The following is a 57076-nucleotide window of genomic DNA, read 5'->3' as shown; positions in this document are numbered from 1 at the left end:
CTGCTTCAAGGGCGCGCGGGCGTCATGGCCGAAGCCTTCGTAAGCACGGGTGATGATGTCCTTGAACTCCTGCTCGGTGAACGAGCCGCTGACATAGGGCCACATCACACGGAACGCGATCTCTTCATAGGGCAGACCGGCCAGAGCGGCGATCTCATTATGGCTCATCACCGGAATCTCAGCGGGCAGGTACAAGCCGCCATCGCGGGCAAGGCCGGTCAGCATCGCCTCTTCAAAGGTCAGTTCCGGCGCTTGGCCACGGGTCGAGATATATTTCATTGCTCTTCACTCTGTGCAGGGGCGCGGTTGCGCCACAGGAAATAACCGGTCATTGCGGCCCAGACCAGAGCCAGACCAAACCATGTGATTGCATATTGTAGGTGATCGTTTGGAATTCCCGCTGTATCGACCGGCAGAGGCGTGATGCCGGGGTCGGTTTCCGACCGCGCGATCAGCAGGATCGGTTCGGCTCCAAGCGCGGCGGCCAGATTGGGCACATCGCGGGCAAACCAGATGTTGTCGTGAATATCGGGTTCGGGCGTGTAGTTGTCGATCTCATCCGGCCAATGCAGGTTGCCGGTTACGGTCATTGGCCCGGTCAGTCGCTCGACCAGTTTCGCCGTGGTGGGCACAAAGCCGCGATCCACCAAAATAGTCCGATCCTCGGTGCTGAACGACTGGATGATCCGATAGCCCGCCCCGACCTGCTTGACCGAGACCAGAACGTGGATCTCCCCCGGCTCCATATCGCCCGAGATTGTCACCGGCAGGTATTTGTCGGTGTCTTCGGAAACGCTCGACGGCAGGTCCACAGGATCTGCTGCTATGCGCGAGTCGATCTCGGCCAGAACGCCTTCTTTCCAGGCCAAACGCTGCACCTGCCAGACGCCCAGCGACAGCAGCACGCCCAGACCGGCAAGCCCGAAGATCAGCAGGAACAAAATGCGGCGCATAGTCAGGTGAAACCTTGTTACAGAAACCGGCGTCTTGTTAAGGGCAGCGTAATCCCGATTGCAACCACGCAATTGTATGGGGCGCAATCTTGCGCCCCCGATCGAGAAAAAGCCGCCCCTCGGGGCGGCTTTTGCAATTTACCTATCTGAGCGGATCAGAACAGCGGAGCCTGACCCCAGATATAAACGGCAAAGAAAAGGAACAGCCAGACGACGTCCACAAAGTGCCAGTACCAAGCGGCGGCCTCAAATCCCACGTGCTTTTCAGGTGTGAAATCGCCCTTCAGTGCTCGGATCAGGCAGACACTCAAGAAGATCGTCCCGATGATCACATGCGCGCCGTGGAAACCGGTTGCCATGAAGAAGTTCGAATAGAACTGGTCGCCACCGAATTCCCAGCCTTCATGCGCCAGCAGCTCATAATACTCGAACGCCTGCAAGCCGGTGAACGCAATACCCAGCACAATACCGATAGCCAGACCCTGCACCAACGCCTTGCGGTCGTTGTTGTGAACCAGAGCGTGGTGCGCCCATGTGATCGCACAACCCGACAGCAACAGGACCAAGGTGTTGATCAGCGGCAGGTGGAACGGGTCAACCGCATGGATATCGGGCTGGATGTACTCGGTTCCGGCATAGTCGTACATCGGATACATGCGATGTTTGAAGAACGACCAGAACCAGGCAAAAAAGAACATCACTTCGGACATCACGAACAGGATGAAGCCATAGCGCAGGCCGATGCGCACCACCGGCGTGTGGTCGCCCGCGCGGCTTTCGGCCACCACTTCGGACCACCAGGCGAACATGGTGTATAGAACGGCAACCAGACCCATCCAGAACATGAACGACGTGACGCCGTGCATCCACAGGACGGCTCCGAACAGCATCACAAAGCCGCCAACGGCGCCGATCAGCGGCCAGATCGACGGGGCCAGAATGTGATAATCGTGGTTTTTAGCGTGTGCCATCAGCGTCCCTCACCTAAAGGCATTAGTTCGTGTTTGTATCAGCCTGCGCATCAAGGGCGGCATAGCCCTCTGGCAGGTCAATTTCGTAGAATGTATACGACAGCGTGATCGTATGCACATATTTCGCTTCCAGATCCTCGACCATCTCAGGATCGACGAAAAAGCTTACCGGCATCTGAACCCGCTCGCCGGGCTGCAGGACCTGTTCTTCAAAGCAGAAACAGGCGATTTTCTGGAAATAGCCGCCGGCCGAATAGGGCGCGACATTGTAGGATGCCTGCCCCGCAATTGGTCGGTCCGTCGGGTTATAAGCCTCGTAAAAGGCCAACCCGTTCTCACCGATGCGTACTTCCATCTCACGTTCGACCGGTTTGAACTCCCACGCCATGTCCTTGGCCTTTGACGCGTCGAAGCGGACGGTGATGGTGCGGTCGAGAATATCCTCGGGCGCGGCTTCAGCCACACCTGTGGTGCCGCCAAACCCGGTGACGCGGCAGAACCAGTCATAAAACGGCACCGCAGCCCAGGCGAGGCTGCCCATCAGCACCACGACGCCCACAGTTTGAAAAACCGTCTTTTGAGGACCAGACAGCGCCATCAGTTCTGTACCTCTTGCGTCGCCATGTTGAAATCGGTGCCCGAGACTTTGACGATCGTCAGACCGAAAATGATCACGATGAACGCCGCCAGCGTCAGGCCTACGCCCAGATTGCGACTAAAACGACGTTCGTGCAGTTCGTGGCTTTTGCGCAGGCTCATGACCAGCCTCCCAGCCCATAGGGTTTCAGCAACGCCTCAATCAGAATCGCGCCGAAGTGCAGGAAAAGGTACAGCAGGGACAGTTTGAAGAACGACCGCTCGACCTTGAAATTATCTGCTTCCGAGTCGTCCTCGGTCCGGCGCGTAATTGCCCATGCACCGCGCAGGAACAAGGCGTTCATCACTATAGCGACGGTCAGATAGACCGGACCACCAATGCCCGAGAATGCCGTTCCAACAGCCAGCAGCGCCAGAAGGCCCGTGTAAACCAGGATATGCCTGCGCGTCGCGCGGCGGCCATGAGTCACGGTCAGCATCGGCACGCCCGCGTCGTCATAGTCCGAGCGCATGAACAGCGCCAACGCCCAGAAATGCGGCGGGGTCCACATGAAGGTCAGGGCGAACATCAGCCAAGGCTCAATCGACATCGTGCCCGTGGCCGCGACCCACCCGATTACCGGCGGAAAGGCCCCTGCTGCGCCACCGATCACAATGTTCTGAGGCGTCGAGCGTTTCAGCCACATCGTGTAGACGACGACGTAGAAGAAGATGGTGAACGCCAGAAACGCACCAGCAAACCAGTTGGTCGCCAGCCCCAACATGATCACCGACAGGCCCGACAGCGCCAATCCCAACGACAGCGCTTCGCCTTCCTGCACTTTACCCGCCGGAATCGGTCGACCCTTGGTGCGTTTCATCACCCGATCAATATCCGCATCCCACCACATGTTCAGCGCGCCAGACGCGCCGCCGCCGATGGCGATGAAAAGAATGGCACAGAACCCGACAAAAGGATGCACCGGCACCGGTGCTGCCAGCAGACCCACCAAGGCCGTGAACACGACCAGTGTCATCACGCGCGGCTTCAGCAGGGCGAAATAATCGCCAAAGCTGGCCTCATCCGCGTGCGCCGAGGCGGTCACTTGGCTGGCATTGATGCTTGCGTCGCTCATGTCCGGTCCTTTGGGGGCAAAAGCTGCGCGATCCCCGCGCAGCCCACTTGTTAAAACCTAGGCCGCAAAGGGCTTAGTTCGAGGCAACCTGATAGGTGTCAGGCTGACCTGCATACTCTTCCAGAGCACCCTGCAGCCATTCCTCATAAGCTTCTTCGCTGACCACTTTGACGGTGATCGGCATATAGGCATGGTCCTTGCCACACAGTTCCGAACACTGTCCGAAGTACACACCTTCCTTGTCGGCCTGGAACCACAGCTCGGCCAGACGACCGGGCACACCGTCCTGCTTCACGCCAAAGGACGGGATGGTCCACGAATGGATCACGTCGGACGCGGTGACCTGCATTACGATGACCTTGCCCACGGGCACGACAACAGCGGTGTCGGTGGCCAGCAGCCACTCATCATCGCTGTAACCGGCATCTGCCAGCTTGGCGCGCATTGCATCATCCAGAACAAACGGGGTCACATCGGCATCCGCCGGGCGTGCACCTTCGTCCAGCGTGGCCGGATGGCCCAGCAGGTAGCTGTCGAATGCAAAGTCGTGGTCGACATATTCGTAGGTCCAGTACCATTGGTTGCCGACAACCTTGATCACCACGTCGCCTTCGGGAATTTCCTGCTGTTTGAACAGAACCGGCAGCGAGAATGCACCGATAAAGACCAGAATCAGGATCGGGCCCAGCGTCCACGCGATCTCAACCGGGGTATAGTGCGAGAACCGCGCAGGTTCAGGGTTCGAGCGTTCATTGTAGCGCACGATGCAATAGATCAGCAGACCAGCCACGAACAGACAGATCGCGGTGATGATCACCAGAATCATCCCGTCCAGCCGCTGAATTCCGGTGGCCAGCTCGGTCACGGCGGGCTGGAAGCCCATACCACCATCAACCGGTTTGCCAATAATCTCAAGCTCCTGAGCCATGGCCGGAAGGCTGGAGAGGGCTGTCATAAAGCCCGAAAGCATCAAAGCATTCTTCATGTTCTGTCCTGATCGTTTGATCTTTGCGTCCCTGGCGAAAAGGTGTGAATCGGTCGCACCTCTCCCGTTGTCTTTAGCCGCGTTAAAAACCATATTCCTGCGGGTAGATAAAGCAAAATGCTTGCGTCAAACAGACGCTATTTTTGATCTGGATCAAACCCGAAAGGTCCCAAGTGATGCCCAACGACCCGTTTCGCCCGTTTGAAAGCGTTCTTCCACAGGACGAAGCCCTTGCGGTCCTTCAATCTGCCACCGCCGGGGCCGAGGACGGAGAGCTGTTTGTCGAGCGTCGCAAATCCGAAGCGTTGGTCTTTGATGACGGTCGGCTAAAGACTGCGTCTTATGACGCGTCCGAAGGGTTCGGCCTGCGGGCGGTGCAAAGCGAAGTGGCTGGGTACGCGCATTCCACCGATGTTTCGATCGGCGCTTTGAAACGAGCCGCCGAAACCACGCGTTTGGCGGTTGGGGATGGCGGAGGAACGCTGGCGGACGCTCCGCGCGCTACGAACAAGCGGCTTTATACGGATGAGGACCCAATAGAATCCGCCAGTTTTCCGGTCAAAATCGAAACCCTGCGCGAGATCGATGCCTTTGCCCGCGATCTGGACCCTCGGGTCGTACAAGTCAGCGCAACCATCGCTGCCGCTGTGCAGGAGGTTGAGATTCTCCGCCCCGATGGCGTGCTGGTACGCGATGTGCGACCGATGACGCGGCTGAACATCTCGGTGATTGTCGAGCAGAACGGTCGCCGCGAAAGCGGCTCGGCCGGAGGGGGCGGTCGTGTTGGGTTGGACGGGCTGATCGACCCGGCAGACTGGCAGGACAAGGCGCGAGAGGCATTGAGGATCGCGCTGGTCAACCTCGACGCCATCGCCGCCCCGGCCGGTGTGATGGAGGTCGCGCTTGGCCCTGGCTGGCCCGGCATTCTGCTGCACGAGGCCATCGGTCATGGGTTGGAGGGCGACTTCAACCGCAAGGGCAGTTCCGCCTTTGCCGGGCTCATGGGGCAGCGAATCGCATCCAAAGGCGTGACCGTGGTAGATGATGGCACGATCCCGGATCGGCGCGGCTCGATCTCGGTCGATGATGAGGGCACGCCCAGTTCGCGCACGGTTTTGATCGAGGATGGCATCCTGACCGGCTACATGCAGGACCGCCAGAACGCGCGTCTTATGGGGGTTGCCCCAACCGGGAATGGCCGTCGTCAAAGCTATGCTCACAAGCCAATGCCCCGCATGACCAACACTGTCATGCTGGGCGGGGACGCCGATCCTGCGTCTTTGGTCGCCGACATCAAGGACGGTATCTGGGCGGTCGGGTTTGGCGGTGGTCAGGTGGACATCACCAATGGCAAATTCGTCTTCTCGTGCACCGAGGCTTACCGTGTCGAAAACGGCAAAATCGGCGCACCGGTGAAAGGGGCCACGTTGATTGGCGATGGCCCGTCCGCGCTGAACCGTATTCGTGGCGTTGGCAATGACATGGCGCTGGATCCCGGCATGGGCACCTGCGGCAAGGACGGTCAATGGGTGCCCGTTGGCGTTGGCCAACCTACCGTTCTGATGGACGGCCTGACCGTGGGCGGATCGGCGGCCTAAGTTAGAATCGTGGCTCATCTGTTGGGGCACAGGGTTAACACTGCGCCTCAAATCCTACGCATAGATTTGGGCAATATCTGGTTGGCCCTATTGTTGCGAAAAAATATTTTCGATATTTTTCAATACACTAACCATTGTCACGAGATCAAATCGCAAAAATACCGGAAAAATTTGAGAGGATTCAGAAGCTGTTAACCCCTACAGTCGTAAACCAGTTCTGCAATCAGGCGGAGCAACGGATGACCGAAGAGCAGCTTTCTTCCTATCACCCCACACTCCCACCCACCACGGAAGAGGATCGGTTTTCCTGGCTTCGTCTGTTGCGCTCTCGCAAGGTTGGTCCGGCAACGTTTCGTCGGCTGCTGCGGGAACATGGCTCAGCGCAGAATGCGCTGGCCGCGCTGCCCGAAATGGCACGCGCTGCCGGTATTGAAGGGTATGAAACGTGCCCGCCCGGCGTGATTGAGGCGGAACTCAAGGCCGCAAAAGCTGCCAAAGCGCAGCTTTTGTGCCTTGGGTCCGCCGATTTTCCTGACGCTTTGAACGATCTTAACGATGCCCCGCCGATGCTGTGGGCCATCGGTGACGTGTCGATCATTCACCACCCTACGGTGGCGATGGTTGGCGCGCGCAATTGCTCGTCACTCGGCGCGCGGATGGCGCGGGGGCTGGCGACGGATCTTGGCAAACAGGGACATGTCATCGTCTCGGGCCTGGCACGCGGGATCGACACCGCAGCGCATATGGCCGCGTTGGACACAGGTACTGTTGCTGTGATGGCCGGTGGCGTCGATGTGATCTATCCCGCCGAGAATACTGATCTCGCTCATAAAATCGCCGAATCCGGGTTGCGTGTATCGGAACAGCCCATGGGCGTGACACCGCAAGCCCGGCATTTTCCGCGCCGCAACCGGATCATATCGGGGCTGGCGCAGGCGGTTGTCGTGGTCGAGGCCGCCGCCAAATCCGGCAGCCTGATCACTGCGCGGGATGCACTGGATCAGGGACGTGAAGTTCTGGCCGTTCCCGGCCATCCCTTTGATGCCCGCGCCGCCGGATGCAACCTGTTGATCCGCGACGGGGCGACTCTGGTGCGTTCGGCAGAAGACGTGATCGAAGCCCTGCCCCAGCACGACCTGTTCACAGCTACTCGATCGCAGGAAACCTCAACAATCACAAAGCCCACCCCGCCTGCCACGTTGCACCAGGCGATTCTGACCCGCCTCGGTCCCTCACCAATTGCCGAGGATCAGTTGATCCGTGACATCGCCGCCTCCGCTGGCGAAATCGGCCCTGCACTTGTGGATCTTGAGCTGGAAGGGCGTATCCAACGTCAACCGGGCGGGTTGCTGTCTCTTTCGGCTTAAAGGCCTGATTTTCGCCTGTATCGCTTTGAAATCACCTCTAAATTCCAATGAGCAAAGGAACGCATTGACAATTCGCTCTTGCCCTACACATTTTGCACCATCATAGAAGGCGCCAAATTCGTCGAGCGAGGTTTTCCCCTAAATGCCTGTAGTTGTTGTAGAATCCCCTGCCAAGGCCAAAACGATCAACAAATACCTTGGCCCCGACTACACGGTTCTGGCGTCTTATGGCCATGTGCGCGACCTGCCACCCAAGGACGGATCGGTCGATCCCGAACATGAATTCGAGATGAAATGGGAAGTCGGCGCCGACAGCCGCAAACATGTCAAAGCCATCGCCGACGCCTTGAAAGAAGACAACGCCCTCATCCTCGCCACTGACCCCGATCGCGAGGGCGAGGCGATCAGCTGGCACCTGCAAGAGGCGCTGACCAAGCGCCGCTCGATCAAGAAGGACACGCCCGTCAGCCGCGTGACCTTCAACGCCATCACCAAGGACGCCGTGACCGAGGCGATGCAGAACCCACGTCAGGTCGATATGCCTCTCGTAGAAGCCTATCTGGCCCGCCGCGCGCTGGACTATCTGGTGGGGTTCAACTTGTCCCCCGTCCTGTGGCGCAAGCTGCCCGGGGCGAAGTCGGCAGGCCGCGTGCAATCGGTCTGTCTGCGCCTGATCGTCGAGCGCGAGATGGAGATAGAGGCATTCAAGCCGGTCGAATACTGGTCGGTCAAAGCGCTGTTCGAAACTCCGCGCGGACAGACCTTTGAGGCACGTCTGGTCACTCTGGCCGGCAACAAGCTGGACAAGCACGACCTGAAAAACGCCACGCAGGCAGAACTGGCTGTGCAGGCGATCACCAGCCGCGCACTCAGCGTTACCTCCGTCGAGGCGAAGCCTGCGGCGCGCAACCCGTCGGCCCCGTTCATGACCTCGACCCTGCAGCAGGAGGCCAGCCGCAAGTTCGGCATGGGCGCGCGCCATGCAATGCAGGTGGCGCAGCGACTGTATGAGGCGGGCTACATCACCTATATGCGGACCGACGGTATCGACATGGCCCCCGAGGCCGTGGCCGCCACTCGCGATGCCATCTCTGACCGCTATGGCAAGGAATACGTGCCGGACAGCCCGCGCATCTACAAGAACAAGGCCAAAAACGCGCAGGAGGCCCACGAGTGTATCCGTCCCACGGATATGTCGCGCGATGCCAGCCACCTGAAGGTCACGGATGAGGATCAGCGCAAGCTGTATGACCTGATCTGGAAGCGCACGATTGCCTGTCAGATGGCCGCGGCACGGCTGGAACGCACCACGGTCGAGATCGGCAGCGATGACGGCCAAGTCGGTTTGCGTGCCACCGGTCAGGTGGTCATGTTCGACGGCTTCATGCGCGTCTATGAAGAAGGCCGCGACGACGTTGCCGATGACGACGATAAACGCCTGCCGCAGATCATGCAGGGCGATCCGGCGCGGTTCGCCAAGACCTCGCTTAAGGATCAGTTCTCGAAAGCCGAGGACAAGGCCGCAGTTCTGTCCGACAATGAGGCCGTTCTGGCCCTGCAACACCATACCCAACCACCCCCACGCTATACCGAGGCCACGCTGGTCAAACGCATGGAAGAGCTAGGGATCGGGCGTCCATCAACCTATGCCTCGATCGTGACCACGATTCAGGACCGCGAATATGTGCGCAAGGATAAGAACCGGCTGATCCCCGAAGAAAAAGGCCGGATTGTCACGATCTTTTTGCTGAATTTCTTCCGGCAGTACGTGGGCTATGAATTCACCGCCAATCTGGAAGGCGAGTTGGACGATGTCAGCGCTGGCGAACGCGACTACAAAGACCTGTTGGGCAAGTTCTGGCGCGATTTTTCAGCCGCGATTGGGGAGACGTCCGAGCTGCGGATTTCCGAAGTGCTGGACAAGCTGGATGAAGCGCTGGCACCCCAGCTGTATCCGCCGCGCGAAGACGGCTCCGACCCCCGCGTTTGCCCGAAATGCGGCTTGGGGCAACTGCACTTGAAAACCTCGCGTACCGGCGGGTTTGTCGGCTGCGGCAACTACCCCGAATGCACCTATACCCGCCCCATCGCGGGTGAAGGGGCCGAAGGCGACGAACGTCTGTTGGGCGAAGATGCAGGCGATGAGATTTGGCTGAAATCCGGCCGGTTCGGGCCTTACGTCCAGCGCGGCGAGCCAACGCCCGAGAACAAGAAACCCCCGCGTGCGTCCCTCCCCCGTGGCTGGAGCAAGGATGACATGGATCTGGACAAGGCGCTGACGCTGCTGTCCTTGCCCCGCCAGATCGGCGAACACCCCGAGGGCGGCATGATCAGCACGAATTTCGGACGGTTCGGGCCCTATATCATGCACCAGATGCCGGAAGAGGCGAAGCCGGTATATGCCAACCTCAAAGACCCCAATGACGTCTTTGAAATCGGCATGAACCGCGCGGTTGAAATGCTGGCCGAAAAGCGCGCCAATCCGGGCCGTGGGCGTCGGGCGGCGGCAAAACCGCTCAAGGAATTGGGCGATCACCCTGATGGCGGCGTGATGCAGGTGCTGGACGGGCGTTATGGGCCATATGTCAAATGGGAAAAGGTCAACGCGACCATCCCCAAGGATATCAAGCCCGAGGACGTGACGCAGGAAATGGCCATCGAACTGGTCAACGAGCGCGCTACCAAGAAAGGCACCAAAAAGAAAGCTGCCCCCAAGAAGAAAGCCGCAGCGAAGAAGACAGCCAAAAAGGCGGCCTCATAGGTAGAAATACCACCACCCTGTTGGATTCGTTGACTTCCCCGTGACGTGGCGGCACAACCTGCCCATCACCATGTCATTGGGGGAGTTTTTTCATGAAAAAAGTCTATGCAAACGCGGCCGAGGCGCTGGACGGGCTGCTGCATGACGACATGTTCATCGCTGCAGGCGGATTTGGCCTCTGCGGTATTCCGGAACTGTTGCTTGAGGCCATCAAGGAGGCAGGTACGCAGAACCTGACCTTTGCGTCGAACAACGCAGGCGTCGACGATTTCGGCATCGGCATTCTGTTGCAGACCAAGCAGGTCAAGAAGATGATCAGCTCGTATGTTGGCGAAAACGCCGAATTCATGCGTCAGTACCTGGCCGGCGAACTCGAGCTAGAGTTCAACCCGCAAGGTACTCTTGCCGAACGTATGCGCGCCGGTGGCGCAGGTATCCCCGGTTTCTATACCAAGACCGGCGTGGGCACCGTGATCGCCGAAGGTAAAGAGCACAAGGACTTCAACGGCGAGACTTACATAATGGAGGAAGGCATTTTTGCCGACCTCGCGATCGTCAAAGCGTGGAAGGCCGACGACACCGGCAATCTGGTGTTCCGTAAGACTGCCCGGAACTTCAACGTGCCCGCTGCGACCTGCGGCAAGGTCTGCGTGGCCGAGGTTGAGGAGATCGTGCCCCGCGGCTCGCTGGACCCCGATGCGATCCACCTGCCCGGCATCTATGTGCACCGCATCATTCAGGGCAGCCACGAAAAGCGCATCGAACAGCGCACCACCCGCAAGAAGGAGGACGCATAATGCCTTGGGACCGCAATCAAATGGCCGCCCGCGCGGCGCAAGAGTTGGAAGACGGCATGTATGTGAACCTCGGCATCGGTATTCCGACGCTGGTGGCGAATTATGTGGGCGACAAGGACATCACTCTGCAATCCGAGAACGGAATGCTGGGCATGGGCCCCTTCCCTTTCGAGGGCGAGGAAGACCCCGACCTGATTAACGCGGGCAAGCAAACGATTACCGAGCTATCTCGTACGTCCTATTTCGACAGTGCCACGTCCTTTGGCATGATCCGGGGCGGCAAGATCGCCGCCGCTGTTCTGGGCGCGATGGAAGTCGATGAAGAAGGCGATCTGGCCAACTGGATGATCCCCGGCGTGCTGGTCAAAGGCATGGGCGGTGCGATGGATCTGGTGGCCGGTGTGGGCCGCGTGATCGTAGTGATGGATCACACCAACAAGCACGGCAAATCAAAGTTGCTGAAGAAATGCACCCTGCCTTTAACAGGCAAAAAAGTGGTGAACCGCATCATCACCAATCTGGGTGTGTTGGACGTGGTCGACGGCGGCCTCAAGATCGTCGAGATCGCCGAGGGCGTGACCGAGGACGAGATTCGTGCCGCCACCGAGGCCAATATCGTCAACTGAGTATCCAATGAAAAGGCCCGCTGGTTAAAGCGGGCCTATTTCAATTCAGCGTCTGAAACACGCAGCCGTCGGAAATGAATTGGGGTGGCGTGGAACATAGCGCGCGGGCCACCTGAAACGCCGCCAGCACCTTGGGCACATAGTCCCGCGTCTCGGAAAACGGTGGCACCCCGGCATGTTTGCGCACCGACCCCTCGCCTGCGTTGTAGCCCGCCAGCACCAGAATCGGGTCGTTGTCGAACTCGTTCATCAGCCAGTCCAGATATTTCACACCACCCGAGATGTTCTGGCCGGGGTGAAAACTGTCCTCGACGCCAAAGCGCCTGGCCGTGGCAGGCATAAGCTGCATCAACCCCTGTGCACCTGCTGAACTGACCGCGTCAGACCGGCCAGCCGATTCCACCGAGATCACAGCCAAAACCAATGCTGGGGACACATTAGTGCCCACGGTCTGCCGCAGGATCTCAATCCCTTGCTGCTGTGCAATGGTCTGAAGGGTCTGCAGCCGAGGGGAGGCCACGTTGATTGCGATCAGCGCATTCATCGCATCTTCCAACCGGCCAGCCCGGGCCTGCGCCAATTCAGGAGATATCTTGTCCCAGAAGGCTTTGTAGGACCCAACCGGTTTGTCCGACCCGCCCGGCAAGGCCGGAGGTGCGACGCGGGTACGAGCGATTACCTCCGGCACCTCAATCTCTGCCCCGGTACTGGGCGCGGACGGAGCCGCCGCATGTTCCTGAGGTGTTATCTGCACGGTCACGCGTGGGCGCGTCCCCGGCTTTGGCGCTTTGACACGTTTATAGACACCTCTTGGCTCTTGCGTCTGCGCAAGCGCTTGAACAGGAGCCAATATCGTCGCAACCGCCAAGCTGACGCTCAGCATTACATTCCGGAGATTCATTTTGCCCGCCTCACGGATTTCTTTTGGCTGATATGAACCCGGAATCGACGGCTAAGGCCATAAAAACAACGTGAATTGGGGCAGATTCGCCTCATTTGCCGCAATTTTGCATCGCAGATTTCACATCCTCGAGCAAAAGAGAATATTTTAATTGTTTATTATCAGTGACTTACCGTGAAAGCTATCAAAAAGTTAAACTTAAGCGAAAAAATTTGGGGTTTGGCCCAATTCCTGCCACGCCTGCCCGTCAAACATAATGCCATACCGAGACGGTCGGGAGCGGACTGAGAGAGAAAGCTCTGGAAGACGCCGAGGTTTACTTAACTATTTTGATCCTTAGGAGGGACGTAACATGATCAAGTTCATCAAGAACTTCTGCAAAGACGAAGACGGCGCCGTAACAGTTGACTGGGTCGTTCTGACCGCAGCTATCGTTGGCCTGGCCGCAGTTGCTTACACTCAGATCGGCGACGGCACCGCGACTGTTTCGCGCAACGTCGGTACCGCACTTGGCACGGTTGACACTCCGTCCGACATCAACACTTCGTTTGGTACTACTCCGTAATACCACTCCTGTTGGAAACAAATTCGGTGGGGTCATGCTTAGTTAGGCTTGGCCCCATTTTTTTTAAGCGTCCTTGCCATGGTGCCACATGCTAAAAAGACTTAAACAGTTTTTGGATTGCGAAAATGGAGCAGTCACGGTCGACTGGGTTGTTTTGACCGCCGCGATTGTTGGATTCGCTTCTTTCATCGGCCTTTACATAGCGGAACCAGTAAAAGACTTGGACGCCAGAAACGGCGCCGCGGTCTCGTCTGTAGTTGTGCATGAAATAGACCTGGATTTTTCGGACAGCCCAGATTCTTAAGTTCAGTGTAGGCTTGAGTAAGCTCTGCACAAAAAAACGCAAAAACTATCGGGATTGTCCCTCTTTTCGACACAATTGACCGATACCCAAGGTCGAGCATGGCCGAAATCCAATCGGCGATTAAACGACAACAAAATGATACGAGGGGACACGAATGCGTGCAGTATTTGGACTAGTCCTGATTATAGGGGTGGCTTTGGCCGGTGGCGCTGTTTACTTGGCGCGGGACTATATCGCCCAGACTCAGGCAGAAGTGGAGCGACAGAAACGAGCGGCGGAAGAGGCCTTGGCGAATGTCAAATCCGTGCCGACTGTTGACGTTTTGGTATCAACACGCGCCCTGAAATATGGTGAGCGCATCGCCCAGGAAGATGTGCGCGTCGTGAAATGGCCAGAAGATGCGATTCCCGAAGGCACTTTTTCCGAATTGGCAGCATTTTTTCCAGAATCGGCAAAAGGCGACCGTTTTGTCCTGAGGACAATGGAAAAAGATGAAGCTTTGATGGCCGTCAAAGTGACGGAGCCGGGCGAAGCAGCAGGTCTGACCTCGCGCCTTGCCAAAGGGATGCGTGCGTTCGCAATCCGTGTCGACGTGGCCTCGGGGGTTTCGGGCTTCCTACGCCCCAGCGACAAGGTCGACGTGTATTGGACCGGCTCTCTTAGCGGTGCGATTGCCGGCAACAACGGCGAAATCACTCGTCTGATCCAGACAAATATCGAGTTGATTGCAGTCGACCAAACCGCCGGATCAGATCTGGCTGGCGCAACGATCGCGCGTACTGTTACTGTTGCGGCTACACCTGAACAGATTGCCGCCCTAGCGCAAGCGCAGAACACAGGCCGTTTGTCATTGGCTCTGGTTGGCGTACAAGATGAGACGGTCGCAAGCGCCGTCGAGGTTGACCAACGCAAGTTGTTGGGAATCAAAGAGACCGCTCCTGCGGCACCTGCAGCCGTCGAAGAAGTCTGCACGATTAAGACCCGTCGCGGCGCCGAAATCTTTGATACCGGAATCGTGACACCCTGCACAAACTAGCGCCAAATCAGCGCTTTAGGATGACAGGCCGCGCCTCTGCGCGGCTTGTTTCATTTTGGATGTTGCGAATTGTCCACATAAGGAAAATTCCAGAAACCCTTGATTATTGCAATAAATTCGCAATTCGCGCAGGGTTAACAGGCATAAGGTGCTAAACCTAAAACGAGGCGTGATCGGAGAGGCAGGTCACATGAAAATATATTCTTGGATCAGCGCAACCCTGCTGGGGTTGACGCTTGTTATCAGTTCAATCGGTGAGACCGCCTGGGCTGAAAGTCTTCGCGTGGTAAAGAAGGGAACAGCGGAAACGCTGGATGTCCCGATGAACCGCGCCATTGTTGTTGAGAGTGAGCAGCCGTTCGCTGAGCTCAGCATTGCCAACGCTGGCATCGCTGATATTTCGTCGCTTTCGGATCGCACGATCTATGTATTGGGTAAAGCGCCCGGTCTGACCACTCTGACATTGTTCGACGGTGCAGGTAACTTGCTTGCGAATGTTCGGGTCCGGGTTTCGCCGGATGTATCGGAGTTCAAAGAGCGTCTGCGTCAGATTCTTCCCAATGAGCGGATTGAAGTACGAACTGCCAATGACGGGATCGTATTGTCCGGGACAGTATCCAGTTCTGGCAAACTGGCCCGCGCATTGGAGTTGGCCGAGCGCTACGCGCCCGAACGTGTGTCCAACCTGATGTCGGTCGGTGGTGTTCAACAGGTAATGCTGAAAGTTCGCTTTGCCGAGATGAACCGGTCGGTTGCCAAAAGCCTGACCGCATCGCTGGGCTTTGCCGGGACTGACGCAACGGGTGGTTTTAACACTCTGAACAACAGCTTGGCTCTGACGAACGCGCTGAACAACAACATCCCGGCCATTCAGACGAATACCGGCGCAATCCTCTTTGGATTTGGCGCAGGGTCTACTCAGGTTCGCCTGCTGCTTGAAGCGTTGGAATCCAAAGGTCTGGCCCGCAGCCTGGCAGAACCGAATCTCTCGGCCCTGTCCGGTCAGGAAGCCACCTTCCTTGCCGGTGGTGAGGTCCCGATTCCTGTGCCGCAGGACGATGGCGTCATCGCGATCGAGTATCGCGCCTTCGGCGTCGAGATGGACTTTATCCCCTATGTTCTGGATGATGGCATTATCAATCTGGAAATGGCGGCCTCTGTGTCAGCCATTGACGGAAGCTCGGACTTCACAATCCAGGGTGACAACGTTCCCACTTTCATCGTTCGCCAAACCAGCACAACTGTTGAACTGCGCGATGGTGAGAGCTTCGCAATCGCAGGGCTGATTCAGGATGACTTTACCGACATCAACAGCCAGGTTCCCTGGATCGGCGACGTGCCGGTTTTGGGTGCCCTGTTCCGCAGCGCGGAATACCAGCGTGCGCAAAGTGAGTTGGTCATCATTGTTACGGCACACCTGGTGTCGCCCACACGTGGCGAAGCTTTGGCATTGCCGACAGATCGGGTCAAACCGCCCAGCGAATTTGATCTGTTTATCAATGGCCGTGTCGCACGAACCGAACCCGCCGGAGCCGGCGCGGCTTCCGAGGTCGCCAAGCAGGACTTCGGTAGCTCTTACGGCTACGTCCTGGATTGATAGGAGGATAGGACCAATGCAAAAGTGGATAATCGCACTGGGTCTTTCGGTCTCTGTCACCGCGTGTACGCGAGAGGCCGGATATGAAATCGACCAAGGCGCATTCGGAAATGCGACACTGCACAACACGCGTGTCCTAAACGGCGACCTGAGCTACGCTCAAATTCTGGGTCAGAGATTCGCCGCCGAGGTGCCGACGCAGATCAACTTTGCCTTCGACAGCGCTCAGCTTGATGAATCGGCACGGCGGATTCTGTTGCGGCAAGCGGCTTGGATCAAACAATTCCCAGAAGCGCGCTTCCGGGTTTACGGACACACCGACGCGGTCGGCTCTCAGGCTTACAACCAAGCCTTGGGTCAACGCCGGGCAAACGCAGCAGTGGCATTCCTGACTCAACAGGGCATTTCACGCTCCCGTCTTGAGGCTGTTGTATCCTTCGGCAAAACGCGTCCGTTGATCGACACGCCGAACAGGGACCGCCGCAACCGCCGGACCGTGACAGAGGTTTCCGGCTTTGTGGACGGTAACCCGCTGATTCTGGACGGTAAATACGCCGAAGTGATCTACCGCGAATATGTCGGAAGCGCGACGTATGAAAGCCAGTTGCGCTCTGAAACAAACCTCGGTGACACCTCCGAAGGCGAATAAAACAATAAACTTGAATTGGGCGGCATCGTCGCCCAATTCCCTACAATTGGTTCTTTTGCGCCTAAATCTTGCCTAAGTTCCAAGCCACATTTTCAACAATTGGGTGAAGTCGGCCGTAAAAGGTCGCAGCAGGGCAACAGCCAGCCTGATCGAACGATTGCGTTCGCCGGGATGGCTGCCCTCATGATGAGGATTGGGTTAATGACAAGCGCAACGACGCAAGATGACAACACCGCCATTCTGGCCTGCACGATCAGCAGAGATGTCCAGAATTTCGACTTGCTCATCGAAGATATGGAAGCCGCTCTGGGTGAGCGCTGGGGCGATCTGGGATTTGCGGAAGCACTTGCTTTCTTTGGACAGCCCGAGGCGGACAACCTGGAATTCGTCGCTCTTGCCATCGACGGCGAAGACGAGGACAACCTGACCCAGATGGGCGAGATCATCTCGCGCGCTAAAGAAAAGAAAATCAAAGTCGTCCTTATTGCCGAAGATGTGACTCCGGCATCGCTGCATCAGTTGCTGCGCAAGGGCGCGGACGAATTTGTTCCCTACCCTCTTCCCGAAGGCGAACTGCAAGAAGCAATCGCGCGCATGAATCAACCTGACCCCGTCGTTGTCGCACAACAAGCTGCGGTTCAGCTGACGCAGGGCGAGTCGAAAGAAGGTGCTTTGTTCGTTGTGCATGGGCTGGCTGGCGGCGTCGGATCGACGACAATGGCCGTCAACCTTGCCTGGGAATTGGCAACCGCATCGGACAAGGAAACCCCGAAGGTCTGCCTGTTGGATCTGGATTTGCAGTTTGGCACCGTGTCGACCTATCTGGACCTGCCGCGTCGCGAAACGGTGTTCGAGATGCTGTCAGACACGGATTCGATGGATGACGATGTCTTCTCGCAAGCGCTGCAAAGCTACGAAGACAAGATGCAGGTTCTAACGGCCCCTTCGGACATGGTTCCGCTGGATCTGATCACTCCCGAAGACATCCAGCGCGTGATTGATAACGCGCGCAAGCACTTTGACTATGTGATCGTCGATATGCCGAGCACGCTGGTGCAGTGGTCGGAAACCGTTCTTCAGGCCGCGCATGTATATTTCGCCCTGATCGAGCTGGATATGCGCTCGGCCCAAAACGCTCTGCGCCTCAAGCGCGCGTTGCAGGCCGAGGAACTGCCCTTCAACAAGCTACGGTTTGCCCTGAACCGGGCCCCGAAATTCACTGATCTAAACGGTAAAAGCCGCGTGAAACGTATGGGCGAAAGCCTGGGTATTTCGATTGATCTGCAACTACCCGACGGCGGCAAGCCGGTGATGCAAAGCGGCGATCACGGTCTACCGCTGGCCAATTCGGCAGCAAAGAACCCATTGCGCAAGGAAATCGCAAAACTGGCAAAGTCACTTCACACCCTTGGCAGCAGCAGCGCCGAGGCCGCGTAACATCATCCCAAAGGGGGATCCGACGTGTTTTCAAGATACAAGAAACAGCCCGCCGGACAGCCGGTCGAAGCAATCAAGGCGCAAGCCGCGACACCTGCCCCGGCGCCGGAAAAAGCAGCTTCAGCGACTGCGGTCGCGCGGCGTCCGCTCAAGAAAAAAACCGCCGAGCCGGTCGCAAGTGACAAGGAACGCAAGCGTAAGGAGCGGTTGGGCGAGATCAAGATCGAGTTGCATCGTGAACTGCTTGAGAACCTGAACCTGGCGGCCCTTGAGAATGCGGGCGAAGCCGAACTGCGGGCCGAGATCAGCTCGATCGCCAGCGAGGTTCTGGAAGACAAGAACATCGTGCTCAACCGCGATGACCGTTCGCAACTGAACAAAGAACTATATGACGAAGTCACCGGGCTTGGGCCGCTGGAAACGTTGCTTCAGGACGATACCGTAAACGATATTCTGGTAAACGGCCCGCAACAGATTTTCGTGGAACGCCATGGTAAGCTGGAAATCAGCGACATCACGTTCAAAGATGAAAAGCACCTGATGCGGATCATCGACAAGATCGTGTCCGCCGTGGGTCGTCGTGTGGATGAATCCAACCCGTATGTTGACGCCCGTCTGGCCGATGGTTCGCGTTTCAACGCCATGGTACCGCCAATTGCGGTGGATGGCTCGCTTGTGTCCATTCGTAAGTTCAAAAAGGATAAGCTGGGCATTGACGACCTGGTCAATTTCGGCGCGTTCACCGAAGAAATGGCGGCCTATTTGCAAGCCGCCGTGTCGACCCGGCTGAACGTGATCGTCTCGGGAGGTACCGGTTCGGGTAAAACGACCACGCTGAACGCCCTGTCCAGCTTTATCGATGACGCCGAGCGTATCCTGACCATCGAGGATACGGCGGAACTTCAGCTGCAACAGACCCATGTGGGCCGGATGGAAAGCCGCCCGCCCAACGTGGAAGGCAAAGGCGAAGTCAGCCCGCGCGACTGTCTGAAAAACGCCCTGCGTATGCGCCCTGACCGCATCATCGTAGGCGAGACGCGTGGCGCCGAGGTGATCGACATGTTGCAGGCCATGAACACCGGTCACGACGGGTCGATGACCACGATCCACGCCAACTCGGCCCGGGACGGGATCTCGCGTTTGGAAAACATGATTGCAATGGCTGGGATCGAAATGCCGATCAAGGCGGTCCGCAGCCAGATCTCAAGCGCTGTGAACCTGATCGTGCAAGCCAGCCGCTTGCAGGATGGCTCGCGCCGAATGACCTCGATCACTGAGATCACAGGCATGGAAGGTGACGTCATATCGATGCAAGAAATCTTTAGATTTCAACGTGTTGGATTGACGCCCGAGAACAAAATCATCGGTCATTTCACCGCCACCGGTGTACGTAGCCACTATTCCGAGCGGTTCCGTCTGTGGGGCTTTGACCTGCCCCCGGCGATCTATGAACCGACGACAATGTAAGGAGTTCCCATCATGCAACTGCCGGTCGAGGCCCTTATTTACGTCGTCATTTTCGTCGCCGTATTGGCACTGGTCGAAGGGATCTATCTGGTCGCCTTTGGCAAATCCATCAGCTTAAACAGCCGCGTCAATCGACGTCTGGACATGCTCGATAAAGGTGTCGGGCGCGAACAGGTTCTGGAACAGCTGCGCAAGGAAATGCAGCAGCACATGAAATCCCAGAGCATCCCGCTCTATTCGCTTCTGGCCGACAAGGCGCAGAAGGCGGCGATTGCGTTTTCGCCGCGGCAACTGATCATGATCATGGTCCTGGTGTCGGGCTTTGCCTTCATGGGGTTGAGCATCGGAACCGCTACAGATGTGGTCCTGCGTATTGCGCTCTCAATCGCTATCGGCGTTGGAGGCGTGTATGCGTGGGTGAATCACAAGGCCGGCAAGCGCATGGCCATGCTGGAAGAACAATTGCCAGATGCTGTGGAACTGATGGTGCGTTCGCTTCGGGTCGGTAACCCGTTCGTATCCACCATCCAGATTGTGGCGAACGAGGTTCAGGATCCACTTGCAACCGAGTTTGGCGTGATTGCGGACGAATGTGCCTATGGCCGCGACGTGGGCGAGGCCCTGAAGGATCTGGCCGAGCGGCTCGACATGCAGGATCTGCGCTTTCTGTCCGTTGCCGTCGGCATTCAGCAACAATCCGGGGGTAACCTGGCCGAGGTTCTTGCTGGTTTGGCGCTTGTCATTCGATCACGGTTCCGTCTGTTCCGTCGTGTAAAAGCCATCACGGCCGAGGCGAAATGGTCCGGTAAGTTCCTGTCCGGCTTTCCCGTCTTTTGCCTGGTCTTCATTCTGGTGAAAGACCCTGGATACTATGACGAGGTTCTGGACCATCCCTGGTTTATCCCGGCATGCTTCTTTGTTGGCATCATGCTCACGGTGAACCTGATCGTCATGCGCATTCTCACAAACATTAAGGTCTGAGGAGGACCCCATGGAATTCCTGACCCATATCAATAACTTGATCACAGAACACCTCGGCGAATTCGGCCCGTTGATCATCGTGGGCGCGCTGGGGGTACTAATGATCCTTGTCGCCATTCCGTTGATGATGAATCAGCGTGAAGATCCGCTGAAAAAGTTGCAGCGTTCGCAAGCGGCACCGAAGAAGAGCAAGAAGGACAAGCGCGACAAACTGCGCACCGCAGGCCGCAACGAACAGCTTGAAAAGTTTTCGAGCTTTCTGGAGCCGAAAAATGAAGAAGAACTCTCTGCTATGCAGCTCAAACTGCGTCAGGCGGGGTATCAGTCCAAGGACGCCGTTCGCTTCTTCCACTTTGCGCAATTCGCTCTGGGCATCGTCGGCCTACTGATCGGTATGTCTTTGGTAACCGTTTTTGCCGGAGACCAGGAGTTCACCTCGCAACAGATGATCATTCGCGTTTTGATCCCTGCGGCCGCTCTCTACTTCCTGCCCCGCTATTGGATCACCAGACGCGTCGCCGAGCGGCAGGGTGCCATTGAAGCCGGCTTCCCTGACACGTTGGACTTGATGCTGGTTTGTGTTGAGGCCGGCCAATCATTGGACCAGGCCATCGTCCGGGTCGCGTCCGAAATGAAAGCCTCCTACCCTGACATCGCGCAAGAGTTCGAGGTCGTCGCCTACGAGCTGAAGGCTGGTAAGGACAAAGACACCGTTCTGCGTGACTTTGGGACGCGGTGCGGGGTGCAGGATGTCAACTCGTTCGTGACTGTGATGATCCAGTCGGCCACTTTCGGGACGTCGATCGCAGACGCCCTGCGGGTTTATGCCAGCGAAATGCGTGACAAACGTGTTATGCGGGCCGAAGAGGCCGCTAACAAGTTGCCAACCAAAATGACACTTGCCACAATGATTTTGACGGTGCCGCCGTTGCTGGTCATTTTGGTCGGTCCTTCGGCAAAAGCTATCTCGGATTTCGCAAACACTGGCAGTGGTTAAAAAAACCGATGAAAAACACAAACAGGGGCGTCTCAAACTGGGTGCGCCGCATGCTGCAGGCCATCATGGTTTTTACCATGGTGGCCTCTTGCACGGAAACGACACAGAGTGACAACCTCACCCCGCCTAGCTTTGATCCAGATGGCGAGGCCGAGGATCCGTTGGTGGTCGCCAATCGCCTGCTGGTATCGGGTGAATATGATCTTGCCTTGGATTCCTTTGCCCGTGCCGCTCTGGATCAGGGTATGACCTCCGAAATCCTGACCGGTATGGGCACTGCAAATCTGGGTCTGAAGCAGTTGAAGCCGGCTGAAACCCTGTTGCGCCGCGCGGTCGAGGAGGACCCTGAATGGTCCGTTGCCTGGAACAATCTGGGCGTTTTGCTGATCGAAAAAGGCGAATATCCTGAGGCCGCTCAGGTCTTTCGGCGCGCCTTCGCGTTGGACAATGGCGAAAGTGACGCAATTCTGGACAATCTGCGCTTAGCTCTCGCAAAAATGGAAAATCCTGTTAATACTACTCCAGAAGAACAAGAATACACATTGGAGCAGCAAGGCGACGGGCAATTCACGCTTCGCAAGCTCCCGGAACCAGAGCCAGAGCAGTAAGGGACGCAAAAATGCGCCAACAATTCTTGATTCCGTCGATGGTTTTGTGTGGGCTGATCCTGTCGGCCTGCGAAAAAGAAACCGAAGAGGAAAAGGTCGAAAAGACGTTTCAGGAAGTAAACGTCATCGACGAGACCAATTTGAACGATGTTCTGCTGACCGCCGCAGACCCGAACGAGGCCGTGACCTATTTCCAGGGCGCAGCCGCAAAGAACCCCGGTCGGATTGATTTGCAGCGCGGTCTGGCCATTTCACTGTCTCGCGCGAAGCGCACCACCGAGGCGAAGGCCGCTTGGAAAAAGGTCACCACCATGAAAGGGTCCGGCAACGTGGACCGTGTGGAGTATGCGGACGCGCTGGTCCGGTCGGGCGATTGGAATCAGGCCAAGACGGTGCTGGACGGTATTTCGCCAACCTATGAGACATTCAAACGGTATCGCCTCGAGGCGGTTGTCGCGGATTCTCAAAAAGATTGGAACCGCGCGGACCATTTTTATGAAACCGCTGTCGGTTTGACGACCCGTCCCGGAAGCGTGATGAACAATTGGGGCTACTCCAAACTGTCGCGCGGCGATTACGAAGACGCCGAGCGTCTGTTCGCTGAAGCAATTCGTCAGGACCGGACGCTCTTTACCGCCAAGAACAATCTGGTTCTGGCGCGTGCGGCTCAGGGAAACTATGCGATGCCGGTTGTCCCGATGACGCAGGTTGAACGCGCTATGTTGCTGAACACAATGGGGATTTCCGCAGTCAAACAAGGCGATGTTGCCACTGCGAAGAACCTGTTCCGGGAAGCGATTTCCACGCACCCGCAGCACTACGAGGAAGCGGTTCGTTCGCTCCGTGCGCTCGAGGAAGCCTGATTGATGCACATCCCAGCAGAGGCCGCGGCCTGGTTTTTGCCGTTCGTCCTGCCGATCTGTTTTTATGTTGCTTTCACCGACATGCGCGAGATGCTGATCAAGAACCACGCTGTGGTAGCGTTGTTTGGCGTCTTTGTGGTGATCGGTCTGTTTCTAATGCCTCCTTGGTCAATGGAGTGGACGCAGGGGCGGCTGGGGCCAATTGCGATTTCCCTTCCACCTTATATCTGGCAACTTCTGCACGCGCTCGTCTTTCTGGTTTTGGGCATCCTGTTTAATGTCGCCGGGGTCATGGGCGCGGGGGACGCCAAGTTCATCGCGGCGGCTTCTCCGTTTGTGTGGACCGCCGATTTTCGTGCGGTGATCCTGATTTTGATGGCAACTACATTGGCGGCATTTGCCACGCATCGGTTGGCCAAGGCGACCCCCTTAAGGGCCATCGCGCCCGAATGGGAAAGCTGGAACAGGGGCAAGCAATTTCCCATGGGATTTGCGCTTGGCGGTAGCCTCGCCCTTTATCTGATACTGGGAACTGTTTACGGCTCGTAAACTATCATTAACCCGCCTTGTCGATGCCTTGGTACTGCCACAAAGCAAGGCCAGTTTTTCTACCAAGCGGCCCCGTGGGGGCTTTTGGCGTGAATACTGGATGGACGGGCGACGCTCATGAATATGCAGACAACCTCGGTCATGGCCCCTCCTGCCCCCAAAGGGCTGGGTGAAATGCGGCTTCCGATCGTGATGATGCGGGACATTCTGTTGAAAACGATGTTCCGCAAGAACGTAGACACCGTTTCGGAAGTGGCCGAAGCGATTTGCCTGCCCGGTGCGGTAACACAGGAATTGATCGATATCTCACGCGAACAAAAATTGCTTGAGGCGACAGGTACGCTGAACGCCAATAGCGGCAATGAGATGGGTTACCAGTTGACCGATGCCGGTAAGGCGCGGGCGCTGGATGCGCTTAGCCAGTCGGAATACTTTGGCGCGATGCCGGTTCCGCTGGACGTGTACCGCGAACAGGTCAAGCGCCAGTCGATCCGCAATATTCAGGTGACACGCGATCAGCTAACCGGTGCTATGGGCCATCTGGTTCTGCCCGACAGCCTGTTGGATCACCTTGGACCTGCGGTCAGCGCGGGTCGCTCGATCCTGATGTATGGACCGCCGGGCAATGGTAAATCCTCGATTTCGAACGGGATTCGCGATGCGTTGGGGGACAGTGTCTATGTTCCGCGCGCAATCGAATATGCCGGTCAGGTGATCACCGTTTATGACCCGATCGTACACACGGCGATCGAACAAGAGGCTGACGACCCCAACAGCCTTCGCCGCCGCAAACGGTTCGACACCCGCTACGTGCAGTGCGAGCGCCCGACCGTTGTGACCGGTGGTGAACTGTCGCTGAGCATGCTGGACTTGGTCTACAACCCCACCGCACGGACCTATCAGGCCCCGCTGCAGCTGAAATCGACCGGCGGCATCTTTATCGTGGACGACCTTGGCCGTCAGGCCGAGCCACCCCAGGCACTGATCAACCGCTGGATTGTTCCGCTGGAAGAAAGCAAGGATATCCTAGGTCTGCAATCGGGCGAGAAGTTTGAGGTGCCTTTTGACACGCTGGTGATCTTTTCGACCAACTTCCACCCGAATGAGATTTTCGACCAAGCGGCTCTGCGCCGGATCTTCTTTAAGATCAAGATCGACGGCCCGAACCAGGAAAACTTCCTGAAAATCTTCGCCATGGTCGCCCGCAAACGCGGCATGCCGCTGGATGAAGCTGCTTTGGTACATTTGTTGAAGGTCAAATACCCAACCATCAACAATATCTACGCCAATTATCAACCGATCTTCCTGATCGACCAGATGATCTCGATCTGCGAATTCGAAGGCATCCCCTATCAGATGAGCCCCGACCTGATTGACCGCGCCTGGGCCAACATGTTCGTCAAAGAAGAAAAGATCGTTCACTAACCCCTGCCATTCTGACGCCGGGCGGGCCATCATACGGCCATGACGCCGATTCCCGCCCGGATCACCGACTGGTTCACGACCAAAGGCTGGTCGATCCACCCCCACCAACAAGATATGTTCGACCGGGCCATGGACCCGGCAACGTTGCTGATCGCGCCCACGGGTGGCGGCAAGACGATGGCCGGGTTTCTGCCGACATTGGCCGAACTGTCCGAAAGTGCTCCAGAGGGTCTGCATACGATCTATGTCTCGCCGCTCAAGGCGCTGGCGGCGGATATCCGGCGCAACCTGCGGGGCCCAGCGGATGAGATCGGCCTGCCCATCCGTATTGAGGACCGCACAGGTGACACTTCGGCCACGCAGAAGAAACGCCAACGGGTGGACCCTCCGCATATCCTACTAACCACGCCGGAAAGCCTGGCCCTGTTGACCTCATACGAAGACGCGCAACGCATGTTTCACGGGGTACAGCGTGTGATCGTTGATGAGATTCACGCGCTGGCCGAAAGCAAGCGGGGAGATCAGTTGATGCTGGCACTGGCGCGGCTGCAAACACTCGGCCCGACTATGCGGCGTGTGGGGCTATCTGCTACGGTCGAGGACCCGGACGCCATCGCCCGGTTTCTGGCCCGGCACCCCGACCCCTGCCAAATTGTACAGGCCGACCCCGGACCAGACCCCGACATTCAGATGCTTGAAACCCAGGAGCTGCCGCCGTGGTCCGGCGGCGGGGCCGCCTATGCCATTCCTGCGGTTCTGAAACAGATCAAAGAGCACAAAACAACGCTGATCTTTCACAATACCCGCGCGCAGGCCGAGGTTTTCTTTCATAACCTGTGGCTCGCCAATGAAGACGCCCTGCCGATTGGCATCCACCACGGCAGTCTGGATCGGCAACAGCGTGAACGGGTCGAGGCCGCGATGGTGCGCGGCGATCTGCGCGCGATTGTGTGTACCGGTTCGTTGGATCTAGGCATCGACTGGGGCGACGTGGACCTTGTGATCCAGATCGGTGCGCCCAAGAATGTCAAACGTCTGGTTCAGCGGATCGGGCGCGCTAATCACCGCTATAACGCACCCTCGAAGGCTCTGCTGGTGCCGGCAAACCGCTTCGAGGTGGTGGAATGCATCGCCGCGCTCGAAGCCGCTCTCGCACATGATTTGGACGGGGAACCGCGCGGCGCAGGACCTCGCGATGTGCTGTGTCAGCATATCCTGATCGCGGCGGCGGCAGGCCCGTTTGATGCGGATGCGCTTTATTCGGAAATGGTGGCCGCCGGACCGTTCGCCGATCTGTCCCGCCCGCAATTCAATGATTGTCTGGAGTTCTGCGCCACCGGAGGATACGCCCTGCGCGCTTACGACCGTTGGCAGCGGCTGCAACGACGCCCCGATGGCATGTGGCAGTTGCGCGATCCACGCGCGGCGCAGCGCATCCGCATGAATCTGGGAACGATTCAGGACACCGACACGCTGAAGGTTCGGCTGAAACGCAATCGCGGCGGCAAACCGCTGGGCGAGGTTGAAGAGGCCTTTGCCGCCACGCTCACCCCCGGTGACACGTTTCTGATCGGCGGTCAGATCGTGCGTTACGAAGGCCTGCGCGACATGACGGTTGAGGTCAGCCGACGCGCGGATCGCAAGCCAAAAGTCGCTGTGTTCTCGGGCACGAAGTTTGCCACCTCGACGCAGCTTAGCGACCGTATTCTGCGTATGTTTGCCCAACCGGACTGGCCACAACTGCCCGCGCACACGGCGGACTGGCTAGCCCTGCAACGGCAGGTTTCACGCCTTCCCAGCCGTGAGCGGCTGCTGATCGAAAGCTTCCCCTCGGACGGGCGCGAACATCTGTGTGTTTACGGGTTTGCCGGGCGCAATGCGCAGCAAACGCTGGGTCTGTTGCTGACCAAACGGATGGAGGAAACCGGCCTTGCGCCGCTTGGGTTTGTCGCCACCGACTATGCCACCCTGATCTGGGGGTTGGACGCCGTCACCGACCCGCGCCCCCTGTTTCAGGCCGAGACGCTGCGCGATGGAGTGGACACGTGGCTGGCGGGCAATGCCGTGATGAAACGCACCTTCCGCAGCTCGGCGACCATTGCGGGACTGATCGAGCGCAACACCGGCGGGCAGCGCAAAAGCGGGCGGCAGGCGACGTTTTCCTCGGATATCCTTTACGACACCTTGCTGAAATACGACCCCGATCACCTGCTGATGCAGATCACCCGCGAAGAGGCGATGCGAGGTCTGGTCGACTTTGGCCGGATCGAGGACATGATTGCACGGATTGGCAACCGCATCGACCTGCTGCGGCTGGATCGCGTCTCACCCCTGGCAGCGCCCCTGTTTCTTGAGGTCGGCAAAGTCCCCGTCAAGGGCGCTGCCGAGGAGCGGCTTTTAGCCGAAGAAAGCGCGCAACTGCTGCAGGCTGCCGGGTTAAAGCCCTAGCGAATCCGCTTGCAGCGCCGCAGAAAACCCGCAAAGAACGTATCATGAACGATCTGACATTCACCTTTGCCGGGCACACGCTGCGCGCCTTGGGCAGCGGGGCGCTTTGGTGGCCCGATCAAAGCCTGCTTTGCGTGTCTGACCTGCATCTGGGCAAGTCAGAGCGTCTGGCACGCCGATCCGGCCTGACCTTACCACCCTATGAAAACCGGGACACCTTGGCGCGGCTTTCCTCGGACATCGCCCACACGCAGGCCGAGACGGTAATTTGCTTAGGAGACAGCTTTGACGACCTGGCCTCAACGCGGGGTCTGAACGAAGCCGAAAGGTTGCAGATCGCGGCCTTGCAAGCCGGTCGCCGCTGGATTTGGATCGAAGGCAATCACGACCCCGGACCGGTCGATCTGGGCGGCGCGCATCTGGCCGAGCATTCAGTTTCGGGCCTGACCTTCCGCCACATCGCGCACCCTGACGGAAGGGCCGAAATCTCGGGTCACTACCATCCCAAGGTGCGGCTGAAACTGCGAGGACGATCAATCTCGCGCCCCGCATTTCTGCTGGACAAACGCCGCCTGATCCTGCCCGCCTATGGCACCTATACGGGTGGCCTGCGCAGCACCCAGCCGGTGCTGGAAAACCTGTTGCAGGCAAAGGCAAAGGCCATTTTGACCGGATCGACCCCTCAGATGATCCCCATGCCAAGAGAGGGCGTTTAGACGACCCCCTGCTCTTCCAGCATGGGTTTGTACTTGCGGCTGATCGGCACCAGATCACCATTCGTAAGACGCATAACCATTTTACCGTCGTGTTTTTCGATCGCCGCGATGGCGTCTTCTACCACCCAATGCGACCTGTGGGTGCAATAGCCACGCACAGGCTCCATCTCGTCAATTGCATCTGACATGCGCGACCGAATGATGAAACTGCCCTCTGATGTGACCACATTCACCGAATGATCCTGAACCGCCAAGCGGTAGATCCGCCCTGAAAAGCCTTGCGGCAATCGTCGGAACAAACGAGGTTGCTGCAACACGACGTCAGGCGCGGCAGGGTCCGGATTTCGGACCAGCACCAGCCCGGTTGTGAACAAAGCCCCGTAAGACACAACCGGCAAAAGCCCCGGTGCTTGCACCCCATGCACCGCAAACAACAGCCAGACCAACACCCACAGGCAAGGCACGAACAGCACAAAGACAACCGGAATCACCGCCAAGTCGCGGCGCGAAAGCTCAAGCTTGAGGAACCAGTTGCAACTGATCTTGTGCGCAGCCCATGTGGCTGCCACCGCCAATGCGGTAACGCAAACCCAAAACGCAAGCCGTGTCGGAAAAGACAGATGCAATCCGGGAAAGGGCTGAATGGCAAAAGCCAGCAAGGGCAGGAAAACGAAGCCTGCTATCAATCGGCGCAAAGTAATCACGGCCAGAATTGAATTCAGTTTGGTCTTCATAGTGGTTCAGAACTTCCCCCGGCCCCAACACAGGCATCGGATCAGATCGTAACCGGCTGGGATTACTGACTTATCATCGATTTCAGGTCGGTTAAAGTCTGGTCGACGAAATTTAATATTTCCACAATGAAACCAAAAATGGCCGAAGAGAGGTCATCCCTTCGGCCATTTGAATGTCAGCTTGGCTGCTCTGGCAGGTTAGGCTGTCAGCCCCTCGGGCTCGGGCAGGCCATTGGCGCGGCAGCACGCTGTCAGAGTGTTGGCCAGCAGGCAGGCGATGGTCATCGGACCTACGCCACCCGGAACCGGCGTGATCGCGCCTGCTCGCTCGGCGGCGCTGGCGTAGTCGACGTCTCCGACCAGCTTATTCTTGCCGTCACGCTCAATGCGGTTGATGCCCACGTCGATGACAGTCGCACCTTCCTTGATCCAGTCGCCCGGCACCATCTCGGGGCGACCCACAGCGGCGACAACGATGTCGGCGCGGCGGACAACGTCCGGCAGGTCTTTGGTGCGGCTATGTGCGATGGTCACGGTGCAGCTATCGCCCAGCAGCAGTTGCGCCATCGGCTTACCCACGATGTTCGAACGACCGATCACAACCGCGTCCATACCCGACAGTGACCCGTGGTAGTCGCGCAGCATCATCAGACAGCCCAGCGGCGTGCAAGGCACCATCGACTTCTGGCCGGTGCCCAACAGACCCACATTCGAGATGTGGAAGCCATCCACATCCTTGGCCGGGTCGATCGAGTTGATCACCAGATCTTCGTTCAGGTGCTTGGGCAGCGGCAGCTGCACCAGAATGCCGTGCACGGCCGGATCGTTGTTTAGCTTGTCGATCAGTGCCAGCAGGTCTTCTTCCGAGGTCTCGGCGTCCAGCTTGTGCTCGTACGAGTTCATGCCGACCTCGACGGTCTGCTTGCCCTTTGAGCGGACATAAACCTGGCTGGCCGGATCCTCGCCCACCAGAACCACGGCCAGACCGGGCGTGATACCGTTTTCCTCTTTCAACTTTGCAACCTGATCAACCACTTGTGCACGCACATTCGCTGCAAAGGCCTTACCGTCGATAACCTGGGCTACCATCCTGTGATCCCTTCTTTCCAAAAACGGATCGGGCGCAAAGCGCCCGGTCATTCATTCCGGCCCAAGAACGCGCTCCTCACGCGCAATCGACCAGTCAATCAAAATGCGCCACAACTGCTCGGCCAGATCAGGATCCATACCCAACGCATCCGAGCTGTCGCGTACCCGCTGCACCACTTCTTCAACACGATCCGGGATACGGGCTGGCAGCCCTTCGGCCGGTTTAAGCTGCGTGGCGCGGTCGATGTAACCTGCGCGCGTCACCAACATCTCGATCAGTTGGCGGTCCAGCTTATCGATCTGAACCCGCAATTCCTGCATAGAATGACAGTCTTGCGGAGGTGTCAGAGTGGGCATAGCGATCTCCTCATGGACCGGGGATATCCCCGGACCATGAGATGGTTCAAAAACCGGCTTAGAACAAGCCTTCGATCTCACCTGCGTCGTTAAGGCAGATGGTTTCTGCAGCAGGTTTTCGCGGCAGGCCAGGCATGGTCATGATCTCTCCACAGACAACCACGATGAAGCCGGCACCAGCAGACAGGCGGACTTCACGCACCGGAACCGAGTGGCCGGTGGGTGCACCTCGCAGGGTCGGATCCGTTGAGAACGAGTACTGGGTTTTCGCCATGCAGACCGGCAGGTTGCCGTAGCCCGCTTCTTCCCACTCGCGCAGCTGGTTTCGGATTTTGTTGTCGGCCAGAACTTCATCAGCGCGGTAGATGCGCTTGGCGATGGTTTCGACCTTCTCAAACAGAGGCATGTCATCGGGGTAGATCGGCGCGAAGTTCGCGGAACCACCTTCGACGATTTCGACAACCTTTTCGGCCAGCGGTGCCGAGCCTTCCGAGCCCAGTTCCCAGTGACGCGACAGGATCGCTTCAACGCCGTGCTCACCACAATAGTCTTTCACTGCCTGCACTTCGGCATCGGTGTCGGTGACGAAGTGGTTGATAGCGACAACGACCGGAACACCGAAGGACTTCACGTTCTCGATGTGACGGCCCAGGTTGGCGCAGCCGGACTGAACCGCGTCGACGTTTTCGGCACCCAGATCGGCCTTGGCAACGCCGCCGTTCATCTTCATTGCGCGCACGGTGGCAACCAGCACCACAGCCGACGGAGCAATGCCCGCCTTGCGGCACTTGATGTTCATGAACTTCTCGGCACCCAGGTCGGCTCCAAAGCCTGCTTCGGTCACGACATAGTCAGCAACTTTCAGCGCGGTCTTGGTCGCAATGACCGAGTTACAGCCGTGTGCGATGTTTGCGAACGGACCACCATGGACGAAGGCCGGGTTGTTTTCCAGCGTCTGCACCAGGTTCGGCTGCATTGCGTCTTTCAGCAGAACGGTCATTGCGCCTTCGGCCTTGATGTCGCGGCAGTAGACCGGGGTCTTGTCGCGGCGGTAAGCAACGATGATGTCGCCCAGACGCTTTTCAAGGTCCTTCAGGTCGTTGGCCAGGCACAGGATCGCCATAACTTCGGACGCAACGGTGATGTCAAAGCCTGCTTCACGCGGGAAACCGTTCGACACGCCACCCAGCGAGGCAGTGATCTGACGCAGAGCGCGGTCGTTCATGTCGACCACACGACGCCATGCAACGCGACGGATGTCGATGTCACACTCGTTGCCCCAATAGATGTGGTTGTCGATCATCGCCGACAGCAGCGAGTGGGCCGAGGTGATGGCGTGGAAGTCACCGGTGAAGTGCAGGTTCATTTCCTCCATCGGAACAACCTGCGCGTAACCGCCACCTGCAGCGCCGCCCTTCATGCCGAAGTTCGGGCCCAGCGAGGCTTCGCGGATGCAGATCATCGCGTTCTTGCCAATGCGGTTCAGACCGTCGCCCAGACCCACGGTGGTGGTGGTCTTGCCTTCACCCGCAGGGGTCGGGTTGATCGCGGTGACAAGGATCAGCTTGCCGTCTTCACGGTCCTGAACCGAGTTGATGAAGTCCTGGCTGACCTTTGCCTTGTCGTGGCCATAAGGCAGCAGATCGGCGGATTCGATGCCGATCTTGGCACCGATTTCCTGAATCGGTTTCTTATTCGCTTCGCGGGCGATTTCGATGTCGGATTTGTAGCTCATTGGGCAAGATCCCTGATTGAATGCCTTGCAAACCGGCGCAAATAGCCCGGTGCTGATCAATCCATACAATTGTGTACCAAAGCGATGGATATGGATTCCGACATAATCACGCCGTGAAACGGCGTAGCGTCACTTAGGGGGTCGCGTAACGTAAGCTTGATCGTTTCCCATCGGAAATCCTGTGTCTTAAGGTGCCCAAGCGCGCTGATCGGGGACGAACAGCTTTAGCTGGTCACCCAGATGTAGCGCTCCGGGCCTTTCAACCCATGCAGTCACCCCACGCCGCCCCTTGGCTGCGGGCTTGAACGCGGCACCATGGCCGGGCAAATCGGCCTCGACCTCGCGGCCGGGAATCACGCAAGGGCGGTTTTCCATATCCACCGTGATCGTTACTCCATCCGGCCCCTGCAGACGCGACGAAGGCGGGATATGGGTAAAGTCAGGAATACCGCGCAACAGGATGCTGACCCCCAGGTAGGACGCGTCCAGCGTTTCAAGCCCCATCTCGGTAGCGGTTGCCCGTATCTCCTCTTCAGACAGCACCGAGAGTTGCCGCACATTTCGGATTTCTGTGCCTTTGGGATAAAGGTTCGTCATCCGCACACATGAAGCGCGGTTTTCGCCCTCATGCCGCTCTCCGGCGACACCTGCAAAACCCAGCGACAAAGCGGGTACGGAGTCGGCACGGATGGACTGACCAGCCGGTACATGGCCCAACCAGACCACTTCGCCCATGAATTCCGTTTCGCGCATGACCGGCATAATCATCCCCTTTACAGCTTTTCACGGGCACTAGACGGCAGGCACGTCGGAAAGAAAAGAAAACCCGAGCCTTAGCTCGGGTTTTTGCTGTTACGCGGTCGGTTCTGGCTCCATCCCGCCATCGGGCGGAGTTTTCTTGACCTTGGTCTTCGGAATGGCCGTAACGCTGGGCGCGTTGCCCTCGTCAGGGCTATCGCCTTCGTCGTCACCTTCGGTCGGAGAGTCGCCGTTCATCACGCGCTTGATCTCGTCACCGGTCAGGGTCTCGTATTCCAGCAGGCCTTGCGCCAAGCGTTCCCATTCTTCGTTTTTGTCGGTCAGAATCTTGTGGGCACGCTCATATCCTTGCTGGATCAGGCGCTTCACCTCTTCCTCGATCAGCTCTTTGGTATGGGCAGAAACCGAGAAACCAGCAGTGTTGCCCTGATAGCCTTCATGCGCCTCGGCATAGTCGATATTGCCGACTTTGTCCGACATGCCCCAGCGCATCACCATCGCACGCGCCAATTGACTGGCCTGCATGATATCGCCAGCGGGACCGTTCGACACATGATCCTCACCGTATTTGATGACTTCGGCGGCCTTACCGGCCATGGTCATGGCCAGCTTTTGTTCGCACTCATCTCGGTGATAGTTCAAGCGGTCCATTTCGGGCAGTGAGACCACCATACCCAATGCACCACCGCGCGGGATGATCGTGGCCTTGTAAACCGGATCGCACAGCGGCAATTCCAGACCGACCACAGCGTGACCAGCCTCGTGATACGCTGTCTTTTCCTTCTGGTCTTGCGTCAGCACCATACTGCGGCGCTCAGCCCCCATCATCACCTTGTCTTTGGCGTTCTCGAAATCTTCCATGGTGACGAAGCGGCGACCAACACGCGCGGCCATCAGTGCGGCCTCATTCACGAGATTCGCCAGATCGGCACCCGAGAAGCCCGGCGTTCCCCGCGCAATGATGCGCAGGTCAACATCGGGGCCCAGAGGCGTCTTGCGCGCATGCACGCCCAAAATCTTCTCACGACCTTTGATGTCAGGGTTGCCGACGGTCACGTTGCGGTCAAACCGGCCCGGACGCAGCAGCGCGGGGTCCAGAACGTCCTTACGGTTAGTGGCCGCCAGAATGATCACGCCTTCATTGGCCTCGAACCCGTCCATCTCGACCAGCAACTGGTTGAGCGTTTGTTCGCGTTCATCGTTGCCACCGCCATAACCCGCACCACGATGGCGGCCCACCGCGTCGATTTCGTCGATGAACACGATACACGGCGCGTTTTTCTTTGCCTGTTCGAACATGTCGCGCACACGCGATGCACCGACACCCACGAACATCTCGACAAAGTCCGATCCTGAGATCGTGAAGAAGGGCACGCCTGCCTCACCTGCAATCGCACGGGCCAGAAGTGTCTTACCAGTACCCGGAGGGCCGACCAGCAAAGCGCCTTTCGGGATCTTGCCGCCCAGACGGCTGAATTTCTGCGGGTTGCGCAGGAATTCGACGATCTCCTCCAGCTCTTCCTTGGCCTCGTCGATACCGGCGACGTCGTCAAAGGTCACTCGGCCATGCTTTTCGGTCAGCATCTTGGCCTTGGACTTGCCAAAACCCATCGCGCCACCTTTACCGCCGCCTTGCATCCGGTTCATGAAATAGACCCAGACACCGATCAGCAGCAGGAAGGGCAGCAATGTGATCAGGAACGACTGAAAGCCCGACTGCTGCTGTTTTTCCGCCCGCACCGGGATGTTCTCGTCGATCAACAGCTTGGTGACTTCGGCATCCCCGGGTTTGATGGTGACATAGCTGGCACCACTTTGCGTGGTGTAGCGAATCTGTTCGCCATCCAGCGTCACATTCTTAACTTCGCCGCTTTCAACGGCTGTGACGAAATCGGAATAAGTTCTTTCATTGCTCTGAAGCGTTCCACCCGGTCCGCTGAACAGATTGAACAGTGCTAGGATCAGTAAAAACAGAACGACCCAGAAGGCGATGTTACGAGCGTTGCCCAAGGAAAATCTCCCAAAAGATTTCGGCAGATGGGGGTCTGCCGGGTTGCCCTATAAAATAGAGATGATTCAAGCAGGTTCAATGCGATAAAAAAGAAGAGTGCAACTCGGGCACTTCTGACGCCAATTCCGCCCGCCAACCATTGGAAAAACCCGCCAAAGGCGCCGACAGCAGCGTGTCTTCTGCCCAAATCGCGGGCGATGCCACAAGCGCCGCGCGCGGTTTTCCCAAAGCACGCCAGTCGGGCAACTGCCGCAGCCCGGCCTCTGCCAATGGGCGGACTTGCGCGTCTGATCTTTGCGGACCGGTCAAGATCCAGCGGCTATCCCACAAATCGCCCGGCTTGGAAGGTTGTACGGAAATCGCCCCTAGTTCCCTGCAAATCCAAGTGTTCTCGTCCTTGGCAACCACCATACATCCCCCGATTGTGGTTGTTTCTGCTTGGCGCAAAGCCGACAGAGCCTGTTCGACCGCCATCTGCCGCGGCGGATAGCCTGCACCCGCGATCCATTGGATACTGCCCACCAACAGACGCCGTTGGATTTCGCTGGGCAGCGCCACAAAACCAGCGCGATCAACGCAAATGTCGCCCGTCTCAGCCCGCAGAACCTGACGCGCGGTTTCCTGCGTAAACACGTCCAAAGCCTCGCGCGCTTGTGCAAGGTTGTCAGCCACCCGGCTGAGGGAACGGGCGGTTATGCCGATCTCTTCCAACCCTGCCAGAGCCTCACGTGCCTTGATCCGATCAAAGCGCAGGTCGTGATTCGAAGGGTCTTCTATCCAGTCCAACCCGTGTGCATTCAGGTAGTCGCGCAACTCCTGTCGGGTGACATCCAAAAGCGGTCTGAGCAGTTGAACCCCGTTCAGCTCGCGCGCAGCAGGCATCCCAGACAGGCCTGTGACGCCGGACGCGCGACCAAGCCGCAGCAGGACGGTTTCGGCCTGATCGTCGGCAGTGTGACCAAGTGCGATAGCGGGTACATCATTGCGCCGGGCCCAGTCGGTCAGCAACCTGTACCGGGCCTGCCGCGCTTGATCCTGCAAGTTGCCGCTGCCATCCCATCCGGTCCACCGCAACGCTTCATGGGCCAAACCCATGTCTCGGGCCATTTCGGCAACCCGATCGGCTTCAGTGCGAGATTCAGGGCGCAATCCATGATCCACCGTTGCAACGTACAGCGAAACGCCCTGCGCGTTCTCCGCAAGAAGGTGCAGCAAAGCGACCGAGTCGCCGCCGCCTGAAACTGCAACCCCCAAGCGGGCAGGAAGTTGCGCGGGCAGTCGCCTGCGTAACGCATCCTTCAACTTGTCGGGGAATGTGGTCAAGAACAGCCCAGCGACGCCATTTCCTGTGTCGCGCTAGAGGCCGCTGGGGATGCCGGGAACCGCACCCCCACCTCGCTAAGTGTGATACAGGCCTGATCAGTTTGTCCCAGTCGACCCAAGGCCGAGCCGAGCTCAAACAAAGCCTCGGGCGCAAAGGCCCCTTCTGAATCACCGGTGAAACTGGCCAGAAAGGCACGCGCCGCTTCGCGTGTGTCGCCCAACCCTTCCAGCGCTTGCCCGCGCTTCAGGTTAGCTTCGGGCGCAAGAGGGCTGCCGGGATATGAGGTATCAAAGCTTGCAAACTGGTCGGCTGCAGCCTGAAAATTGCCCTCGGCCAGCGCTTGCGCGGCAGCGTCGAAATCCGCGCGTTCGCCTATCGCCAACTCACCCTGATCAATCGCCGTGGGCGCAGCGAGTGTTGTCGGAGCAGCCGCCGTAATCTTCGTCTCACCCCCAAGGGTCGAGGTTTCGCCCAGCGTGCTCAGATCGCCGCCTTCCAATTCAACCAGACGGAACTCCAGATCGCCAATTCGGTTGGTGCCGTCGGTGACTATATTCTGCACCCGCTGGTTCAACTGCTCGGTCTGACGGGTCAGGCGCTGTAACTCGGCCTCGATGGCGTCGACGCGTTCAAGCACCGAACTACCGGACAGGTTGGGTGACGGTGACCCCGTCGTCGAAAACTCACGTTTCAGACGCTGGATTTCCACATGCAACACGGTCAACTCCTGCCGGATATCGGCTAGGGTCTGCTGATCCTGTGCTTGTGCCACCCCGGCGGTCGCCAAAACCGCGGCCAGAACCCATCCTGCAACTTTCATCATCTTACCCCAGTGTTGAGCCGGTCAGCACCGTAACCGCACGGCGGTTCTTGGAATAGCAATCCTCGGTACTGCAAATCTCGATCGGGCGTTCCTTGCCAAAGCTGACCGTGGTCAGACGGTTGCCCGCCACCCCGCGCGAGATCAGGTATTCGCGGGCCGCATTCGCCCGACGTGCGCCCAATGCAAGGTTGTATTCGCGAGTGCCCTGTTCATCTGCGTGGCCCTCAATGGTTGCCACGAAATCGGGGTTCGCCAACAGCCAGTCCGCCTGACCCTGCAGAACGGTCTGCGCTTGCGGTGTAAGGGTCGACTGATCGATCGAAAACAGAACCCGGTCGCCGACGGTCTGCTGGAAATAAGCCGGTGAGCGCGGATCGCTGGGCGATCCTGCGGCCAGACCACCACCATTTGCGCCGCCGCCAAGGCCGCCTCCCAATGTCGAGGGATCGTTGTTGGTACAGGCGGCCAGAATGCCAAGCACGCCCAAAGCTACCACTTTGCCCAATACGTTCATTTCAAGTGCCTCGTTGTGTTTTCTGTTTATTGCCGCCTGTGTATCACAGCGCGGGTTTCTTGTGAACTTTTCCGACCGCCCCCGCGATCAATTCTGCAAAGGCCCCCAGGACGGATCGCTCCCGCCATCCGGCGTGCGCACCGGGCGCAGGTTGCGCCCCGAGATATCCACCGAATAAAGCGTCGCCCGACCGCTTGCGCCTTGGGTTTCACGGGTGAACATGATCACACGACCATTGGGCGACCATGTCGGCCCTTCGTCCAGAAAGGACGAAGTCAGTAACCGTTCCTCGCTGCCATCGGTGCGCATCACGCCGATATGGAACCGACCTTTGTTTTGCTTGGTGAAGGCGACCAGATCGCCCCGCGGGGACCAGACCGGTGTACCATAACGCCCCTGACCGAAACTGATCCGCGTCGCCTCACCCCCATTTGCGGGCATGATATACAGTTGCGGCGTGCCCGAGCGGTCGCTTTCGAACACGATTTGCGACCCATCTGGCGAATAGCTGGGCGCGGTCTCAATCGCCGGCGTGTTAGTCAAACGTACGCTCTGCCCCGAGGCCAGATCCATCTTCCAAAGATCCGTATTCCCCCCTTGAATCAGCGAATAGACAATCGAGCGTCCATCAGGCGAGAAACGAGGTGAAAAGCTCATGGTGCCGCCGGGCGTGTTCAGCTCGGAGCGGCGGACGCGATCCACATCCAGCACATAGATGCGTGGCTGGCCGGTTTCATAGCTGGTATAGAGCAACCGGTCACCCGTCGGCGAAAAGCGCGGAGCCAGCACGATGGCGGCGCTGTCGGTCAGGTACTGCACATTAGCGCCGTCGTAATCCATGATCGCCAGACGTTTCAGGCGCTGATCCTTGGGGCCACTTTCCGACACGAAGGCCACGCGACTATCGAAATAACCGCCCTCACCCGTCACGCGGCTATAGACCTGATCGGCCACCTTATGCGCCATGCGCCGCCAGCCATCCGTAGTGCCTGCGAACTGCAAACCGTTGCCAAGCTCTTGCCCGGAGAATACATCCCATACCCGGAAGCGGACCGTTAGCCGGTTGCCCGAGACATTTACCGCCCCAGTAACAAGCGCCTCGGCATTGATCGCCTTCCAGTCGGCAAATTGCAGTGGCGCCTCAAAGCTGCTGACCCGGCTGATAAATGCATCAGACGAGATTTCGCGGAACAGCCCGGTGCCGGTGAGGTCCGCTGCGACAACCCGTGTGATATCTTGCGCGTACTGAGCCGCAGCGGGACCGTCGGGCACGAAACTGGGCACCGCGAAGGGCAAGGGTTCGATGATCCCCTGATCCAGTTCCAAGCGCAGCGGTCCGTTCTGGGCATGAACCGGCGCTGTCAGAAGCGTCAGGCCGAGCAACAGGCTGGTCAGAAATCTCATCATTTGATCCGCATCCTCTCGGGATTGAATGTAATCTCAATATCCTGCCATTGCGCGTATTTGTCAGCAGGCAGGTTGTATCCTTTTGCCCCGCAGCGCAGGATCGCACGTCGGGCGGCCTCATAGGCTTGTCTTGCTGCGCCGTCGGAACCGCCTGAACTGTCGATCAAACGCAAACTGCCACCCACCACCTTGCCATCGGGGGTCAGCGAAAATCCAACGACTACCACCGTTTGCAGCGCATCCGTTGACAAGGACCCAACGTTCCAACACCGCGACACCGCCAAACGCATCGCGTCTTTCTCACCACTGGTCAGCGGCGGGCCAGAGGGCTCTGTGCCCTGCCCCAGCGCCTCGGCCAACGCATCTTCGATGGCGCTTTCATCTGCAGGCTGCGGCGCAGGCGTCTCGGGCTCGGCTTCGGGTGTTTCCGCCACCTCAGACTGCGCAGGAGGGGTCGGACGGTTTGGCCGAACCTGCGGGCGCAGAGAGCTGCGCGGCGCGTATTCCTTGGCTTCCTCGGCCTCGGTCACGATCTCATCCGTGGCCTCTTCGGGAGCGGTCTGATCCTGTTGCTCTTGCTGGATCTCGGCGCCTTCTTCCAAGGACACAGCGGGCGTTTCAATGTCATCGGGTGCAGCCTCGGGCGGAGGCGGTGCAACGGGTTCTGGCGCAACCTTGTCTGCCGGGCGCGGCTGCGCCTCGGGGCCGGGGGGCACGGGCAAGGCGGCCACCTCTGGCGCGGGCGGCTCAAGCGCTGGGGGTTGTTCGATTACCACCGGCTCGGGCGGCGGTTCCACCGCCTCGGGCACCGGGTCAGGCTCGGGCTCGGATGGCTCCGACACCTCGGGCACCGTCTGATCTTCTTCGACCGGCTCGGGCGGCGTCACCTCTTCAACCGGCGTGTCAGGCTGCTGCAAGGCCGCAGGCGTTGTCACCTCTGGCGCATCCCGCTGAGCGGTCATTGCCGCAAATTGCTCAGCCGAGATCACCGAGACATCCTGCACGGCCATCGGCAAGGGTTCGGACCGGAACGTGCCGCCGAACAAGGCCCATCCGATCAAACTGACATGGGCAATCGCCGAGATCTTGGTGCCGGTATCCACCGTGCCGCCTCACTCTCCACCTTCGTCCAGCGTCGGGCCGCCGGTGTCGGTCACAAGACCGACATTGGAAAACCCGCCCGCATTCAACGCACCCATTACCTGCATCACCTGCGCATAAGGGATCGAGCCATCCGCCCGCAGGAACACACGGTCACTGCTGCGCTCGGACGCGATGGCGCGCAATCTGCCAATCAATTCATCACGCTGAACATCTGTCGTCTGAATCTGAACCTGACCATCTGCGGTCAGCGTCACGGTCAAAGGTTCCTCATTATCACCGGGCAATGCACTGGCCGCCGTCTTGGGCAGGTCCACCGGCACCCCGACAGTCAACAATGGTGCGGCGACCATGAAGATGATCAGCAACACCAACATAACATCCACAAAGGGCGTGACGTTGATCTCAGCCATTGGCTGGGCACGGCCGCGACGACGTCCGCGTCTGCGTCCATTGCTGCCCGAGCTTTGCTGAACCGCAGCGGCCATCCTAGCTATCCAACTGACGCGACAGGATGGTGGCGAACTCATCGGCGAAGGCCTCGTAGCCGCCCACGATCCGATCACTATCCGCGCTGAGTTTATTGTAGAAAATCACCGCTGGGATCGCGGCCAACAGGCCCAGACCGGTCGCCAGCAAAGCCTCGGCAATACCGGGGGCCACAACCGCCAGGTTGGTGTTTTGCTGCTCGGCGATCTCGATAAAGGCGTTCATGATGCCCCAAACCGTGCCGAACAGCCCGATAAAGGGCGCGGTCGAGCCAACAGTGGCCAAGACCGGCAGACCCTTTTGCAGCGTCTCGGACTCTTTTGCTATGGCCACATCCATCGACCGGTCAATCCGCGCCGTAGCCCCCGCGATCAGGCCGCCATCGGTGCGGTGTGAACGACGCCATTCGATCATGCCGGCGGCGAAAATCTTTTCCGAACTGCCATCGGGCTGCGTGCCGATCTGTTCAAACAATTCATCCAAGGGGTTGCCGGACCAGAACGCCTCATCAAACACCTGCGCCTCGCGCCGCGCGGCCCGGTAGTTGATGATCTTCTGGATGATAATCCCCCAGGACCAGATCGACGCACCGATCAGCATCAGCATCACCAGTTTGACGATAAAGGTTGCGCGGGCGTACAGCCCCCACATGGAGAAGTCGATCTCCTGCGCCAGCGCCAGCGTTTCAGCTTCCATGAACCTGCTCTTTAGTTTTTGCCTGATGGCCGTTCGTTTGGCCTTGTTTTGCTAAACGCTAACGCAGTTAGATATGAAAAGCCAACAGAACCACCCTGGTCCCGCAAAATGTTACATCAATGCGCGAATCTCTGCCGGAAGACGCACCGGTTTGCCCTGCGCATTCATGCAGACCGCTGTGACCGAGGCGTTAAAAACTTCGGTCTCGCCCCGTGTCACCCGCTGCGCCATCGTCAGCCGTGCGCCGGACAGCGACGTGATCCAGGTTTCAATCGTCAACTCATCATCGAATTTCGCAGGGGCCAGATATTCGGCCTCGATCTTACGCACGACCCAGACAATACCCGCATCGCGCATCGCATTCTGGTCGTTACCGATATTGCGCACATAGTCCGAGCGCGCCCTCTCGATGAATTTCAGATAGTTCGCGTGATAGACCACACCCCCCATATCGGTGTCTTCATAGAAAACCCGGACGGCATAGGTATGGGTCATTGCGGTTGCTCCAATCTGGCAAACAGGCGCAACGCATGAGAGGCATCCTGCGCCGCACCCGGCAATACCGGATCGTAGGCCGCGCGGATCAGCCCTGCAATATCAGGTCTCAAAATCGTAGCCTCACCCGCCACCGCCAAAGGTGATTGCGTGCGAAATGCCGTGTCGGACCATAGCAAAACGGTTTGCACCACCTGGCTGAGCGCCAGGGTTTCGGCAGGCACCTTCGACAGCTCTTTGTCCATTCGCAAAAACACGAACGCGGCACGGATTGCGCCGTCTTCCTCGAACCGGAAGATACGATATTGGTTGGCATCTACCGCAACCAGTCGTTCGACCAAAGGTGCTAGGTCCGGGACAAGACGATCGAGGTCCGGCACTTCCAACAGCTCATTCCAGTCCCGGAAGAAGAACACCATGCAGTTGGCCCCCAGTTCAGGGTCCGTTTCCGCCATTTTGTGACCGGCCAGCGTGACGACCGCTTCGAACGCCCCTTTGACCGTGGCCAAGGTGTCATCTTCCACCCCGAAAACGATGGGCACAATCGGACGCCCCCAACGTGCGAACAAAAACTCGCCGCTTTCGCGGGTGAACAGCGCTTCGATTTGATCAGGTGTCACGCGCAGACCCTTCTTCTCGTTTCAAATATGGCCGCCGGAGGCTTAAAATCCCTAGCGCTATAATTCAACCAAACAGATCGCTTTGCCCCCGAGGCGCTGCCATACCCAAATGCGTCCACGCCTTTTGTGCCAGCATCCGCCCGCGCGGTGTGCGCTGGATCAAACCCTGCTGCAACAAATAGGGCTCAATCACTTCCTCAAGCGAATCCCGGCTTTCCGACAACGCTGCTGAAAGGGTTTCGATCCCAACTGGTCCACCGGCGTAGTTCTCGGCGATCAGCTTAAGATACCGACGATCCGCGCCGTCCAATCCCAGATTGTCCACGCCCAAACGTGTCAAAGCACCATCGGCCAGATCCCGCGTGATCCGCCCGTCGCCTTCGACGATAGCGAAATCCACCACGCGACGCAGCAGCCGCCCCGCGATCCGAGGGGTCCCGCGCGACCTCCGCGCGATCTCGCGCGCGCCTGCGTCGTCAGCAGGAGCCCCCAGTTTACGGGCGTTTCGCGTGACGATCTCGTGCAGTTCATCGACCGTGTAGAATTGCAGCCGGGTCGGAATGCCAAAGCGATCCCGCAGAGGCGTGGTCAGCAGACCCATCCGGGTCGTCGCCCCGACCAGAGTAAAGGGCTGCAACTCGATCCGCACGGTCCGCGCGGCGGGGCCCTCGCCGATCACCAAATCAAGCTCAAAATCTTCCATCGCCGGGTACAGAACCTCTTCGACGGCGGGGTTCAGGCGGTGGATTTCGTCGATAAATAGAACGTCGCGCGATTCCAGATTGGTCAGGATCGCCGCCAGATCACCCGCCTTGGCCAGAACCGGGCCAGAGGTCATGCGGAAATTCACCCCCAGCTCGCGCGCCATGATCTGCGCCAGCGTCGTCTTCCCAAGGCCCGGAGGACCATGGAACAGTGTATGATCCATTGCTTCGCCCCGCTGACGAGCCGACTGGATGAAGATGCGAAGGTTGGCGCGCGCCTCGGCCTGACCGATGAATTCATCCAATCCCTGCGGGCGCAGGGCGCGGTCATTGTCCTCGGGCAAAGGGTCAGGGCGCAGGGTGGGGTCGGCGTCAGTCATCCATTCAGCCTTTCGGAGCCAGCAGTTTCAACGCCGCCCGGATCAGATCAGCCTCACCCGCGTCCGGCAAGGTGGCGGCCGCTTCGGCCACGGCCGAGGCCGCCTCGGACGGGCCATAGCCGAGGTTCGACAGGGCCGACAACGCACCAGCCGAGGCCGCCGCATTGCCCGAGGCCGGATTCGCAGCGCGTTTGGGCGCAGGCGCTGGCTCAATCAGTTCGACCGGCTCAGGCACAGGGCCGTCCATCGCCTCGGTCACGGTGCCGCCCATGGCCATCACGCCCGGCGCTTTGTCCTTCAGGTCCAATACGATGCGCTGCGCGGTTTTCGGCCCCACGCCTTTGGCCGCCTTGACCGCGCCCCAATCACCCAAGGCAATCGCACGGCTGACCCCATCCGGGCCCAGCGCAGACAGGATCGCCAAAGACACTTTGGCCCCCACCCCCTGCACCGAACACAGCAGGCGATGCCATTCCTTCTCGACCAAAGACAGAAACCCATAAAGCTGCATCAGGTCTTCGCGCACCACCATGTCCGTGTAGATCGAGACCGCCTCCCCCACGCCCGGCAGAGCCGCCATGGTCCGGTCCGAGCAATAGACGATATAACCAACCCCGCGCACGTCGATCAGCACGTGGTCTGCTGCGCGGTAATCCAGGCGTCCAGTGAGTTTTCCGATCATGCCCGCACCTCTTTCATCCGCGCCTGCGGCGCTGCGCCATAGTAGGAATGGCAGATCGCAATCGCCAGCGCATCTGCCGCATCTGCGCCCTTGGGCTGACACCCCGGCAGTTGCAGCTTGACCATGTGCAAGACTTGCTCTTTCTCGGCATGCCCCACGCCCACAACTGTTTTCTTGACCCGGTTGGGCGCATATTCCCCTACCGGCAACCCGGCTTGCGCGAGCGTCAGAAGCGCAACCCCGCGCGCCTGGCCCAGTTTCAACGTGCCCGCACCGTCCTTGTTCACGAAAGTCTGTTCGATCGCGGCCTGATCGGGCGTGTGTTCGGCGATCACCTCGACAATCTGGTTGTGCAGAGACAACAACCGCTCGCCCAAATCATCACCGTCGGATTTGCATAGCCCGTTGGCCACGTGGCTCAGGCGGCTGCCATGCGATTCGATGACGCCCCATCCCAGGGTTCTCAGCCCCGGATCAATGCCCAAAATCCGCATGTTGTGCCCCAGCCTGCTCGGGTTTTTGTGATCTTTCTTACGGGTTAGCACGAAGCGTGAACATTTTCCAAGCGAATTGACGGAAAGTCCAAAAACGACAGACCTGCTCGAGGGGCGACACAATGGCCTGTTTGCGACCGCGAAATGCCTGAATTCGACGTGTTTGATTAAGCAAAAATGACCAGTAAATTAAGGGGCTTTCACGTTTTCAGAGCATTGCAGAAAACGCATAGGACACATGCAATTTCGTCGCTTGTGGTGTCAGATCGACATCCCTAAATGCCGCTCAAACGAAGGATTGAAACTGAACTCTAACCAGAAGGAAACAGGATATGGCCGTACTGGATACCACCCGCGCCACCACTGGCTCGTTCGGCCTTGCTGGCCGTATCGGCGGATTTTTTGCAGCGGTTGTGAACGCCGTTGTGGAATGGAACGACGCCCGCGTGACCCGCAACGCGCTGAGCGGTCTGAGTGACCGTGAACTAGACGATATTGGCATGTGCCGCGGCGATATTGACGTCGTAGCGGATAGCCGCCGGTAAGATCTAGACCACCACTCACACGCCCCTATCTCCTCCCTCGGGGGCAAAGCAGAACGCCGCGCATTGATTTATGCGCGGCGTTTCTGATTCAGATTTGCAAAAAATCAGGGCAGATAGCTTGAAACCTGCGCGGCCAGAAAGGCAGAAATCGGGTCAATCTGCATGATCCAGGCCCCAGCCTGTTCGACCGACGTCCCTTGGCTCAAACTGTCAACGCGGTATTCATAGGCGGACGGCCCAAGGCTCGCTAAAAGAAAGGTCTTGAATGCAAAAAAGCCCACAAGGCACATCAGCAACACTTTGGCAGGCACCGCAGACTGAACGCGCTGCGGCCTCATCACCACCAGGCCATCTTTGCGCATCGTCGCACGATAACCACGGCTGAGTTTCGCGTGTTTTTTGTTCAGACGATGAACGCGCTGATCAAATTCCAGTTGTTTTCCAGTCATGGCAGCCTCCAATAACCGCCCCCGATATGCATCTTTGAACGGTAGACAGAGATTGCGCCAAAAAAGTGGCAGGAATCCACAAAACTCCTGTAAATGGCCCGATTTTAGCCCTGTTTGCTTAAGATTAGCGTCGTCCATTCGCCAATCTCGTCCCGACGGGCCAGATTGAACCCGTTTTGTGAATAAACGGAAACCACATCATCGGCCTGTTCATTGAGGATTCCCGACAAGATCGCGTACCCCCCTGCCCGCAGATTCGCCCCAATTTCCGGCGACAACGCGACCAGCGGCCCCTTGAGGATATTGGCAAAGATCAGGTCATAGGGCGCGTGGGCCTTCAGGTCGGGGTGATCGAACCCGGCAGCCTCGACGCACTGCACCTGACCGGCCATGCCATTGGCTTTCAGGTTCGCCTCGGCCACATCCACGGCCACCTGATCAATATCGCTGGCGATGATATCTCCATCCCAGACTCGCGCGGCGGCCATGGCAAGAACGGCAGTGCCACAGCCGATATCGGCCACTTTTGTCGCCTCGAACCCCTCATTCAGTAGATAATCCAGCGCCTTGAGGCAACCAAGTGTGGTGCCGTGATGCCCGGTGCCAAAGGCCATCGCGGCCTCGATCAGCAGGGGAATGCGGCCTTCGGGCAGTTGGTCGGCGTCGTGACTGCCGTAAACAAAGAAGCGCCCGGCCTCGACCGGAGCCAGTTCGCGACGCACATGGGCGACCCAATCGGTTTCGGGCAGCTCCGAGACGACAAAGGGCTTGGCTTGGAACGCGGCGGCCAGAACGGCCAGCGCGGTTTCATCTGGGGTTTCGGTGAAATAGCCGCCAACCTCCCATAGGCCCGAGCCGTCCTCGACCTCGAACACACCAACGCCGGTAGGTTCCGGCTCCAGACGCTCCATTGCTTCGCCCAAGCCTTCGGCGGCTTTCTTGCCCATCAGAGTGGTCAGCGCAGTGAATGTGGGCATGGGGGCCTCCTGTTTGGGTTTCCCCTGCGCCTAGGCCGCCGGGCAGGCAAGGTCAAGCGCTGGCTTATTCCGCAGGGGCCGGGGCGTATTTTGACAGGATGGTTTCATTGCCCGGCTCGGGGTGGCGCGGGATCAGCAACGACAAGGCCAGCGAGATCATCGCCATCGCTGCCGCCAGCGTAAACACCGCGCCGGGCGAGACCACCCACAGCAAACCCAGCAACGCCGGCAGGAACACGGCGGCGATGTGGTTGATCGTAAAGGCCACGGCTGCGGTTGGTGCGATATCGGCAGGGTCGGCGATTTTCTGGAAATAGGTTTTCAGCGCCAATGCCAGCGCGAACAGCACGTGGTCGATCACGTAAAGGATCGCGGCCAGCACCACGCCCCAGCCAAACCAATAGATGCCGCCATAGGCCGCGAACACGATGGCCAGACCGGCATATTCAAAGATCAGCGTGCGGCGCTCGCCGAACACGGACACGGCTTTGCCCAGCATCGGAGCGGCGGCCATGTTGATCACCAGATTGATCAGATAGAGGCTGGTTAGCTCATGCACCTCGAACCCAAATTTCTCGACCATCATGAAGCCTGCGAAGACGACAAAGATCTGCCGCCGGGCACCGGCCATGAATTGCAGGGCGTAATACAGCCAATAGCGTTTGCGCAGGATCAGTTTCTTGGTCTGCGGCGTCGGCGCATCGAATTGCGGGTAAGCCAGCAGGCAGAACAGCGCCAACAGGGCCGTCACGCCGCCCGCTGCCATGAAGACGAAGTTATAGGACAGATCGAACCGGTCCCATGTCAGCACGATCAAACCGTACACCACTGCTGTCGCCGCTGAACCCATCGCGACCAGCCAGCCCAACACCTGCGGCGCACGATCCTTGGGCAACCATTGCAGTTGCAGCGACTGGTTTACCGTCTCGTAGTAGTGAAACCCGATCGAGCTGAACAGCGTCACGAACAGCAGCCCGCCAAGGCTGGGGAACCACGCCGTGATCGCAGTCGCAACGCCCAGCATCATCAGCGAGATCATCGCCAGCACTTGCTCGCGGATAAAGATGATCACCGCGATCACGCCTACGGCCAGAAATCCGGGAATTTCACGCACCGTATGCAGCAGGCCTATGTCTGCGCCGTCGAAATTCGCGACCTCGATGACGAAATTGTTCAGCAGCGCGCTCCATGCGTTAAACGCAATGGGCATCATCAACGCCATCATGAACAAGAGCGTTATGGGACGGCGCCAGAACGGAAGGCTCTGCGCATCAGAGAGCGGCATGGGTTTCAGCATGACACCGCTCTACGCTCATTTTTTCGGTTTGGCGAGGGGGCAGACGCACAGGCGGTCTGCACCGGTGCAGAGGTCAGTAAAAACTCTGCGGGTCGATATCGACGGTCAGGCGGATATCGCCCTTCAGACGCAGGGGCGCAATCCAGCGGGCGATAGCATCCTGAATCGGCGCGCCTTTGGGGGCTTTGACCAGCAGGCGTACACGGTGCCGCCCGCGTATTCGTGCTATTGGCGCGGGCGCAGGTCCGAAGACTTGGGCATCTATAGCTCGTAGCGGCGCATCGTTGCGTGCCATCGCGTTGCCGATGTCGAAAACCGGACCGACCTCGGGCCCGGACAGCACGATCCCGGCCATGCGCCCATAGGGCGGGACGCCTGCGGCCTGACGCCCGGCGGCCTCGGCCTTCCAGAACCCTTCTTCATCGCCTGACAGAATGGCGCGGATCACCGGGTGTTCAGGCTGAAACGTCTGCAACAGTGCCTGCCCCGGCTTATCCGCCCGCCCGGCCCGGCCCGCAACTTGCCGCATAAGCTGGAACGTGCGTTCCGCCGCTCGCAGGTCCGCCCCGTGCAGAGAAAGGTCGGCATCAATCACCCCCACCAGTGTCAGCTTGGGAAAGTTGTGCCCCTTGGCCACCAGCTGCGTACCGATGACGATATCCGCATCGCCCTCGGCAATCTCTTCGATCTTGGCCTTTAACGCGCGGGCCGAGCCGAACAGATCAGAACTCAGCATCGCGATCTTGGCCTCAGGGAACGTCGCCTCGGCTTCTTCTGCCAGCCGTTCGATCCCCGGCCCGACCGGGGCCAGCTTGCCCTCAACCTGACAGGATGGGCAGGTGTCGGGCATCGGCTTCGTCTCGCCGCATTGATGGCACATCAGTCGTTTGAGAAACCGGTGTTCAACCATCCGCGCATCGCAATGATCACAGGCGATCTGCTCCCCGCACGCCCGGCACAGCGTCACCGGCGCATAGCCACGGCGGTTGATGAACAGCAGCGACTGTTCCCCGCGTTCGATCCGCTGCCGTACCGCCTGCCGCAGCGACGGGGAAATCCATGTCCCCGGCTGCATCTGCTCGGCCCGCATATCGATGGGTTTCATCTCTGGCAGCACCGCCGCCCCAAAGCGCGAGGTCAGGTCCAGCCGCTCATACTTGCCGGCCTCGGCATTCGCCCAGCTTTCCAGCGACGGCGTCGCACTGGCCAGAATCACGCGCGCCCCGCAGACCGAGGACCGCAGCACCGCCATATCCCGCGCGCTGTAATGCACGCCGTCTTCCTGTTTGTAAGAGGTGTCGTGTTCTTCATCGACCACCACCAGCCCCAGATCGCGGAACGGAAGAAACAGCGCCGAACGCGCGCCGACGACCAGTTGCGCTTCCCCCTGCCCAACCATGCGCCAGACCCGCCGGCGTTCGGTCATGGTCGCACCCGAGTGCCATTCGGCAGGCCGCGCGCCGAACCGAGCCTCGACCCGCGTCAGGAATTCGGCGGTCAGGGCGATCTCGGGCAGCAGAACCAGCGCTTGCCGCCCCATGCGCAGGGCTTCGGCGACGGCCTCTAGGTAAACCTCGGTCTTGCCCGAGCCAGTGACACCCTTCAGCAACGTTGTCCCATAATCCCCGGAACGTTGCCCAGCCTGCAGGCGCGCGACCGCGGAGGCCTGATCGTCAGTCAACGCCTTGCCCGGCAAGTCCGGGTCCAGCCGGGGATAGGGCAAATCACGTGGGCTGTCTTCCTCGCGCACTGCGCCTTGCTTGACCAACCCCTTGACGACCGAGGACGTCACCCCCGCCTGCTCGGCCAACTCCTTTAACGTGAACGCCAAGCCGCCGTAGTCGCGCAGCACCTCAAGCACGCGGGTCCGCGCATCGGTCATGCGGTCTGGCTCGGCACCGCCCAAACGATAGATTTTCCGCATCGACGGCGGATCGCCCAGCCCAGGCGCACGGGTCGCCAAGCGCAGCATCGCAGGCATCGGTGTCAGCGTGTAATCGGCCACCTTGCCCAGAAACAACCGCATCTCTTCGCGCATCGGCGCGACCTCTAGCACACGGATCACGGATCGCGCCTTGGCCAGATCAAAACCGCCCTGCCCCGGCCCCCAAACCACACCCAGAACCTTGCGCGGGCCCAGGGGCACCTCGACAAACGCGCCCAGAAAACACCCGCCCTCGGGCGCTTTGTAATCCAGCGTCCGGTCCAAGGGCTGTGTGGTCAGCACAGCCACCAGCTCACCCTGATCGAAATACTCCTGCGCGCTCACCGCATCTCCTCGGGTCGGGGGTTTCAGCATCGGTGTTATTGGGGTAAAGCCAACCGCAACCAAGGCCAACCCATCAAAGGACTGCCCGCATGAAATTCTTCGTAGATACCGCCGAGATCGACGCCATCGCCGAACTGAACGATCTGGGAATGGTAGACGGTGTGACCACCAACCCCTCGCTGATCCTGAAATCGGGCCGCGACATTCTAGAAGTCACCAAAGAGATCTGTGATCTGGTCGACGGCCCCGTATCCGCCGAAGTCGTCGCGACCGAGGCCGACGACATGATCGCCGAAGGCCGTAAGCTGGCCCAGATCGCGCCGAACATCGCCGTGAAGGTTCCGCTGACATGGGCGGGGCTGAAAACCTGTAAAACCCTGTCCGACGAAGGCCAGATGGTCAACGTCACGCTCTGCTTCTCGGCCAATCAGGCACTGCTCGCCGCCAAGGCGGGCGCGACCTTTATCTCGCCCTTCATCGGCCGTCTGGACGATATCAACCTCGACGGCATGGATCTGATCGCTGATATCCGCCAGATCTATGACAATTACGGATTCGAGACCGAAATTCTGGCCGCATCCATCCGCACCGTGAACCACGTAACAGACAGCGCCCGCATCGGCGCCGACGTGATCACCGCTCCGCCTGCCGTAATCAAGAAACTGGCCGATCACCCGCTGACCGACAAGGGGCTTGAAACCTTCCTGGCCGACTGGGCCAAGACCGGTCAGAAAATCCTCTGATCCCTGACACTGCCGCGCGGTGCTGCCAGGCACCGCGCCCGGCCCAACTGCCAGCCCTGATCGCAGATCAGGGTCTTGCAGGCGGGAGAGGCCCCGTCGCGCAAATGACGGGAAATCCAACCAAAGGCTCACTTTTCCCAAGGCAAATCGGTCCAGCCGTGTTATAAGGCCGCAAAACATAAAAAGACCGGACGGGACATGAGCAGCAATACCAAACTCAAGGACACTCTCCGCGAGGCGATTCTGGCCGAGCCTGACGCCGTGCTGGACGACAAGGACCTGATGCAGGCCCTCGTCGCCGCCAATGAACAAGCGCGCGGAGATAACATCGTCGACCTGCGCGGCATCGCCATGCAGCGGCTCGAAGCGCGGCTGGATCGGCTTGAAGACACCCACCGCTCGGTCATCGCGGCCGCTTATGAAAACCTTGCGGGTACCAATCAGGTGCACCGCGCAATCCTGCGCCTGCTGGAGCCCACAGGGTTCGAGGACTTCCTGACCACCCTTGGCTCAGACGTCGCCGAAATTCTGCGCGTGGATCGGATCACGCTGGTCCTGGAAACCACCGTCCTGCAGGAAGACCCCGCGATCGAAAAACTGGGCGGAGCGCTGGCCGTAGTCGAGCCCGGCTTTGTCGACAACTACCTGACTTTCGATCGCAGCGGCCCTGCCCGCGAAGTCGTGCTGCGCGAGGTCATCCACCCCACACACCGCATCTTCGGCGATCAGGCCGATCACCTGCGGTCCGAAGCCTGTATGCGGCTGGACTTGGGCGAAGGCCGCCTGCCCGGCATGATCATCATGAGCGCGAAAGACCCCAACCACTTTTCACCGCAACTTGGCACCGACCTGCTGACCTTCTTTGCCGGTGTTTTTGAACGGTCCATGCGCAACTGGCTGTCATGAGCCTGATCTCTCCGGCCTGCCGCGACGCGTTGCAGCACTGGCTGGAGGGTCTCGTCGCGCTTTCAGGCCGATCAACCAATACTCAGGCCGCCTACCGCAGCGACGTGAATGATTTCCTATCCTTTATGACCCTGCACCATAGCGAGCGTCAGGGTTTGGCAGCACTGGCTCGGATCACCGTATCCGATATGCGGGCTTGGATGGCGGATCAGCGCGGCTCGGGCGTCGGCGCGCGTTCGCTGGCGCGCAAGTTGTCGGCTGTCAAAAGCTTCTACCGCTGGCTGGCAGAACGTGAAGGGTTCGAGCCGACCGCGGTCTTGTCGACCCGCGCGCCCAAATTCACCAAGAAACTGCCCCGCCCCGTCGACGAAGATGCTGCCCGCGCCCTGATCGAAACGGTCGAACTGCAATCGACCAATGATTGGGTCTCTGCGCGCGACGTGGCCGTGGTCACATTGCTCTATGGTTGCGGGTTGCGGATTTCCGAGGCGCTGTCGCTGACCGGCGCTGACGCCCCCCTGCCACAATCGCTGCGAATTGTTGGCAAAGGCAACAAGGAGCGCATCGTCCCGGTCCTGCCCGCCGCACAAGCAGCTCTGGACCGGTATCTGGCGCTCTGCCCTCATCCGCTGGACAAGACCAAGCCATTGTTTCGTGGTGTCCGCGGCGGGGCGCTGAACCCGCGTGCCATTCAGGGCGTCATGGCCAAGGCGCGTCAGCAGTTGGGCCTGCCCGCGACGGCCACCCCACATGCGTTGCGCCACAGCTTTGCCACGCACCTGCTGTCTGCGGGCGGCGATCTTCGCGCCATACAGGAATTGCTGGGGCATGCCTCTCTGTCGACCACGCAAACCTACACCGCCGTGGACACCGCCCGGTTGATGGAAGTCTACGACCGCACTCACCCGAAAGCCTGACACAATTGCAATTTCACCAAACAGGGCATTTTGCTTTGCATCTTGGACACGCATCGTACATGACACGCGCATGACACTCAGATTCAAAGCTCTCTCCGTCCATCTCTTTACTGCAACCGGCGCCGTTTTCGCGATGCTGGCCATGCTGGCCGCTGTCGAAGAAAAATGGAGTCTGATGTATCTGTGGCTGGTCGTGTCCTTTATTGTCGATGGCATCGACGGCCCACTGGCGCGGCACTATCACGTCAAGAAAAACGCCCCCGAGTTTGACGGCGTATTGCTGGATCTGATTATCGATTACCTGACTTATGTATTCATTCCCGCCTTCGCCCTGTTTAAATCCGGGCTGATGGATGGCTGGACCGGCTGGTTTGCGATCATCGTCATCACCTTCGCCAGCGCGATGTATTTCGCGGACACTCGGATGAAGACCAAGGACAACTCGTTCTCGGGCTTTCCCGGCTGCTGGAACATGTTTGTCATTGTGATCTTCGCGCTCGAACCCAATTTCTGGGTCATCCTGCTCATGGTCTCCCTACTGGCTCTGGCCATGTTCCTGCCGTTAAAATTCGTGCATCCCGTCCGGACCGAGCGTTGGCGCAGCGTCACCCTCCCCATGGCCCTCGCCTGGACCTTTTTCGCCGGATGGGCGGCCTGGGTGGATTTTCATCCCGAAAGCTGGGCGCATTGGGGGCTGGTGATCACCAGCCTGTACCTGGTCTTTGCAGGGATCGCCCAACAGGTGATCCCACAGCAAAAAGCCTAAAGGATTTCCTCGACCTCAAACTCGGTCCCGTTATGGGTGAACACGTCGCCCTCCTGCAGGCCGGTCATCGCCAGATAGATCGGGCTTTGGGTCGAAATCCCCATATAGGTCGTCCCGTCCACATCGAACCGCGTTGTCGACACGCAGACCACAAAACTCCGGTTGTTAAACTTTACAACGGCACCGGGCTGGACTGTATCGGTCAGCCCAAAATCGGTGTTCTCGATCACGTCGATCTTGGCATGATGCGCTTGCAAGGGCGCGTCGAAAGCCGCCGCCAGATCCGCATTCTCACGCGAAGCCGCGATATCATCCTTGTCGTGCCCTTCCCGGTCGTCCAACTGAGAATCCTTCAGAAACGCATCGTAATGCGCCTGCGCGGTCGCCAGCTCCTGTTCTTCCAGTGACATCAAACGGTCAATAATGGCTTTCTTGCGCGCGGCGGGGTCGGCTTGAACGGTCATGCCAAAAACATCCTTCGAATTCTCTATGTGATACAAGTTGGGACGCAAGCGGATGGATTGCAATAGCTTTCCACTCTCAGATCAGCAACCCTGCCGCGCCCTCGTGCCGCAACAAGGCCACCTTGGTCTCCACGCCGCCGTCACCGGAAAACCCACCCAATCCACTTGCCCCCAACACCCGATGGCACGGAATAATGACCGGGATCGGGTTCGCCCCACAGGCCTGCCCCACAGGTTGCGCCGGGCGACCAAGCTGTTTGGCAATATCCCCATAGGTCACAGTCTCGCCCAGTGGAATCGCATACATCAGATCACATACCTGCCGCTGAAAGTCAGAACCGGCCACACGATAAGGCAGATCAAACCGCTCCAACCGCGCCTGATCATAGGCCGCCATCTGCGCTGCCGCCTCACGCAACAAGGCTGACGCCTCACCTTCATTGCGTCCATCCCAGACCAAACGGGTAATCGCACCACCCGTCTCTTCAATCCCCAGACGTCCAAATCGCGTATCGACAGCAATCATCGGCATAGCCAGAACCTGACCGCGAATTGAGAAAAGGCGCAACCCCCAACAGGCTGCGCCCCAATCTTCTTCTGTTCAAAAATACCTCGGAGCGCGAGGCAGAGCCTCGCAGAACTCCAAATCCAGAGACGTTACGCCAACGCCTCGTCACAGCGCCCGCAGACACCCGTATGAGCATGACGCCCGACATCCGGCAGGATTTTCCAGCACCGCTGACACTTCTCGCCCTCGGCCTTTTCGAACACCACCGCAACGCCCTCAATCTCGGGCACGCGGAAAGCCTCGGCCGGGGCCGGATCACCCGTAACAGTCAACCCCGAGGTGATGCACATATCGTCCACATCGAAAGTAGCCAGCAGATCACGGGTTTCCTGGTCCTCAACATAGACGATCGGCGCGGCCTCAAGGCTGGACCCTATGACTTTGTCCTGACGCTGAACCTCCAGCGCAGCCGTCACCGAACGACGCACGCGGCGCACCTTGGCCATGCTTGCTTCCAGTTCCGCATCGCGCCAATCGGCCGGCGTGTCCGGGAAATCCACCAGATGGACCGAGCTGTCATCACCGCCAAACCGCTCCAGCCAGACCTCTTCCATGGTAAAGACCAGAACCGGCGCCAGCCATGTGGTCAGACGGTGGAACAGGATATCCAGGACGGTGCGGGCTGCGCGGCGACGCAGGTTATCGCCGTCGCAATAGAGCGCATCCTTGCGGACGTCGAAATAGAACGAGGACAGATCTACCGTGGCAAAAGTGAACACAGCGCTGAACACACCCTGGAAATCGAACGCGGCATAGCCCTTGCGCACCTGTTCATCCAGATCGGCCAAACGGCTCAGAACCCAGCGTTCCAGACGCGGCATATCTTCGGGCGCGACGCGATCAGCCTCGGTGAAATCAGCCAATGATCCCAGCATAAACCGCATGGTATTCCGCAGACGACGATAACTGTCAGCGGTGCCTTTCAGAATCTCCGGCCCGATCCGCTGGTCGGCGGTATAGTCAGTCTGAGCCACCCACAAGCGCAGGATATCGGCCCCATATTGCTTGATGACCTCTTCCGGCACGATGGTGTTGCCCAGCGATTTGGACATCTTGTTGCCCTTGGCGTCCAGCGTAAAGCCGTGCGTCACCACGTTGCGATAGGGCGCACGGCCCTTGGTGCCGCAGGCCTGCAGCATGGACGAATGGAACCAACCGCGGTGCTGGTCGGTGCCCTCCATATAGACATCGGCGATGCCGTCCTCGGTCCCGTCCTCACGGTCGCGCAGAACGAAGGCGTGGGTCGAACCCGAGTCAAACCATACGTCCAGCACATCGAACACCTGATCATAGTCGTCCGGGTTGGCGATGCCGTCCAGCACCTGTTCCTTGAACCCGTCCGTGTACCAGATATCCGCGCCGTTTTCCTCGAACGCGGCTTTGATACGTGCGTTCAGATCGGCGTTGCGCAGCAGGTAATCGGCATCGGTGGGCAGAGCGCCCTTCTTGGTGAAACAGGTCAGCGGCACACCCCACGCACGCTGGCGGGACAGCACCCAATCCGGGCGGGCCTCAATCATCGAATACAGGCGGTTACGACCCGTCTGCGGGGTCCATTTCACCAGTTCATCAATCGAGCGCAGGGCGCGTTCGCGGATGGTGTCGCCCATCTCGCCCATGCCGTCGTCCAGCTTGCGGTCGACGGAGGCAAACCACTGCGGCGTGTTGCGATAGATGATCGGAGCCTTTGAGCGCCACGAATGCGGATAGCTGTGCTTGATCTTGCCACGCGCCAGCAGCCCGCCGACCTCAGCCAGTTTGTCGATGATAGTCTTGTTCGCATCACCCTCACCGCCTTTGCGGGACAGGATGTATTTGCCACCAAAGAACGGCAGATCGGCACGGAACGAGCCGTCATCCATCACGTTATAGGTGATGACCTGTTCCAACATACCCAGATCGCGATAAAGCTCGAATTCCTCCATCCCGTGCGACGGCGCACAGTGAACGAAACCGGTGCCTTCGGTATCGGTCACAAATTCAGCGGCGCGGAAATCGCGGATGTCATCCCATTCGCCATTGCCGCCCTCGGCCCCGGCCAGCGGGTGGGTCAGTTGCACGCCTGCCAGCTCATCCGTGGTTACGTCGCGGACGCGGGTCCACTGATCGTCGTTCAAACGGGCACGGCCCAGAACATCCGCCGCCAGATTGTCGGCCAGCAGGAATTTGTCACCTACTTTGGCCCAGCATTCATCCGGCGCGCCAGTGACTTCGTAAAGGCCATACGCGATGTCCTTGCCGTAAACGACCGCCTTGTTCGACGGCATCGTCCAAGGGGTCGTCGTCCAGATCACCACAAACGCATCATCCAGATCGCCTGCATTCACGACCTTGAACTTCACCCAGATGGTGAAGCTTTCCTTGTCGTGATACTCGACCTCAGCCTCGGCCAGAGCGGTCTTTTCGACCGGCGACCACATCACGGGTTTGGACCCCTGATAGAGCGTG

Annotated in this window: 57 protein-coding genes (2 of these 57 running past the window's edge); 24 read left to right on the top strand and 33 right to left on the bottom strand. The window is 58.8% G+C overall.

Translation table 11 applies throughout. From position 1 onward, the window contains the following. From thrC to coxB, 7 genes are all read right to left on the bottom strand, one after another. Positions 1-279, bottom strand: the 5' end (the start) of a protein-coding gene (gene thrC, locus ACR0C5_RS15745; RefSeq protein WP_170790400.1) for a threonine synthase. The gene continues 1110 nt to the left of window position 1, outside the view; the window shows 279 of its 1389 coding nt (coding positions 1-279); the start codon lies at positions 277-279; the stop codon falls past the left edge of the window. Further along, positions 276-953 (bottom strand): SURF1 family protein, encoded by a 678-nt coding sequence (locus tag ACR0C5_RS15740; RefSeq protein ID WP_480877774.1) that lies wholly within the window; start codon positions 951-953, stop codon positions 276-278. Before ACR0C5_RS15740 ends, thrC begins: the two co-directional genes overlap by 4 nt. A 155-nt stretch (positions 954-1108) precedes the next feature. Next, complete coding sequence (locus tag ACR0C5_RS15735; RefSeq protein WP_170769997.1) at positions 1109-1924, bottom strand: cytochrome c oxidase subunit 3; 816 nt, start codon at positions 1922-1924, stop codon at positions 1109-1111. Positions 1925-1946: 22 nt separating this feature from the next. Beyond that, a complete protein-coding gene (locus tag ACR0C5_RS15730) occupies positions 1947-2522 on the bottom strand; it encodes a cytochrome c oxidase assembly protein (protein WP_480877772.1) in 576 nt (191 codons plus the stop codon). Beyond that, complete coding sequence (locus ACR0C5_RS15725) at positions 2522-2683, bottom strand: hypothetical protein (RefSeq protein WP_170782863.1); 162 nt, start codon at positions 2681-2683, stop codon at positions 2522-2524. Before ACR0C5_RS15725 ends, ACR0C5_RS15730 begins: the two co-directional genes overlap by 1 nt. Next, positions 2680-3636 carry a heme o synthase gene (cyoE, locus tag ACR0C5_RS15720; RefSeq protein WP_480877770.1) on the bottom strand — a complete coding sequence of 319 codons (957 nt, stop codon included), beginning with the start codon at positions 3634-3636 and terminating at the stop codon, positions 2680-2682. The genes ACR0C5_RS15725 and cyoE overlap by 4 nt, the downstream gene beginning before the upstream one ends. A 73-nt stretch (positions 3637-3709) precedes the next feature. Continuing rightward, entirely contained in the window at positions 3710-4621 is a 912-nt protein-coding gene (gene coxB / locus ACR0C5_RS15715; RefSeq protein WP_170790398.1) for a cytochrome c oxidase subunit II, read from the bottom strand. A gap of 176 nt (positions 4622-4797) precedes the next feature. On the opposite strand from coxB, the gene tldD reads away from it, so the two are divergent. The 5 genes from tldD to ACR0C5_RS15690 all read left to right on the top strand — a co-directional run bounded on the left by tldD (position 4798) and on the right by ACR0C5_RS15690 (position 11770). Continuing rightward, positions 4798-6219: a metalloprotease TldD gene (gene tldD, locus ACR0C5_RS15710; protein ID WP_480877768.1), complete on the top strand. Its 1422-nt coding sequence runs from the start codon at positions 4798-4800 to the stop codon at positions 6217-6219. 239 nt (positions 6220-6458) lie between these two features. Continuing rightward, a complete protein-coding gene (gene dprA / locus ACR0C5_RS15705; protein ID WP_170790396.1) occupies positions 6459-7586 on the top strand; it encodes a DNA-processing protein DprA in 1128 nt (375 codons plus the stop codon). 142 nt (positions 7587-7728) lie between these two features. Then, entirely contained in the window at positions 7729-10347 is a 2619-nt protein-coding gene (topA, locus tag ACR0C5_RS15700) for a type I DNA topoisomerase (RefSeq protein WP_480877766.1), read from the top strand. Between the two features lie 92 nt (positions 10348-10439). Next, positions 10440-11144: a CoA transferase subunit A gene (locus tag ACR0C5_RS15695; protein WP_170782869.1), complete on the top strand. Its 705-nt coding sequence runs from the start codon at positions 10440-10442 to the stop codon at positions 11142-11144. Continuing rightward, positions 11144-11770, top strand: coding sequence for a CoA transferase subunit B (locus ACR0C5_RS15690; RefSeq protein ID WP_480877763.1), 627 nt, complete (start codon positions 11144-11146; stop codon positions 11768-11770). The genes ACR0C5_RS15695 and ACR0C5_RS15690 overlap by 1 nt, the downstream gene beginning before the upstream one ends. A 40-nt stretch (positions 11771-11810) precedes the next feature. On the opposite strand, the gene ACR0C5_RS15685 is transcribed toward ACR0C5_RS15690, so the two are convergent. Further along, positions 11811-12671: a lytic transglycosylase domain-containing protein gene (locus ACR0C5_RS15685; protein WP_170782871.1), complete on the bottom strand. Its 861-nt coding sequence runs from the start codon at positions 12669-12671 to the stop codon at positions 11811-11813. Positions 12672-13023: 352 nt separating this feature from the next. Here ACR0C5_RS15685 and ACR0C5_RS15680 point away from each other — a divergent pair, with 352 nt between their 5' ends. The 14 genes from ACR0C5_RS15680 (at position 13024) to pdeM (ending at position 28313) form a co-directional block, all read left to right on the top strand. Further along, a complete protein-coding gene (locus ACR0C5_RS15680) occupies positions 13024-13236 on the top strand; it encodes a Flp family type IVb pilin (protein ID WP_170769986.1) in 213 nt (70 codons plus the stop codon). A 458-nt stretch (positions 13237-13694) separates the two neighbouring features. Then, a complete protein-coding gene (gene cpaB / locus ACR0C5_RS15675; protein ID WP_170769985.1) occupies positions 13695-14576 on the top strand; it encodes a Flp pilus assembly protein CpaB in 882 nt (293 codons plus the stop codon). A gap of 190 nt (positions 14577-14766) precedes the next feature. Next, positions 14767-16173, top strand: coding sequence for a type II and III secretion system protein family protein (locus ACR0C5_RS15670; RefSeq protein ID WP_170769984.1), 1407 nt, complete (start codon positions 14767-14769; stop codon positions 16171-16173). 16 nt (positions 16174-16189) lie between these two features. Next, positions 16190-16822, top strand: coding sequence for an OmpA family protein (locus tag ACR0C5_RS15665; protein WP_480877760.1), 633 nt, complete (start codon positions 16190-16192; stop codon positions 16820-16822). Positions 16823-17023: 201 nt separating this feature from the next. Continuing rightward, a complete protein-coding gene (locus tag ACR0C5_RS15660; protein ID WP_480877758.1) occupies positions 17024-18259 on the top strand; it encodes a CpaE/TadZ family protein in 1236 nt (411 codons plus the stop codon). Positions 18260-18283: 24 nt separating this feature from the next. After that, positions 18284-19726: a TadA family conjugal transfer-associated ATPase gene (locus tag ACR0C5_RS15655; RefSeq protein ID WP_170769981.1), complete on the top strand. Its 1443-nt coding sequence runs from the start codon at positions 18284-18286 to the stop codon at positions 19724-19726. A gap of 12 nt (positions 19727-19738) precedes the next feature. Further along, complete coding sequence (locus ACR0C5_RS15650; protein WP_170769980.1) at positions 19739-20707, top strand: type II secretion system F family protein; 969 nt, start codon at positions 19739-19741, stop codon at positions 20705-20707. A 10-nt stretch (positions 20708-20717) separates the two neighbouring features. Beyond that, the gene (locus tag ACR0C5_RS15645; protein ID WP_170769979.1) at positions 20718-21704 is read left to right on the top strand and encodes a type II secretion system F family protein; all 987 of its coding nucleotides are present in this window, start codon (positions 20718-20720) and stop codon (positions 21702-21704) included. Positions 21705-21754: 50 nt separating this feature from the next. Next, positions 21755-22312: a tetratricopeptide repeat protein gene (locus ACR0C5_RS15640; RefSeq protein WP_237218035.1), complete on the top strand. Its 558-nt coding sequence runs from the start codon at positions 21755-21757 to the stop codon at positions 22310-22312. An 11-nt stretch (positions 22313-22323) separates the two neighbouring features. Then, positions 22324-23175, top strand: a complete 852-nt coding sequence (locus ACR0C5_RS15635) for a tetratricopeptide repeat protein (RefSeq protein ID WP_170782875.1) — start codon at positions 22324-22326, stop codon at positions 23173-23175. A gap of 3 nt (positions 23176-23178) precedes the next feature. After that, entirely contained in the window at positions 23179-23724 is a 546-nt protein-coding gene (locus ACR0C5_RS15630; protein WP_480877755.1) for a prepilin peptidase, read from the top strand. 117 nt (positions 23725-23841) lie between these two features. Continuing rightward, entirely contained in the window at positions 23842-25149 is a 1308-nt protein-coding gene (locus ACR0C5_RS15625; RefSeq protein WP_170769976.1) for an ATPase, read from the top strand. Positions 25150-25188: 39 nt separating this feature from the next. Beyond that, entirely contained in the window at positions 25189-27597 is a 2409-nt protein-coding gene (locus tag ACR0C5_RS15620; protein WP_480877753.1) for a ligase-associated DNA damage response DEXH box helicase, read from the top strand. Between the two features lie 44 nt (positions 27598-27641). Then, on the top strand, positions 27642-28313 hold the full coding sequence (gene pdeM / locus ACR0C5_RS15615; RefSeq protein WP_480877751.1) for a ligase-associated DNA damage response endonuclease PdeM: 672 nt from the start codon (positions 27642-27644) through the stop codon (positions 28311-28313). On the opposite strand, the gene ACR0C5_RS15610 is transcribed toward pdeM, so the two are convergent. The 18 genes from ACR0C5_RS15610 to ruvC all read right to left on the bottom strand — a co-directional run bounded on the left by ACR0C5_RS15610 (position 28310) and on the right by ruvC (position 44727). Then, complete coding sequence (locus ACR0C5_RS15610) at positions 28310-29047, bottom strand: LytTR family DNA-binding domain-containing protein (RefSeq protein ID WP_480877749.1); 738 nt, start codon at positions 29045-29047, stop codon at positions 28310-28312. The two genes, pdeM and ACR0C5_RS15610, sit on opposite strands and share 4 nt — an antisense overlap. 198 nt (positions 29048-29245) lie before the next feature. After that, on the bottom strand, positions 29246-30136 hold the full coding sequence (gene folD, locus ACR0C5_RS15605; RefSeq protein WP_480877747.1) for a bifunctional methylenetetrahydrofolate dehydrogenase/methenyltetrahydrofolate cyclohydrolase FolD: 891 nt from the start codon (positions 30134-30136) through the stop codon (positions 29246-29248). Positions 30137-30187: 51 nt separating this feature from the next. Continuing rightward, positions 30188-30493, bottom strand: coding sequence for a chorismate mutase (locus ACR0C5_RS15600; protein WP_170769971.1), 306 nt, complete (start codon positions 30491-30493; stop codon positions 30188-30190). Positions 30494-30551: 58 nt separating this feature from the next. Then, positions 30552-32228, bottom strand: a complete 1677-nt coding sequence (locus tag ACR0C5_RS15595) for a formate--tetrahydrofolate ligase (protein WP_480877745.1) — start codon at positions 32226-32228, stop codon at positions 30552-30554. A 186-nt stretch (positions 32229-32414) separates the two neighbouring features. Next, a complete protein-coding gene (locus tag ACR0C5_RS15590) occupies positions 32415-32990 on the bottom strand; it encodes an MOSC domain-containing protein (RefSeq protein ID WP_480877743.1) in 576 nt (191 codons plus the stop codon). A gap of 90 nt (positions 32991-33080) precedes the next feature. Then, positions 33081-34997 (bottom strand): ATP-dependent zinc metalloprotease FtsH, encoded by a 1917-nt coding sequence (ftsH, locus tag ACR0C5_RS15585; RefSeq protein ID WP_170782882.1) that lies wholly within the window; start codon positions 34995-34997, stop codon positions 33081-33083. Between the two features lie 76 nt (positions 34998-35073). Further along, positions 35074-36321 carry a tRNA lysidine(34) synthetase TilS gene (gene tilS, locus ACR0C5_RS15580; protein WP_480877741.1) on the bottom strand — a complete coding sequence of 416 codons (1248 nt, stop codon included), beginning with the start codon at positions 36319-36321 and terminating at the stop codon, positions 35074-35076. Beyond that, entirely contained in the window at positions 36318-37142 is an 825-nt protein-coding gene (gene ybgF, locus ACR0C5_RS15575) for a tol-pal system protein YbgF (RefSeq protein WP_170782884.1), read from the bottom strand. Before ybgF ends, tilS begins: the two co-directional genes overlap by 4 nt. Positions 37143-37146: 4 nt before the next feature. Then, a complete protein-coding gene (gene pal, locus ACR0C5_RS15570) occupies positions 37147-37659 on the bottom strand; it encodes a peptidoglycan-associated lipoprotein Pal (protein ID WP_170782885.1) in 513 nt (170 codons plus the stop codon). An 87-nt stretch (positions 37660-37746) separates the two neighbouring features. Further along, entirely contained in the window at positions 37747-39066 is a 1320-nt protein-coding gene (tolB, locus tag ACR0C5_RS15565; RefSeq protein WP_170769965.1) for a Tol-Pal system beta propeller repeat protein TolB, read from the bottom strand. Continuing rightward, positions 39063-40169: an energy transducer TonB gene (locus ACR0C5_RS15560; protein ID WP_170769964.1), complete on the bottom strand. Its 1107-nt coding sequence runs from the start codon at positions 40167-40169 to the stop codon at positions 39063-39065. Before ACR0C5_RS15560 ends, tolB begins: the two co-directional genes overlap by 4 nt. A gap of 9 nt (positions 40170-40178) precedes the next feature. Then, positions 40179-40655, bottom strand: coding sequence for a protein TolR (gene tolR, locus ACR0C5_RS15555; RefSeq protein WP_170769963.1), 477 nt, complete (start codon positions 40653-40655; stop codon positions 40179-40181). Between the two features lies 1 nt (position 40656). Further along, complete coding sequence (gene tolQ, locus ACR0C5_RS15550) at positions 40657-41352, bottom strand: protein TolQ (RefSeq protein WP_170769962.1); 696 nt, start codon at positions 41350-41352, stop codon at positions 40657-40659. Positions 41353-41463: 111 nt separating this feature from the next. Continuing rightward, on the bottom strand, positions 41464-41847 hold the full coding sequence (gene ybgC / locus ACR0C5_RS15545) for a tol-pal system-associated acyl-CoA thioesterase (RefSeq protein ID WP_170769961.1): 384 nt from the start codon (positions 41845-41847) through the stop codon (positions 41464-41466). Further along, positions 41844-42467 carry a hypothetical protein gene (locus ACR0C5_RS15540; RefSeq protein WP_170782890.1) on the bottom strand — a complete coding sequence of 208 codons (624 nt, stop codon included), beginning with the start codon at positions 42465-42467 and terminating at the stop codon, positions 41844-41846. The genes ybgC and ACR0C5_RS15540 overlap by 4 nt, the downstream gene beginning before the upstream one ends. A gap of 64 nt (positions 42468-42531) precedes the next feature. Then, the gene (gene ruvB, locus ACR0C5_RS15535) at positions 42532-43551 is read right to left on the bottom strand and encodes a Holliday junction branch migration DNA helicase RuvB (RefSeq protein ID WP_170769959.1); all 1020 of its coding nucleotides are present in this window, start codon (positions 43549-43551) and stop codon (positions 42532-42534) included. Positions 43552-43555: 4 nt separating this feature from the next. Continuing rightward, entirely contained in the window at positions 43556-44233 is a 678-nt protein-coding gene (ruvA, locus tag ACR0C5_RS15530; RefSeq protein ID WP_480877737.1) for a Holliday junction branch migration protein RuvA, read from the bottom strand. Next, a complete protein-coding gene (ruvC, locus tag ACR0C5_RS15525; protein WP_170769957.1) occupies positions 44230-44727 on the bottom strand; it encodes a crossover junction endodeoxyribonuclease RuvC in 498 nt (165 codons plus the stop codon). The genes ruvA and ruvC overlap by 4 nt, the downstream gene beginning before the upstream one ends. A gap of 332 nt (positions 44728-45059) precedes the next feature. Between ruvC and ACR0C5_RS15520 the strand changes: the two genes are divergently transcribed. Beyond that, entirely contained in the window at positions 45060-45272 is a 213-nt protein-coding gene (locus tag ACR0C5_RS15520; protein WP_170769956.1) for a DUF1127 domain-containing protein, read from the top strand. Between the two features lie 104 nt (positions 45273-45376). Here the strand turns inward: ACR0C5_RS15520 and ACR0C5_RS15515 are convergent, their stop codons facing one another. From ACR0C5_RS15515 to ACR0C5_RS15500, 4 genes are all read right to left on the bottom strand, one after another. Continuing rightward, positions 45377-45859 carry a hypothetical protein gene (locus ACR0C5_RS15515; RefSeq protein WP_237218034.1) on the bottom strand — a complete coding sequence of 161 codons (483 nt, stop codon included), beginning with the start codon at positions 45857-45859 and terminating at the stop codon, positions 45377-45379. After that, entirely contained in the window at positions 45826-46698 is an 873-nt protein-coding gene (locus ACR0C5_RS15510) for a 50S ribosomal protein L11 methyltransferase (protein ID WP_480877734.1), read from the bottom strand. Before ACR0C5_RS15510 ends, ACR0C5_RS15515 begins: the two co-directional genes overlap by 34 nt. Positions 46699-46762: 64 nt before the next feature. Further along, on the bottom strand, positions 46763-47995 hold the full coding sequence (locus tag ACR0C5_RS15505) for an MFS transporter (RefSeq protein ID WP_170769953.1): 1233 nt from the start codon (positions 47993-47995) through the stop codon (positions 46763-46765). A 73-nt stretch (positions 47996-48068) separates the two neighbouring features. Then, positions 48069-50294 carry a primosomal protein N' gene (locus tag ACR0C5_RS15500; RefSeq protein WP_480502797.1) on the bottom strand — a complete coding sequence of 742 codons (2226 nt, stop codon included), beginning with the start codon at positions 50292-50294 and terminating at the stop codon, positions 48069-48071. A gap of 59 nt (positions 50295-50353) precedes the next feature. Between ACR0C5_RS15500 and fsa the strand changes: the two genes are divergently transcribed. The 4 genes from fsa (at position 50354) to ACR0C5_RS15480 (ending at position 53596) form a co-directional block, all read left to right on the top strand. Then, positions 50354-51007 carry a fructose-6-phosphate aldolase gene (fsa, locus tag ACR0C5_RS15495; RefSeq protein WP_170354905.1) on the top strand — a complete coding sequence of 218 codons (654 nt, stop codon included), beginning with the start codon at positions 50354-50356 and terminating at the stop codon, positions 51005-51007. Positions 51008-51205: 198 nt separating this feature from the next. Continuing rightward, a complete protein-coding gene (locus tag ACR0C5_RS15490; RefSeq protein ID WP_170769951.1) occupies positions 51206-51913 on the top strand; it encodes a DUF484 family protein in 708 nt (235 codons plus the stop codon). Then, positions 51910-52830 (top strand): tyrosine recombinase XerC, encoded by a 921-nt coding sequence (locus ACR0C5_RS15485; RefSeq protein WP_170790376.1) that lies wholly within the window; start codon positions 51910-51912, stop codon positions 52828-52830. Before ACR0C5_RS15490 ends, ACR0C5_RS15485 begins: the two co-directional genes overlap by 4 nt. 70 nt (positions 52831-52900) lie before the next feature. Then, on the top strand, positions 52901-53596 hold the full coding sequence (locus ACR0C5_RS15480; RefSeq protein ID WP_170769949.1) for a CDP-alcohol phosphatidyltransferase family protein: 696 nt from the start codon (positions 52901-52903) through the stop codon (positions 53594-53596). Here the strand turns inward: ACR0C5_RS15480 and ACR0C5_RS15475 are convergent. The 3 genes from ACR0C5_RS15475 to ileS form a co-directional block, all read right to left on the bottom strand. Continuing rightward, entirely contained in the window at positions 53593-54060 is a 468-nt protein-coding gene (locus ACR0C5_RS15475) for a hypothetical protein (protein ID WP_170769948.1), read from the bottom strand. The genes ACR0C5_RS15480 and ACR0C5_RS15475 overlap by 4 nt on opposite strands. 76 nt (positions 54061-54136) lie before the next feature. Continuing rightward, positions 54137-54592: a methylated-DNA--[protein]-cysteine S-methyltransferase gene (locus tag ACR0C5_RS15470; protein WP_170769947.1), complete on the bottom strand. Its 456-nt coding sequence runs from the start codon at positions 54590-54592 to the stop codon at positions 54137-54139. A 125-nt stretch (positions 54593-54717) separates the two neighbouring features. Next, positions 54718-57076, bottom strand: partial view of an isoleucine--tRNA ligase gene (gene ileS, locus ACR0C5_RS15465; protein ID WP_480877730.1) — the 3' portion only. 554 nt of this gene lie beyond the right edge of the window; 2359 of the gene's 2913 nt are visible here — the last part of the coding sequence; the start codon falls outside the window, past its right edge; the stop codon is at positions 54718-54720.

This window comes from Ruegeria sp. N8 (assembly GCF_056531325.1).
This window is presented reverse-complemented; position numbering and strand designations above follow the sequence as displayed.

Excerpts from the sequence above, each read along its gene's own strand:
- ACR0C5_RS15740 (WP_480877774.1), bottom strand. The coding sequence starts at position 953 with ATGCGCCGCATTTTGTTCCTGCTGATCTTCGGGCTTGCCGGTCTGGGC.
- ACR0C5_RS15735 (WP_170769997.1), bottom strand. The coding sequence starts at position 1,924 with ATGGCACACGCTAAAAACCACGATTATCACATTCTGGCCCCGTCGATC.
- ACR0C5_RS15730 (WP_480877772.1), bottom strand. The coding sequence starts at position 2,522 with ATGGCGCTGTCTGGTCCTCAAAAGACGGTTTTTCAAACTGTGGGCGTC.
- ACR0C5_RS15725 (WP_170782863.1), bottom strand. The coding sequence starts at position 2,683 with ATGAGCCTGCGCAAAAGCCACGAACTGCACGAACGTCGTTTTAGTCGC.
- cyoE (WP_480877770.1), bottom strand. The coding sequence starts at position 3,636 with ATGAGCGACGCAAGCATCAATGCCAGCCAAGTGACCGCCTCGGCGCAC.
- coxB (WP_170790398.1), bottom strand. The coding sequence starts at position 4,621 with ATGAAGAATGCTTTGATGCTTTCGGGCTTTATGACAGCCCTCTCCAGC.
- tldD (WP_480877768.1), top strand. The coding sequence starts at position 4,798 with ATGCCCAACGACCCGTTTCGCCCGTTTGAAAGCGTTCTTCCACAGGAC.
- dprA (WP_170790396.1), top strand. The coding sequence starts at position 6,459 with ATGACCGAAGAGCAGCTTTCTTCCTATCACCCCACACTCCCACCCACC.
- topA (WP_480877766.1), top strand. The coding sequence starts at position 7,729 with ATGCCTGTAGTTGTTGTAGAATCCCCTGCCAAGGCCAAAACGATCAAC.
- ACR0C5_RS15695 (WP_170782869.1), top strand. The coding sequence starts at position 10,440 with ATGAAAAAAGTCTATGCAAACGCGGCCGAGGCGCTGGACGGGCTGCTG.
- ACR0C5_RS15690 (WP_480877763.1), top strand. The coding sequence starts at position 11,144 with ATGCCTTGGGACCGCAATCAAATGGCCGCCCGCGCGGCGCAAGAGTTG.
- ACR0C5_RS15685 (WP_170782871.1), bottom strand. The coding sequence starts at position 12,671 with ATGAATCTCCGGAATGTAATGCTGAGCGTCAGCTTGGCGGTTGCGACG.
- ACR0C5_RS15680 (WP_170769986.1), top strand. The coding sequence starts at position 13,024 with ATGATCAAGTTCATCAAGAACTTCTGCAAAGACGAAGACGGCGCCGTA.
- cpaB (WP_170769985.1), top strand. The coding sequence starts at position 13,695 with ATGCGTGCAGTATTTGGACTAGTCCTGATTATAGGGGTGGCTTTGGCC.
- ACR0C5_RS15670 (WP_170769984.1), top strand. The coding sequence starts at position 14,767 with ATGAAAATATATTCTTGGATCAGCGCAACCCTGCTGGGGTTGACGCTT.
- ACR0C5_RS15665 (WP_480877760.1), top strand. The coding sequence starts at position 16,190 with ATGCAAAAGTGGATAATCGCACTGGGTCTTTCGGTCTCTGTCACCGCG.
- ACR0C5_RS15660 (WP_480877758.1), top strand. The coding sequence starts at position 17,024 with ATGACAAGCGCAACGACGCAAGATGACAACACCGCCATTCTGGCCTGC.
- ACR0C5_RS15650 (WP_170769980.1), top strand. The coding sequence starts at position 19,739 with ATGCAACTGCCGGTCGAGGCCCTTATTTACGTCGTCATTTTCGTCGCC.
- ACR0C5_RS15645 (WP_170769979.1), top strand. The coding sequence starts at position 20,718 with ATGGAATTCCTGACCCATATCAATAACTTGATCACAGAACACCTCGGC.
- ACR0C5_RS15640 (WP_237218035.1), top strand. The coding sequence starts at position 21,755 with ATGCTGCAGGCCATCATGGTTTTTACCATGGTGGCCTCTTGCACGGAA.
- ACR0C5_RS15635 (WP_170782875.1), top strand. The coding sequence starts at position 22,324 with ATGCGCCAACAATTCTTGATTCCGTCGATGGTTTTGTGTGGGCTGATC.
- ACR0C5_RS15630 (WP_480877755.1), top strand. The coding sequence starts at position 23,179 with ATGCACATCCCAGCAGAGGCCGCGGCCTGGTTTTTGCCGTTCGTCCTG.
- ACR0C5_RS15625 (WP_170769976.1), top strand. The coding sequence starts at position 23,842 with ATGAATATGCAGACAACCTCGGTCATGGCCCCTCCTGCCCCCAAAGGG.
- ACR0C5_RS15620 (WP_480877753.1), top strand. The coding sequence starts at position 25,189 with ATGACGCCGATTCCCGCCCGGATCACCGACTGGTTCACGACCAAAGGC.
- pdeM (WP_480877751.1), top strand. The coding sequence starts at position 27,642 with ATGAACGATCTGACATTCACCTTTGCCGGGCACACGCTGCGCGCCTTG.
- ACR0C5_RS15610 (WP_480877749.1), bottom strand. The coding sequence starts at position 29,047 with ATGAAGACCAAACTGAATTCAATTCTGGCCGTGATTACTTTGCGCCGA.
- folD (WP_480877747.1), bottom strand. The coding sequence starts at position 30,136 with ATGGTAGCCCAGGTTATCGACGGTAAGGCCTTTGCAGCGAATGTGCGT.
- ACR0C5_RS15600 (WP_170769971.1), bottom strand. The coding sequence starts at position 30,493 with ATGCCCACTCTGACACCTCCGCAAGACTGTCATTCTATGCAGGAATTG.
- ACR0C5_RS15595 (WP_480877745.1), bottom strand. The coding sequence starts at position 32,228 with ATGAGCTACAAATCCGACATCGAAATCGCCCGCGAAGCGAATAAGAAA.
- ACR0C5_RS15590 (WP_480877743.1), bottom strand. The coding sequence starts at position 32,990 with ATGCCGGTCATGCGCGAAACGGAATTCATGGGCGAAGTGGTCTGGTTG.
- ybgF (WP_170782884.1), bottom strand. The coding sequence starts at position 37,142 with ATGAAAGTTGCAGGATGGGTTCTGGCCGCGGTTTTGGCGACCGCCGGG.
- pal (WP_170782885.1), bottom strand. The coding sequence starts at position 37,659 with ATGAACGTATTGGGCAAAGTGGTAGCTTTGGGCGTGCTTGGCATTCTG.
- tolB (WP_170769965.1), bottom strand. The coding sequence starts at position 39,066 with ATGATGAGATTTCTGACCAGCCTGTTGCTCGGCCTGACGCTTCTGACA.
- tolR (WP_170769963.1), bottom strand. The coding sequence starts at position 40,655 with ATGGCCGCTGCGGTTCAGCAAAGCTCGGGCAGCAATGGACGCAGACGC.
- tolQ (WP_170769962.1), bottom strand. The coding sequence starts at position 41,352 with ATGGAAGCTGAAACGCTGGCGCTGGCGCAGGAGATCGACTTCTCCATG.
- ybgC (WP_170769961.1), bottom strand. The coding sequence starts at position 41,847 with ATGACCCATACCTATGCCGTCCGGGTTTTCTATGAAGACACCGATATG.
- ruvB (WP_170769959.1), bottom strand. The coding sequence starts at position 43,551 with ATGACTGACGCCGACCCCACCCTGCGCCCTGACCCTTTGCCCGAGGAC.
- ruvA (WP_480877737.1), bottom strand. The coding sequence starts at position 44,233 with ATGATCGGAAAACTCACTGGACGCCTGGATTACCGCGCAGCAGACCAC.
- ruvC (WP_170769957.1), bottom strand. The coding sequence starts at position 44,727 with ATGCGGATTTTGGGCATTGATCCGGGGCTGAGAACCCTGGGATGGGGC.
- ACR0C5_RS15520 (WP_170769956.1), top strand. The coding sequence starts at position 45,060 with ATGGCCGTACTGGATACCACCCGCGCCACCACTGGCTCGTTCGGCCTT.
- ACR0C5_RS15515 (WP_237218034.1), bottom strand. The coding sequence starts at position 45,859 with ATGGACGACGCTAATCTTAAGCAAACAGGGCTAAAATCGGGCCATTTA.
- ACR0C5_RS15510 (WP_480877734.1), bottom strand. The coding sequence starts at position 46,698 with ATGCCCACATTCACTGCGCTGACCACTCTGATGGGCAAGAAAGCCGCC.
- ACR0C5_RS15505 (WP_170769953.1), bottom strand. The coding sequence starts at position 47,995 with ATGCTGAAACCCATGCCGCTCTCTGATGCGCAGAGCCTTCCGTTCTGG.
- ACR0C5_RS15500 (WP_480502797.1), bottom strand. The coding sequence starts at position 50,294 with ATGCTGAAACCCCCGACCCGAGGAGATGCGGTGAGCGCGCAGGAGTAT.
- fsa (WP_170354905.1), top strand. The coding sequence starts at position 50,354 with ATGAAATTCTTCGTAGATACCGCCGAGATCGACGCCATCGCCGAACTG.
- ACR0C5_RS15490 (WP_170769951.1), top strand. The coding sequence starts at position 51,206 with ATGAGCAGCAATACCAAACTCAAGGACACTCTCCGCGAGGCGATTCTG.
- ACR0C5_RS15485 (WP_170790376.1), top strand. The coding sequence starts at position 51,910 with ATGAGCCTGATCTCTCCGGCCTGCCGCGACGCGTTGCAGCACTGGCTG.
- ACR0C5_RS15480 (WP_170769949.1), top strand. The coding sequence starts at position 52,901 with ATGACACTCAGATTCAAAGCTCTCTCCGTCCATCTCTTTACTGCAACC.
- ACR0C5_RS15475 (WP_170769948.1), bottom strand. The coding sequence starts at position 54,060 with ATGACCGTTCAAGCCGACCCCGCCGCGCGCAAGAAAGCCATTATTGAC.
- ACR0C5_RS15470 (WP_170769947.1), bottom strand. The coding sequence starts at position 54,592 with ATGCCGATGATTGCTGTCGATACGCGATTTGGACGTCTGGGGATTGAA.